Consider the following 56,973-nt stretch of genomic DNA (forward strand, 5'->3'; position numbering starts at 1 on the left):
TGATTGTTCATGGCACAAAGGTATAAATTTTCTATAGAATCAAAAAGCTTTCCCCCTAGATATATCGGGTGAGCCCATCCTGCGGCTCCATTGTGATTAAAAATTATTATTTATCAGGCGTGTTTATTCCGTATCTCAGAATTAATTATTACTTTTGCCGTCCGTAATTAAAGTGATTGAAAACAATAAACGTAAAAGAATAATGAGATCAAGAACAGCAAACTGGTTTGAAACCACAGTACGCTACGAGCGTCAGACAGAGGATGGACAGAAGAAGGTAAGTGAGTTGTATGTAGTAGACGCTTTGACTTTTGGCGAGGCTGAAGAGACTATCACCAAGGAGATGGAGCCGTTCGCTACGGGCGAATTTGAGGTGAAGGCTATCAGTCCGGCTGCTTATGGCGAGATTTTCTTCAGCGACTCTGAAACCGACGACCACTGGTACAAGGCTAAGCTTTCGTTCATCATTATCGACGAGAAGACTGGCAAGGAGAAGCGTTCGGCTGTTAACTTCCTCGTGCAGGCTGCTAACTTCAACGCAGCAGTGAAGAATATCGAGGACTCAATGGACAAGACAGCCATCGACTATGTAATTGTCAACATCTCTGAGACAAAAATCATGGACGTGTTTGAGCACAACGCGCCCGTTAAGAAGGAAGAGAAGAACGACAAGCCCGAGTTTGAAGGCTAAAGCATAGCGAACTATAGGAGCCTACGGCATTTCTGCTGTAGGCATCGCAACAAACAGTAGAGCTTACGACATTCCTTCGTTAACATCGCAAGTATGCAATGGCTACGGCAAGAAAGCCGTAGCCTCCTACGTTAAATACTAACAATCAACAAATAACTCCGTAAGGTATGAGCATTGCAAACAGACTTCGTGAGGTGACGGACAGCCTCCCTCAAGGCGTACGACTTGTGGCTGTCAGTAAGTTTCATCCTGCCGAATACGTAAAGGAAGCGTACGACGCCGGACAGCGCGTGTTCGGCGAGAGTCGCGAGCAGGAACTGTCGCGCAAGGTGGAGGTGCTGCCGAAGGACATTGAGTGGCATTTCATCGGACATCTGCAGACCAACAAGGTGAAGTATATAGCGCCGTACATCTCGATGATCGACGCTGTAGACTCGCTGAAGCTGCTGCGCGAGATAAACAAGCAGGCTGCTGCGCACGGACGCACTATAAAGGTGTTGCTCGAGCTGCACATTGCCGAGGAGGAGACCAAGTACGGACTGTCGCTCGATGCGTGTCGCGAACTGCTTGAGGGCGGCGAATGGCGCGAGCTGCATAACGTGCAGATATGCGGACTGATGATGATGGCGTCGCACGTAGACGACGAGAGCCTCATACGCAAGGAGTTCATGCTTGCAGCCGACTTCTTCGACGAGGTGAAGGCGCGCTACTTTGCCGACGACGACGCTTTCTGCGAGCGTTCGTGGGGAATGAGTCACGACTATCACATCGCTGCCGAGTGTCGCTCTACGATGGTGCGCGTAGGCACGTATATCTTCGGAGAAAGAGAATATTGATTTGTAGGCGAACGGCGAACGCCGTCTGATAATAGTGGCGGAGGTCTCCGGCCTCCGCAGCAAGCAATAACACATGTGATTATAACGATTAATGTGTTGAATTGACTGCTGCGGAGGCCGGAGACCTCCGCCACTTTTTTATTATAGATAAGTCTTTTTACTTTTAAACGCCCTTTTTACCTTTTTACTTTTTTACTCTTTTATTTTTAAACGCTCTTTTTTACTTTTTCAAAGTAGTATTGTCCTTTTCCCTTTGTTCTTCCGCCGTATTCTATAGCTCTTGTGGGGCAGTGGTGGTAGCAGGCGAAGCACGAGAGGCACTTGCCGTTGTGCAGCCATACCGGGTGTTTGTTCTCGTCCATAGCCATGTCGCCCACTGGGCAGTTACGCGTGCAGAGTCCGCAGCCGATGCAGCGGTTGGGGTCAACGCGGAACGGCGTGTCTTTGATAATCCAGCGTATGAACACATCGCCGATGAGGCGGCTGTTGATGCGCGGCCAGTTGCCGATGAGGATGTCGCGCACGCCGTGGCGTCGCTGGCGTATGTCTTCGATGAAGCGTGAGAGTTTCTCGTCGGCTTCGCGCTTCTTCTTCGCCTCCTTCTCGGGTTTGTCTACGTCCATGAACGGCAGTCCGACGTACGACTCGGGCATGATGAGCGATATTGCGCTGTGCACGGTGATGCCCACCGCCGCCAGGTCTTTCTCCAGAATGTCTACAGCCTCGCCCACGTTGTCGCCCGCCGTACACACCACGTAGCAGAAGCGGTCGGCCTGATTGAGGCGCAGTCGGCTTACGAACTCCTTCACTATCAATGGCGGTCGCCATCCGTGTACGGGGAAGAAGAAGCCTATCGGTTCGTCGTCTTTCAGTTCGTAGCAGAACGTGCTACCGCCGTCGGAGTGCTTCAGCGTTGCAGCTATGTCGATGAGTTGGTCGCCGAGCGCTTCGGCTGTCTTGCTTGCAGCCCACTTCGTGTTGCCGGTTCCTGAGAAATAGAATATCATAAGTGTACGTGTTTAAATGAAAAAGGGTGGGGAGCAGAACGTCTTTTTGTTTCTCTCCCCACCCAGTATAGGTTTATAATGCTTGTATGTTTATTTCTTGTTCTCGCTCATCACGCCCTCGATGTAGAGGCGTGTCAGCTCTGTTACGCCGTTGGTGCGCACGGTGATAGTCTTCTTGAAGTGGCCGGGGAACGCTCCGGTGCCGTTGTATGTCACCTTTATCTCGCCCTTCTCGCCCGGCTTGATAGGAGCCTTGGTGTACGAAGGAATGGTGCATCCGCAGCTTGCCACAGCCTGGTTGATGATGAGCGGCGCTGTACCTACGTTGGTGAAGGTGAACACGCACTTCTGTGTAGGCTGGCTCTCAGAGAATGTGCCGAAGTTGTGAATCATCTTGTCGAACTTGATCGAAGCCTGATTCTGCTGAGCCATAGCGAAGCATACGCTTGCCATGAGCATTACTGACATTATCAAAAATTTCTTCATAATCGTATTATATTATGTTGCAAAAGTAATAAAACTATTATATGTGGAGGTATATCGGACGCTTTTTTTTACATAAATTAAGCCTCTTTAGGCTATATCGTATATTCATTCGATAAAAAAACGAATTGTTTTGGTTATGTCAGCCGTTTTAATTAATTTTGTAATAATAACCAAAAAACGAATTGCCATGTATAAAATTCAAGCAAACGCCTCAGGCACAAGAAGTGTGGAGATTAGTGATAACCATCTCGAGACAATAAGAAAGTATTCGCTGCTCGACGCATTGGTAGACAGTAACGGATTCGTAGACGAGCCTGTGCTCGACAAACTGAAGTTCCACGTGCGCTCGCTCTTGGAGAACGCCGTTGAGAACGACAAGAATCTGCTCGACCTCTGCCTCGACGTGATTTACAACAACAATATGAAGGCTCTCGGACTGCAGAACCTCATTGCGCTCTACCGCGAGTGGGCTGCGGCTCACGCAGAGGAAGAAGCAGAAGGAGAAGCTCCGGCGGAGAACGCACAGTAATCTCCCTGCGGGCTATTTAATAACGAAAACAATATACAATGAAAGAATACAGGCTCACCGACTGGCTGCCTACTACAAAGAAAGAAATCGAACTGCGTGGATGGGATTCCGTCGACGTCATTCTCTTTTCTGCCGACGCCTACGTGGATCATCCCTCGTTTGGCGCCGCAGTGATTGGTCGTACACTTGAGGCCGCGGGCTACACCGTGGCTATCGTTCCGCAACCCGACTGGCACGGCGACTTCCGCGACTTCAAGAAGCTGGGTTGCCCCAATCTGTTCTTCGGAATAGCGCCGGGATGCATGGACTCGATGGTGAACAAATACACAGCCGGCAAGCGCCTGCGCTCCGAAGACGCGTACAGTCCGGACGGTCGTCACGACTGCCGCCCGGAGTATCCTACCATTGTATATACTAAGATTCTGAAGCAGCTTTTCCCCGACGTGCCCGTCGTGCTCGGCGGCATCGAGGCGTCGTTGCGCCGCCTGACGCACTACGACTACTGGAAGGACTCGCTGCAGAAGTGCATACTCTGCGACTCGGGCGCCGATATGATAATCTACGGAATGGGCGAGAAACCTATCGTTGAGCTCTGTCGCAACCTCGCCGAAGGCTTGCCAATCAGCGCCGTTCACGACATTCCGCAGACTGTTTATCTCTGCCGCGAGGACGAGGTTCCTAACGGCATTGGCGCCGACGACATAGTGCTGCACAGTCACGAGGAGTGCTTGCGCAACAAGAAGGCGCAGGCAGAAAACTTCCGACATATCGAGGAGGAGTCGAACAAGATGCACGCGCAGCGACTGCTGCAGGCTGTCGACAACAAGTACGCCGTTGTCAATCCGCCTTATCCGCCTATGACATCCGAAGAGCTCGACCGCTCGTTCGACCTGCCTTACACCCGACTGCCGCATCCTAAGTATAAGGGCAAGCGCATACCGGCTTACGAGATGATAAAGTTCTCGGTCAATCTGCATCGCGGATGCTTCGGCGGTTGCGCTTTCTGCACAATCTCTGCGCATCAGGGCAAGTTCATTGCGTGCCGATCGAAGCGCAGCATCGTGGAGGAGGTGAAGAAGGTGATAGAGATGCCCGACTTCAAGGGCTACCTCTCCGACCTCGGCGGTCCGTCGGCTAACATGTACGGCATGCACGGCAACAACCCGAAAGCCTGCGCCGTCTGCAAGCGCCCGTCGTGCATCCATCCGCAGGTGTGCCCCAACCTCAACACCGACCACTCTAAGCTGCTCGAGATCTATCACGCCGTCGACGCTCTGCCCGGCATCAAGAAGAGCTTCATCGGCAGCGGTGTGCGCTACGACCTGCTGCTCCATCGCAGCAAGGACGAGGCTATCAACGCCGTAGCACGCCAGTACACACGCGAACTAATCACCAAGCACGTGAGCGGACGCCTCAAGGTGGCGCCAGAGCATACGTCAGATGCGGTACTCAAGCTCATGCGCAAGCCGTCGTTCAAGCTCTTCGGCGAGTTCAAGTGCATCTTCGACCGCATCAACCGTGAGGAGCATCTCAACCAGCAGATAATTCCTTACTTCATCAGCTCGCACCCTGGCTGCCGTGAGGAGGATATGGCCGAACTTGCGGTGCTCACAAAGCAACTCGACTTCCATCTGGAGCAGGTTCAGGACTTCACGCCTACGCCTATGACCGTCAGCACCGAGACTTGGTATACGGGTTACGACCCTTATACTCTGGAACCGGTGTTCAGCGCCAAGACTCCGCGCGAGAAACTCGCACAGCGCCAGTTCTTCTTCTGGTATAAACCCGAGGAGCGCCGAGCTATCGAGCAGGAACTGCGCCGCATCGGCAGGGCAGACCTCATTCAGAAACTCTACGCCGGTGTGCCAGCACCTAATCATGGCCGCAACTTCGGCAACAACCGACGCCCCGAGTTCGAACACCGCGACAATAGAGATGAGTTCAACTCACGCGAACCTCGCAAGGGCCGCAACGCTCGCGAGGGTCGCGATGCTCGTGACGGATATAACGGAAGAGACGCTCGTTCTGGTAACAACAGAGACGTTCGCAACGGCTATAATGCTCGCGACAATCGCAGCAATCCTAACAGTCGCGACAACAAGAAGGGCGGCTATAAGGGAAGAAAGCCCAAGTGGTAACGACAAAGATAGTTACCACTTGCAGCCTTGATACAAACCTTTTAAACTACAACCTATGAATATAAAGAATGTTTTGGTGCGGTTCTTCATCGCAGCCGTAATGCTTGTCGGAGCTTCTTGCGAAAAGCCGTTTGCAGAAGACGGCGAAGAGACAGAAGATGTTGTGGTTGACAACAAGAACGATAAGGACAATAAGGGCGACAAGGCGAAGACCGTCACCGTACGCTTCAATGTTCTCGGCGTAGAGTCGGCAAGTGCAGGGTCTACGGCGCTGAGAGATGTGTGCAAGCGCCTGAGCTTTTCGGTGTTCGATGCCGACGGTGAGCGCTGCAACTACCGCACCATTACGCAACTCAGTACCGACAAAGACTTCGGAAAAGTGGCGCTGGCAGTGCCCAAAGGTACGTATTCTTTCGTGTTCGTAGCCGAGAACGGCAAAGATGCGCCTACCATCTCCAAGCTGAACACCGTGACGTTCAAGAAGAACAAGCTTACTGATACCTATTGCTTTTACGACCAGTACGACGTAAACGGCAACTGTACGTACGACATAACGCTGCGGCGTGTCGTAGCAAAGCTGCGTGTAGCCATCAACGACGCCACACCTCAGGAAATAGACTCGCTCCAGTTCTTCTACACAGGTGGCAGCAGTACGCTCGATCCGTCCACCGGCGGCGGCAATGTAAACTCGCGTCAGACCGAAGTATGCAGCGTTGAGCCCGCAGCATACAAAGGCAAGTCGGTTTACGAACTCTATACCTTTCCACACGCCGACGGCAAACCACTCACATTGAAGATTGCTGCAAAGTCGGGCGAAAGAACAATGTACGCGCGTACAATAAATAATATAATGGTGGAAAGAGATAACACTACAGAATGTCAGCTACGTCTGTTCGGAGAAAGTCCTGAAGGCGGACGTTGACGTATAATAAAACAAAAAGGGTGTATCAAAACTGCAAACTTAGAGTTTTGATACACCCTTAATATATTCGGGATGTCCGAGCATTACTTGCCCGTAACCTCAGCCAAAGCTTTCGGCCAGTCTGTGTCGAGTGAGAACTGGGTTATGTAGTTCTCGTTGTCAACATAGCTGTATATCACTTCTTTATCAACATCGTTGAAGAGCGAGTTGTTGATTGTGGCTGTACGGAACTTTGCCTTCAGCATCTCCTTATCTTTATCCTTCTTTATCTCGCTAAGACGACTCACGAAGAGGTTCACGAACTCGATCATAGCGTTTGTCTGCACGCCAAGTTCGTACTCGCTGAAGCGTTCTTCCTGACTGCCCTTTGTGATAAGATAGAAGATGGCGTCGTATTTGAAGGTAGCAACCTTGCGTGCTTCCAGATCTTTTGAGGTGTCGTTAGCGAAAGCTTTCACCTCTTTCTCGATTCTCTTCACTTCGTTGTATATCTCCTGAGCCGAAGCGCCCACCGACATACATACGAGAGCCAATATTAAAAACAGTTTCTTCATACTTGCTTTCTGTTTATTTATATAAAACGTGTATTTTATTATAGATAACGTGCTTAATGACCGATGCGGCTCACCTTGTCCTGGTTTTTGTTGATGAAGTCTTTCCATCCGCTATAGTGCGTGTCGCTTACGGGATTGCCCTGCTGCATGAAGTGGCAGTAGGCTACGCCCAAGGCGTCTGTAGCATCCATCAGTTTCGGCATCTCTTCGGTGTCAATGCGCAGCAGGCGCTGCAACATCGCCGCCACCTGCTCCTTCGAAGCCTGACCCTGTCCGGTTATCGCCATCTTTATCTTCATCGGTGCGTACTCGTGTACGGGTACGCTGTGGCCCACGGCAGCCGCGATAGCCACGCCCTGCGAACGTCCGAGCTTAAGCATCGACTGCACGTTCTTGCCGAAGAACGGAGCCTCGATAGCCATCTCGTCGGGCAGGAAACGGTCGATAATGGCAGTCACCTGCTGGTGAATCTTGCCCAGACGCAAGTACGGGTCGTGGTCTTTGCGCATGTCTATCACGCCCATGTGCAGCATTTCGGCTTTGTTGCCCACTGCTCGCAGCACGCCGTATCCCATCACGTTCGTGCCAGGGTCGATGCCGAGAATTATCTTTTCTGCCTTCATTTATCGGTCCAAGTACGGATTATGCGCCAACTCGTATCCCATTGTTGTCTTCGGTCCGTGACCGGGCAGCAATGTGATGTCGTCGGGGAACTGCACGAACATGCGCAGACTCTGTATAATCATCAGCATACTGCCGCCTTCGAAGTCGGTTCTGCCGATAGAACCGCGGAAGAGAGTGTCGCCGGTGAAGGCCACGCGCTCGTCCTTGATGTAGAGCACCACGCTGCCCATCGAGTGTCCCGGTGTTTCGATCACCTCGATGTCGTGCGAACCGAACCTGAGGTGAGCACCAGCTGTGAACGGCTTGATGTCCGAAGCGATAGGCTCTGTGAGAGCTATACCGAAGAACGCAGCCTGCTTGTCGGCAGCGCGAACGTAAGCCTCGTCAGACGCGTCGAGCTCCAGCGGCAATCCGTATGTGCTGGTGATGAAAGCGTCACCGAAGTTATGGTCGAGGTGACCATGCGTAGCGATAAGATGCACGGGGCGCAGTTCGTTCTCGTTGATATATTTCTCTATGGCGAGCTTCTCTGCCTCGGTGTATGCACCGCAGTCGATAATCACGCACTCCTTTGTCTCGTCGCTTACAACATAGCAGTTTTCCTGCAGCATGTTGCATGTGAATGTTTCTATATTGAGCATTGTTTCTTTTCTTTTTTGGGGGATAAGCCTCTTTATGCCTTTCTAAGCCTTTTCTAAGCCTCTTTAGGCCTTTGTAGACCTTTCTACTCTTTTACTTTTTTACTTTTTTACTTTTTAAAGCGGTAAGTAAATAAGATACTTCTCCTTGAACCACTCCTCCTTGAACATGTCGTGAATCTCGGTGAGGCTCACGATGTTCTTGAACGGCTTTGTCTCAGCCTGCAGGTCGCCGCCCTTAAGGCAGATTAGTCCGTTAGGCAGCGCGTTGTGCTGGTTCTTGCGGTTCACGTTCTTCTTTATTATCTTCACGAGGTCGGGCAGAGGCATCACAGCGCGACTCACCACAAAGTCGTACTGCGCCTTCTCCTCTTCGCCCGAAAGCTGTTCAGCCACCACGTTCTTCAGTCCGATAGCCTGCGCCACCTCGTTCACCACGCGAATCTTTTTGCCCGTGCGGTCGATGAGCTTGAACTGGCAATCGGGGAACATAATGGCGAGCGGAATGCCAGGGAAGCCGCCGCCCGTGCCGAGGTCGAGCACCTTAGTGCCTTCGCGGAAGCGAATCTCGTGAGCGATGGCGAGCGAGTGGAGCACGTGATGCTCGTAGAAGTTGTCCATATCCTTGCGCGAGATGACGTTAATCTTGCTGTTCCAGTCCTCGTAGAGCGCCTTCAATGCAGCGAACTGCTCGCGCTGAGTGTCGCTCAGATTGGGGAAGTATTTCAGTATCAGTTCCATTTTCCTATAGTTCGTTGTATGTTTTTTGTTGTTTTCTGTTTAGTGCATTACGCATCCCGAAGGTTTTTCGCGGTCTTCAGCCTTTACGGCGCCAGCGTGCTGCTGACTGAACTCACGGTTGATGTCAGCCAGTTCGCGTCTGCCGAAGATATAGTCGTCGTACATATCGTCCATGTCGATGCCTTCGCAGTCGCAGTTGCCGAATCCGCCGAGCGCTTCCTTTACAATCTGCATGCGCTCGTCTACGGTAGTGTCCTCTATAAGTAAGCTTTTCATATTCTGTATTAATGCAATTTATATTGTTTTTAAGAGTGTAAAATTACAGAAAAAATCTGAAACGAGCGATTGTTTTTGGCAAAAGAAATGTTATTCAATATTTTTTTGTACTTTTGTAATACATTTCAATAAAGCAACAATTTATTTAACAACTCATCTTTATCATTTCATAATAGCCTAATATGTTTAGCGTAAGAACAAAAAAACGGTTTTTGCTTGCAATAACTTCACTTTTCTTTTCGGTGGGCGCTTCAGCTCAAGGTAACAACACGCTTATGGGCGGCAACGACGCGGGCTTCGAGTCGATAGCCGAGCGCATCACTAAGCTCGAGAAACGTCACGACGCCTTCAATATCTACGTCAACTTCGCCGGCTCGGTGAAGTCGGAGCACGACAGCCGTACCGACCAGTGGGAGTCGCGATTTGCCAACCGCCAGCTGCGTCTCGAGTTCAAAGGCACCATCAACGACAAGCTCTTCTATCGTCTGCGCCACTGTCTTAACAAGTCGGCAAAGGGACAGAGCTTTGACAACTTCGCCGAGGCTACCGACATCATGATGGTGGGCTACAACATCAACGACAAAGTCACCGTTGCCGGCGGCAAACTGGCGCAGCTGTGGGGCGGATACGAGTTCGACGAGAACCCGATATACGTCTACGAATACTCGGACATCGTGAGCCATATGGGTGACTTCATGACTGGTGTGATGGTGAGCTATCGTCCCGTGTCAAACCACGAGTTCGCCTTCGAGATGAGCAACACATACCAAAAGAAGTTCTCCGACATATACGGCGCGTCGCCATACGTCTTTGAAGGCATCTCGCAGAAGCAGTTGAAGAAGTCGAGCGCACCGTTCTGTTATATCCTCAACTGGAACGGATCGATGTTCGGCGGAAAGCTCAACACGCGCTGGTCGTGCGGCTTGCAGTCGCTTGCAAAGGGCAAGCTGAGCCGCATGGTGACGCTCGGTCAGCAGCTCAACCTGCCAAAGTTCCAGTGCTACCTCGACTATATGGGCGCGTTCGACCAGCTCGACATGCTTGGCATCGCCACGTCCGAACTGATGCCCGCAATAGTCGACGACGACGAATCTGGCTCAACGTTCCACTTCGGCAAGGTGAAGTATCACACGCTCACCGCAAAGACCGACTGGCAGTTTGCGCCCTCCTGGAACCTTCAGCTGAAGGGTATGTACGGCACAACCTCTGTGAGCGAATACGAGCATCTGCACAACTATCGTCGCAGCTATGGTTATGTGGGCAGTCTGGAGTATTTCCCCGTGAAGAAGCAGGACTTCCGCCTGTTCCTCTCGTACGCAGGTCGCAAGTACGACTACACACGCCGCTGCGGACTCACCGATTATAATACAGACCGTGTGGAGCTTGGCGTGATATACCGCATCAAGGCGTACTAAAACTCTTTTTATGTTATTATTTTAGCTGTTCATTTTCTTTTCACGCCTCTCACAGCCTCTGCCTCCAGCGGGTTTTCGGGCCAGTAGTGCTTCGGGTATCTGCGTCTCAGCTCCTTGCGCACCTCGAAGTATGTGCCTTGCCAGAAACTGGCGAGGTCTTGCGTCAGCTGCACTGGCTTGAAGCCCGGCGAGAGAAGTTCCATAAGAAGCGGTTGCCTGCCGTCGTCGACACACGGCGTGCGCTCCATGCCGAAACACTCTTGCAGACGCACGCTCAGCACCGGCGCTTCGGCACCCGAACGGTAGTCGATGTGTATGTGCGAACCCGTCGGCACCTCGATGTGTGTCGGCGCCAACCGATCTACCTCCAGCTGCGCCTCGTACGGCAGAAAGTTCCATATTATATCTGCAAGGTTCAGCTTTCTCAGTTCCTGCACACTCGTCTTCACGCGTCCGCCTTCTTCGAGATAGAACGGCAGCCAGTCGGCGGCGGTGCTCAGCAAGTGTTCTGTCGACACGTCGGGCAACGCCATTTCGGGATGCCACGCCGCCACCTGCGCCACACGCCGCTGCACCTGCTCCACGGCTTTCTCACTCCACGCCATCATCGTCAGTCCGTCTTTTTTCATCGCCTCGCACACTATGCCCTTCAAGCGCTCCTTGTCGGCGTCGTGTATCGGTTTCTGGCTGAGCATGAGCTTGCCTATACGCTGCTCGCGCTGCATCACCACGCAGCCCTGCTTCGTGTCCCATGCGATGTTGTCCACCTCCTTTACGAACTCTTTTTCGAGATCATCGGGGGCTATCGGTGCGGCGAGAAACACTCTGCCCGTTGTGCCAGGCGCACTGTAGAGCGACGCTATGGCAAGCCACGAGTGAGCCGACTGCTGGTCGGCAGCGTCCAGCTGCACGTTTGCGCCACTCGCAAGTCTATAGCCGCCGATGCTGTTCGTGCTGTGCGCAATGCGCTCAGGATAGGCGTAAGCCACAAGCAGTCCTACCTCCATCGGCGCCGGGTCGCGGTTATCTTCGTCGGTGTGCGCCATGCGACGATACCCGGCTGCAATTTTCGCTATACGCTGCCATTTGCCCAGCTGCTTCTTGCGGCGTGCGGCACGCAGAGCGGAGAGGCGCAGCGTGAGGTCGGTGCCGCCGCTCTCGGATAGCGGGTCTTTCTCTTCGAGCAGAGCCGCAATGTCGCAAGCCAAAGAGGTGTTGTTGTGGTGAGATGTTGAGGTGGTGAGGTGTTGTTGGTGCACTTCTTGCTCTGGCAAGCGGCAAAAGCCGAGCGGAGACAAGTGCACCCCCTGAGGTGTTGAGGTGGTGAGATTGGTTGTTGCGAGAATCATTCTTGCGATACGCGGATGGCAGGGTAGTGTAGCCATTCGCTTTCCGATAGACGTTATATTGCCGTTCTCGTCGATGGCGCCGAGCGCAGTGAGTAGCTCTTTCGCCTTGAACACACCGGCACGCGGTGGCATGGTGAGCCACGGAAGGGCTTCAGCGTTGCTCTCGCCGAAGGCAGCCGTGTCGAGCACCATCGGCGCAAGGTCGGCTTCTTCAATCTCTGGTTTGCGTTGTTCAGCCATAAGATGCTCCGACGCTTTCGTCCAAAGACGATAGCACACGCCTTCAGCCACACGACCTGCACGTCCCATGCGCTGCGTAGCCATGTCCATGCTGATGCGCACGGTCTCAAGATGACTCAGTCCGGTGCGTGCGTCGAACACTACTTGTCGGCACAGTCCTGCGTCTATCACCACGCGCACGCCCTCAATCGTGATTGATGTCTCGGCGATGGGCGTTGCTATCACAATCTTGCGCTCGCCGGGTGCAGACGGGGCGATGGCGCGGCGCTGATCTTCAGGCGAGAGGTTGCCGTAGAGGGGGTGTATGGTGAGGTGTTGAGATGTTGAGGTGTTGATGGGTTGAGATGGTGAGGTGTTGAGGTGTTGATGGGTTGAGGTGTTGATGGGTTGAGATGGTGATGCGGTGAGGTGTTGAGACTTGCTGAGCAGTTCAAAGCAGCGTTCAATCTCTGCCTGTCCTGGTAGAAACACAAGAATGTCGCCTTCATATTTCTTGTACGCCTCGATGGTTGTTGAGGCTGCTGCGGCAGCAATGTCGTGCGGATCGGTGTCCTCGTCGGCATAATGCAGTTCTACGGGAAACATGCGGCCCTCGCTCTCTATGAGCGGAGCCTGCAATGCCGCACATATATTGCTGGCGTCGATTGTTGCCGACATGATAACAACCTTCAGGTCGGGGCGTATTATCTGCTGCGCCTGACGGGTCAGCGCAAGGGCAAGGTCGGAGTTGATGCTGCGCTCGTGAAACTCGTCGAAGATAACTACGCTCACGCCGTCGAGCGTTGCGTCGTCTACAATCATGCGCGTCAGAATGCCTTCAGTCAGCACTTCGATGCGTGTACGTTTCGACACCCGACTCTCGAACCTGACTCTGTATCCTACGGTTTCGCCCACCTGCTCGCCAAGCATCTGCGCCATGCGCTCCGCAATCTGTCGCGCAGCCAGTCGGCGTGGCTCGAGCATTAGTATCTTCTCGCCTTCGCCGAGCGAGGAGAGAATAGTCAATGGCAGCAATGTCGACTTGCCGGCGCCTGGAGGAGCCGTCACTACGAGCGAACTGTTGGTATGCAGGGCTTCGTTCACGCCGACCGCAATCTGCGACGCAGGCAGCAAAGCCCACTGGCGGGTTATATCTTGTGTGGAAAAACTCATTGTTACTTGATTTGTATAATGTTAAAACCGGTTCTCTTTAATGTTAAAACCAGTTCTTTATCTTATTAAGCTCGGTTCTCTCTACTGAAAAACCTGTCGGTTAATCAGCTGCAAAATTAACTCTTCATTTTGACAACCACAAACTAATGCCGTTTTTTTAGGCTATTCGCTTTCTGTTTACAATTGTTTTCTGTACTTTTGTACCTCGTATAAACTCAGAAAGCGAAACAACAATGATATTTGAATTTAAGGATGCTACGGCTACAAATGGTGGCGAAACCCTCTTCAGCGGCGTTTCGTTCGTGGCTCGTCCGGGCGATGCGGTTGCCGTCACGGGCGATGCTGTGGCTCGGAAGGCTCTGCTGTTTGCCATGCTCGGCTTGCGACCGCTTAAGTCGGGTTGGGTGAGCATCGACGGTGAGCCGGTTACAGCCGTCACCGGCAATTACTTCCGCCAGTTCATAGCCTATCAGCCCGACACGCTCGACTTCGAAGGGCTCACCGTGCAGGAGGTGTCGAAGAGTCAGTTCGCCATTAAAGCCAACGCCGACTACGCTTATTCGGCGAAGGCTGTCGCTGCCGAGCTTTCGGCTCTCGGTGTAGACGCCGATTGTATGCAGAAAGGCTTCGACGAGATGGATGAAGCTGTGGCTCAGCGTGCGTCGCTCGTGCTTGTCGGCATGTTCGAACGCCAGTTGCTGTTGCTTGATAATCCTACGTCGCATCAGGACGAGGCTGGCTGTCAGCTCGTAGCCGGATATATCAAGCAGAAACGGTCGGAGGGCGTAGCCTTGATTGTGGCTACAGCCGACGAGAACCTGCTTGCGGTGTGCAACAAAAGAGTTAACTTGTAAACGAAACATTTATAGCTATGGTAAATCTTTGGATAGCATTGGCACTCGGTGTCATTTTCATAATAATACCCGTCGTAGTGATGGGCACTTTAGGCGTCAATATGTTCGGCAAGATGCTGAAAGGCTTCTTCTCTATGGCGCTGAAAGTGGGTGTCATAGCCTTGTTTGTCTATTGGCTTGTGCAGTGGGACAGCTTCGTGTTCGACGTTCTGTTCGTCATCGCTATGCTCTTCTACTCGGCTATTGAGGTAAAGGTGAGGGCACGTCTGCGCTCTACGTCTTATGTCATCCCGGTTCTGGCTGGTCTCTTCGCCGGCACAATGCTCACCGGTGCTGGCTTGCTGCTCGTCAACATCACGTCGCTGGCGGCTCTTAGCGCGCGTTTCGTGCTGCCCGTGTTCGCCATTCTGCTTACCGGCACAGCCGATGTGTTGGCTCGCTCTATGTCGATGTACTACGCCGGACTGCGCCATCACAACCAGTTCTACTATTATATGCTCGGCAACGGCGCCACGCATCATGAGGCACTGAGTTATCTCACACGCCGTGCTGTGCAGCAGGCTGCCGCATGCGGCATAAGCGCTTTGGTCGGCGGCACATCCGTAGGCGCCGGAGCGGCAATGATGTGGGCAATGATTATGGGCGGTTCGACGGTTGTCGACGCTGTAGTGCTCTTTGTGCTACTCTTGCTCGGCGTGTTCTGCTCGTCAATAGTGGCTACTGTGGTGGCTGTAAAGGTGGCGCGTCGCTATTCGCTCGATGCTTACGGACGAATGAAAAACACCAAATAAATGCTGAACAATACTGATTGCTGTACCTCGCACGACAAGTTGCGAGGCATACGCGCTATTGCGTTTGATGCCGACGACACGCTTTGGGAGTTGCAGAACCATTTCGAGGCTGTTGAGCACGAATACTGCCGACTGCTTGCTCCGTGGGGCTGTAGCGACGAGGTGTCGGCGGCGCTCTTCGCTACTGAGACGGCTAACATGGCAGACATGGGCTACGGCTGCAAGGCTTTCACTATCTCGCTTGTAGAGAATGCGGTGCGGGTGAGTCATGGTGCTGTTACGGGCGACATCATCGGACGCATAGTGGAACTTGGAAAGAGTCTGCTTCACCTCGATGCCACACCGCTTGAGGGCGTAGAAGAGACGCTGCGCTATCTGCACGACCTGACCGACGCACATGGCGCACGCCGATACCGGCTGGCTGTGTTCACCAAAGGCGAACTGCTCGACCAGGAGAACAAGTTGCGCCGTTCGGGGCTTGCGCCTTTCTTCGATGTGGTGAGCATCGTGAGCGACAAGACCAAGGAGGCTTATCACCATCTGTGCTCCGACCTTGAGGTGACGCCAACCCAACTGCTTATGGTTGGCAACAGCTTCCGTAGCGACATCGCCCCTGCGTTGCAGATTGGCGCCTACGCCGTGCATGTTCCGTTCCGCACCATCTGGGCGCACGAAAAGACGGAGGAATATGAGCATGAGCGGCTGTGGAGAATAAATAGTTTGAAGGAAATGCTGAGTTTTGAATTTTGAGTTTTGAGTTTTGAATTTTGAATTGTCGGCTACGCCGATTAAGAATTATTCAATTAGGAGTTTTGAATTTGCAACTCTCAACTCTCAATTCTCAATTCAAAATGCGCGCAGCGCATAATTCAAAACTCAAAATTCAAAATTCACAACTCATCAATTCAAAATGCGCGCAGCGCATAATTCAAAACTCAAAACTCAAAAATGAAAAAAATACGAACAATACTTGTTGCGTGCTGTCTTCTGTCAATGTTCTGCTCTTGCGGCGAAGTGGCAAAGCGCATGGACGCAAAGCTTGCCGAGAGCAAAGCGGCTATCGGCATAGTTGAGAACACAGAAACCGACGGAGTGGACGAGAGTAGTCTCGCTTCCGGCGGCAAGAAGTCGGCGGCAACCGCTGTTGCTGGCGGCGAATACACAGACTTGGAGATTCCGGCGCGCCTGACGTCGGTGCCCGAACAGATACTGCGCCGCATGGGCTACACCGTGTCGTATAACAGCAATCGTCGCGTGCCAAATTGGGTGGCGTGGTGCCTCACGCCGAAGCGTCTTACGGGCAGCAGCAAGCGCAGCGACGCCAAGTTTCATGAGGACACAGACGTGCCCGAGCCGCGTGCTGTAGACTTCGACTATGTGCGCTCTGGCTACGACCGCGGTCATATGTGCCCGGCTGGCGACAACAAGTGGAGCGCACTGGCTATGGGCGAGTCGTTCCTCTTCACGAACGTCTGTCCGCAGGCGCCGCAGCTCAACCGTGGCGACTGGAACGAGATGGAGCAGGCGTGCCGCAAGTGGGCTAAGCAGGAGGGCGCATTGTATATCGTGTGCGGTCCGATATTCTACAAGAACAGCAAGAAGACTATCGGCAAGAACCGCGTCTCCGTGCCAGATGCCTTCTTCAAGGTGGTGCTCTGCATGACGGGCGAACCGAAGGCTATCGGCTTTATATATAAGAACGGTGACGGCAACCGACCGAAGGGCGACTATGCCAACTCGGTTGACGAGGTGGAGCGCATCACGGGCATCGATTTCTTCCCTGCGCTGCCCGACGAGATTGAAGACAAAGTGGAGGCAACGTGCAATCCCGACGACTGGAATATTTGATAAAACTCAAAACTTATAATGGAATATATGTCACAAGAGGGCTACGACAAGCTTGTAGCCGAACTGAGAGAACTTGAACTCGTAGAACTGCCGCGTGTGCGCGACGCCATTGCTGAGGCACGTGACAAGGGCGACCTTAGCGAGAACTTCGAATACCATGCTGCCAAGCGCGAGCAGGGCAGACTGTTAGGACAGATACGCTTCAAGCAGAAGGTGCTTGAGAATGCACGCGTCATCGACCGCTCGCGTCTGCAAGCCGATCGTGTCGGACTGCTCAGCCGCATAGAACTGACGAACATCGCCAACAACCGCAGCATGAAGTATATGGTGGTGAACCCGCATGAGGCGAACCTCACCGAGGGCAAGATTTCCATCAAGTCGCCAATAGCCCAGGCGCTGCTCAACAAGCAGGCTGGCGACGTTGTGGAAGTGCGCGTGCCTGCCGGACTCGTCAAACTGCGCATCGAAAGCGTCGAGTTGTAACTGTAGAATGCCGTAGCCTCCTACGTTTGTCGTTAAAATATTCTAATTAAGAGGCTGCAGAGCTATTGCTTTGCCAAAAAAGTAGTAACTTTGTACCTCTAAATAGAAATTCTATCGACATACATAAAGGCTGAATAGCGTGAAAATAAAGGAAGTAATTGAAGCCCTTGAACGTTTCGCGCCTCTGCCCTTGCAGGAAAGCTGGGATAATGCTGGCCTGCAAGTTGGATTGACAGAGGCGGAAGTATCAGGGGCATTATTGTGTCTGGACGTTACTGAACGTATCGTCGACGAGGCTGCCCAAAAGGGCTGCAACCTCATCGTGTCGCACCATCCGCTCATCTTCCGCAAGCTGTCGCGCCTCACCGGTGAGGACTATGTGCAGCGTTGCGTGATGAAGGCTCTTGCGCAGGGCATCGTCATCCTCTCGCTCCATACCAACATGGACAATGCGAAGGGCGGCGTCAACTACAAGATTGCCGAGAAGATGGGGCTTGAGGACGTGCACTTTATGAGTGCGAAGCAGATGGACGGCGTTGAGTACGGTTCGGGCGTTGTGGGCAGTTTCGCCGAACCGCTTGCCGCCGACGACTTCGTCATCATGCTCAAGCGCGTGTTCGGTGTAGAGTGTGTGCAGACCAACGAGCTGCTGCGCCGCCCGATACGCACGGTTGCCATCTGCGGCGGTTCGGGATCGTTCCTTCTCGACGACGCCGTGAGCGCCGGCATCGACGCCTTCGTGACGGGCGAGATGCACTACCACGAGTATTTCGGGCGCGAGCAGCAGATACAGATAGCGGTGATAGGCCACTATCAGAGCGAGCAGTTCACGAGCGAGATATTCCGCGAGATAATAGAAAACAGTTGTGAGGGCGTGAAGTGTTTCATCGCCGACACATGTACCAATCCGATAATGTATTTTTAAAAATATCAAAGACTATGGCAAAAAAGGAATCAGAAATTTCAGTAGAGGAAAGACTGAAGACCCTCTACCAGCTTCAGACCACTCTCTCGGCTATCGACGAGAAGCGCGCATTGCGCGGTGAGTTGCCTCTTGAGGTGCAGGACCTTGAAGACGAGATTGCAGGCTTGAAGACACGTGTGGAGCACATCGAGGGCGACATCGCAGACTTCCAGCAGGCTGTCGCTCAGAAGCAGGGCGAGATAGCAGAGGCTGAGGAGAGCGTAGAGCGCTACAAGAAGCAGCTCGACGAGGTGCGCAACAACCGCGAGTACGACACGCTGACAAAGGAAATCGAGTTCCAGAGCCTCGAAATAGAGCTTTGCAACAAGAAGATTAAGGAGGCTAACGTGAAGGTTGAGGACAAGAAGCGCGAGCTGGCTCACACCAACGACCTCATCGCCGACCGCCAGCAGGCTCTTGCCGAGAAGCGCAACGAGCTTGAGGAGATCATGCAGGAGACTCGTGAGGAGGAGGAAGTGCTGAAGGCTAAGGCTGCTGACCTGGAGACAAAGATTGAGCCGCGTCTGCTCTCAAGCTTCCTGCGCATCCGCAAGAACGCACGCAACGGTCTCGGCATCGTCTACGTGCAGCGCGACGCTTGCGGTGGCTGCTTCAACAAGATTCCGCCACAGCGTCAGCTCGACATCAAGATGCACAAGAAGATTATCGTGTGCGAATACTGCGGTCGTATCATGATCGACCCTGAACTGGCTGGCGTTAAGACCGCTACTCCTGAGGCTGCTGAAGAGAAGCCGAAGCGTAAGCGCGCCACAACTCGCAAGACTGCTTCTAAGAAGTCGGAGGAGTCGGAGACAAAGCTCAGCTAATTGGTTTAGCAAGTTATTGCTAAACAGTTGAGAGTTGAGAGTTGAGAGTTGAGAGTTATGATTACCTTTGATTGATGCAGTTTTAGGCATCGAACGTTAACAATAAAGCAAATCATAACTCTCAACTCTCAATTTTCAACTCTCAATTAAAAAATAACTCTCGGTTATTTTTTTATTTTACCCAAATCGTATAATCATCCTTTCTTGGTTTCGCTTCGGCGGGTTCTTTCAGCGCATAGCCTAAGGCTACGTGTCCGATGCCCTCGTAGTCGCCCTCGATGCCCCATGAGGCGAGCAGCAGCTTGCCCTCTACGGAGTCGAATATCTCGTGAGCACGGTGAATCCAGCAGCTGCCTAATCCTACGGCGTGCGCTGCGTTCATCAGGTTGCCCATCACGAGCGTTCCGTCGTATATATACGTCGGTCGCGAGCGGTCGGCGAGCACAAGTATTATCACGGGTGCGCCGTAGAACGGGTCCGATTCTACGCCCATCACTTTGGCGTTGAGCTGCGAAAGCTTGTCGCGCACCGCCTTGTTAGTCACTACCACCATTCGTGGCGACTGCATTCCTCTGCCCGTCGGGGCATACTCGCCGGCGCGAACCACCTCTTTGATGAGTTCGTCGGACGGCATTCGTTCGGGGTCGAAACCGCGCACGCTGCGGCGGGTTTCAAGTACATTTAGTGTTTCGTTCATATTGTTTTTAGTTGAGAGTTTTTAGTTGAGAGTTGAGAGTTATGATTACCTATAATTGATGCTGTCTTAGGTATCGAACATTAACAATAAAGCAAATCATCGCTCGGCTTTGCCGCTTGCTTAAGCAAGAACTCTCAACTCTCAATTCTCAATTCTTAATTCGATTAATCCATTCAGTTATTATGCCCAGCACCTCCGGCGCCATCGTTTCCTCAATCTGCTGATACTCCATGACGATGCCCGTCTGGCAATGCTGGAAGAGATGGTTCACGCCCTCCACCTTCTTGATGTCATGGCGGCAGTTGCTGAGTCCCTTCTCAAGTGTTGTGAGGTTCTGCGTGCAATCTACCTGCGTGTCCTTCGTGCCATTGAGTGCAAGCACCGGGCACTTTATCTTCGGCAGAAGCGCCGCAGGGTTGAGCGTCAGAAAATGGCGCATGTAGGGCGAGTTGCCCTGCTGCAGCGTCTTCTTGAACACCGGCTTCATCTCCGCCGGCACATCAGCATCGCTAATCTCCTCTACGGTCTTACCCTCAGCCAGAGCGTCGAGCGCCTGGGCGATAGGCTTGCAGTAGGTCTCCACAACGTCGGGCGTCATTCCAGTCTCCTGCAGCACGAGTCGGTTCTGCTGCAGAAGGGTCTCTCTGCCCGATGCCGCCATACCGGCGAGCGACACGATGAAGTCCGCCTTACCCTCGGCTGCGAGCATCAGAGCGATAGTGCCACCCTCGCTGTGTCCGACGATGCCCACACGGCGGAAGCGTTGGCGCAGCAGTTGTAGTGCAGCAGCCGCGTCCTGCTTGAAGTCGTCGGTGGTGAAACGGCTGAAGTCGGTGCTCTTGTCGCCCCATCCGCGGTCGTCGTAGCGCAGCGAGGCGATGCCGTTACGCGCTAAAGCGTCAGCAATCACGGCGAACGGTCGGTGTCCGAACAACTCCTCGTCGCGGTTCTGCTGTCCGCTGCCCGTCACGAGGAGCACTACGGGCGTATCGTTTGTGCAGTTGGCAGGCGTGCAGAGCGTACCGCCGAAGCGGAAGCCGGCGTTCTCGAAGCTCACCTCCTCCTGCTTGTACGGGAAGGGAGCCACCGGCGTTTGCGGTCTGCGCACCTCCTGCGCTCCGCGTTTCAGCGTGAGCGGCAGCTGCAGTGCGCCCTGCGCGAACGTGCCGTTGATGCAGTCGCCCTCCATCTTGCCCTCAAACGTAGCGCCAATCATCGCCACCGTCACCTTTATCGTGCCGTCCTCCGCCACGCTCTTCTGCGCCGGGATGTCCTTTGCGCCCTGTGCCGGCGAGTCGAGCGTGCAGCCGTCAGCCGAGAAGTTGAATACCAGTGGCAGCTTCGTGCCCATCACGTTGAGGTCGCCGCTCCATGCGCCCTGCTGTGCGCAGGCTGTGGAGCAACAGATAGAGAGCAGCGCAGCTGCCAAGGTCTTTGTTATTCTCATGAGTAGGTCGGTTTTATTTGTATACTATATTGTTACTTTTAATTATATATCACGTCTACATCTCCCAAAAGCTCTTCTTTAGCAGGTCTTTTGTCTCCACAGCCACGTCGTATGGTATAGCCGGCAGACAGTCGGGCAGGGCGAACTGGTCGGTTTCGCTGTGGTCCTTCATCTCCTCCTTCGCCTCCTCCTTGGTCATGGTCTTTACGTCTGTCGTCACGAAGTCGTTGATTTCCTCCGTAGCAATGGGCGCCTTTGTTGGTAGTGGGCGGTAGTCGTAATTGTACACGTGTCGGTAGGAGAGCAGAGAACTCCACGAGTTCTTGGGACTTGAGAACGTCCAGTCTAACAGCTGCGTCTTCACGTTCAACAGCAGACTGGACGGTCGGTTGTATTTCGTGCCGTCGATGATGAAGCGGTAGACCCCCTCACGGTGAGAGTTGAGGTATATGATTGCGCTGTCGGCAGATGTCCCCCTATAGTGCGACTTGTAGAAGGTGGAGTCGCCACTTGTGCCACTCACCGAGTCGCATTTTATGAAGCGGATGCGCGAGATGTCGAACGAGCGCGCCTCTCCCAGTATGGCGACGTTGAAGTTGATGAGTCGGCGCAGCGTAGGCAGTTCGTACTGTCGGCAAGCACGCACGCGTCGCTTAGCCTTGCCCGTCTTTATGTTTATGTAGAAGTCGGCGAGTCCCTCACGGTATAGAATCGTCTTGCCGTTGTTGCGGCAGATGTCCCTGAAGGCACCGCTCAGCTTCACATATTCTGCTTTGCCCACCGCCACTTCCGGCAGCGTGTATGCCTTCGGCTTCATGCAGACCGTGCCCTTCTCTTTCGCTGCGTCAACCGTCAGCGGTTCGTAGGCGAGGTTGCTGATCGTCACCATACCTTCCTGCTGCTTCACATTTCCGTCGGCATCGCTTATACATAGCAGCGTGCCCTTGCTGCTGAAGACGTACGCTCCGCTTACCGGCTTGCCGTCCTGCTCGTCTACGATTCTGAACTGCGCCTTCAGTTGGCTTGCTCCGGCGAACAACTGTATGAGGATGAACGCCATCATCGCGATTCTGTTGTGTTTCATAGCTTGTATATTATTGATGCAAAGATACAGATTATCCCTAAAACCCCTGCATTCCTGTTTGTAAAAGTTTGGTGAAAATATACTAAAAGCGCAGTACGAGTCGTGCTGTACACGTTGTTCAGCGACCGTACAGCGACCGCCACCCGATCGGATTCCGTCCGCCGTCCGATCGGATTCCGTTCGCCGCCCAATCAGATTCCGTTCGGAGCACGATGACTTCTGCTGCACTTTTTCTCGACAAACACTTGCAATCGCTTGCGCAATGTTATAACTTTGTGCGCAGAAACACAAACAACAATATTATTAATAATCTAAACGAAAAACACAACTATGAGTATCAAGTACGAAATTCACGGCATCAAGAATGCCAAGGGCGAGGGAAAGGAACAGAAGTATGTACATCTCTTTGCGCGCGAACCGCAGTCGGACCGTGCACTCGAGGATGACATCCAGGCAAGTTGCTCGCTCACGAAAGCCGACGTGCGTGCGGCGTTCAGCGCCCTGCGCGACCACATGGTGCGTGCGCTTGCCAGCGGCTCACGCTTCCATCTCCCCGGCGTAGGCTACTTCTCGCTCTCCGTCGGTCTCGACGCTCCCGACGACCTGCCCTCCGACAAGATGCGCGCCGACTATATCCGTCTGCGCAACATCCGCTTCCGCCCCGAACGTTCGTTGCTCGGCGAGGTAGGCAGCGGCGTCAGCTTCGAGCGTGCCGGCTTCTCCTCACGTTCGCACCAGTACACGGAGGAGCAGATCTTCTCGCTCCTCCGCCAATATTTCGCCACCCACACCTGCCTCACCCGCCGCGACCTGCAGCGCGTGGCAGACTTGCGCGATAGTGCCGCAAAGAAATGGCTGCGGCGTCTCACCGCCACCGGCGTGCTGCAGCGAGACGGCGCAAGCAATGCGCCGGTGTATTTGTGGAGAGAGTGATAGGACGCAATTGTAATTAATTGCAGAAATTTTATTAGGTTTCAGCAGAAATAACAAGAATGTTTTGTATCTTTGTTCGATAATATGATATTTTAAAAGTTTGTTGACTACAAACTGATATTTATAGAAGACTAAAGACTATGGCAAAGAAATATACTCAAACCCAGCAAGTGATAGATACCATTCGTAGCAACGGAGGGTATGCAACACTTGGCAGTCTTTACCATTTAGTTGATACAACTTCATGGGGAACAAAGACCCCAAATGAATCTATTCGCAGAATAGTACAAAAGTCGAATGAGTTTTTTAGAATTCAACCAGGACTTTGGGCGTTGGAGGAAGTGCGTGAAGAGGTTATGAGAAAGTTTGACATCCAGTCGAAGGAGGCTAGTGAGGACGAGCGTTTTACACATGGCTACTATCAAGGCCTTATCATCGAAATAGGTAAGATGAAGCACTTTATGACCTATGTTCCAGCACAGGACCAAAATCGCAAGTTTCTTGAAAAGCCATTGATACAAATCTGTTCAACAGTGCAACTTCCTGACTTCGCTCGTAAAGAATTGGCGAATCGTGCAAAAACTGTTGATGTAATCTGGTTCAATGAGCGTATAATGCCAAACAGCTTTTTTGAGGTAGAGCATTCAACTGACATACAGAATTCTATAACCAAATTCTGCGATTTACAGGACTTTAATAGTCGTTTTATTATTGTAGCTCCTCAGAATAGAAAAGCTCAGTATGATAAGGTGATAAGCCGAACTGCATTTAAGGATTTTAAGGAACGTGTCAGTTTTAGCAGTTATGAGGCTATACTTAAACAATACGAATTGATGTGTGCTGCACAGAGAAATGAAGGATTCATATAGTAATTAGAGAATACAATATATTATTGCTGCCCTGGGCTATGTGAATGTTGGGCTTTCAGCCCGCATAGTAAATAGGCAAATTAATTTCAGATCAAAATCATTAAACAATGATCAAATGGAATTGATATTGTATTTAAATTGTACTTTTGTATTTGTTTATGAAATACAATGTTACGATAAAGGAGATTCTTGCACGAACTGTGCAGGTAAAAGCTGGTTCGGTTGAAGAAGCTGAATCGGCAGCACGCAAAATGTATCACAATTGTGATATAGTATTGTCAGCTGATGATTATATTACAACAGAAATGGTTGTAGAATAAACTGGCTGATATGTCTTTGAACCTGGAAGAAAGGCTGGAAGATATCCTCAAAACTGAGATATCTTCCAGCCTTTATTGTGTTAATAATAAGTTTGTCATGGCGATGCTGGGGATATTCATTTATGTTTTTCATCCTAACTGGCTTATGATTCGGAATTTTTATCTAAATTTGCATAAACGATTTTGAAATGGCACATAGGAAAATTCCATATACTAAGTATGCAAGCACATACGACCAGCAAATCAAGCTTCTTAGTTCACGAGGAGTAGTTATCACCGATGTTGAGAAGGCCAAAGAGTACCTGTCAGACATCGGCTATTACCGCCTTGGCTTTTATGTCTATCCTTTCGAGCTGACCTATCCGTTTCTCGACCACAGACGCTCTCACAACGTGATACCTGGCACTCGCATTGAAGACATCGTAGCCTTCTACTATTATGATCTGGACCTGCGTAACCTCTTGAACAGATATCTGTCCAGGATAGAGGTTGCCATTAGGACCTCCATCATCTATGAGCTCTCCAACAAATACAGCACCAACCAGTATTGGTATGTAGACCCTGCCATCGTGGACAACAGCTTTATTCAGACCTTCACCACTCAGTACTATGGTAAGATAAAGCTGAAGGATCCCATCAAACGTCATCACAGAAAGTACCTTGGTAGTTACGCTCCTGCATGGAAGGCAATGGAGTATATGACCTTTGGTAATCTGGAGAATCTCTATGACAAGCTGAAGTGTAATGCAGACAAGAGTCTAATCAGCAATCTCTTGGGAGAGCCTGCAATAGGCGTATTCAAGAACTACCTCTCAGTTGTCAGAGAGGTTCGTAATTCATGTGCTCATGGCAATGTCATCGTCGGTATGTCATTGACCAACAACGTGAAGGCAGGAGCTGCCTGTCCGACCTTGCCTATCGGAACCCAGAACACCTTCTATGGCGCATTGAGAGTCATCGACTTCCTCCTGCGCAAGGTGTCCGTCAACAGATCAAATGATATGTGGAAGGAAATTTACAAAGCGACAAACAGGCTCTATAAGATTTCTCCGAATCTGCGACCGCTTGTTGAGCAAAAAACGGGCATCGTTTTGCCTAATGATTACAAAGAAGAGGTGTTGTGATATAAATAGCTTGCTTTTCTCAAAAAAGAGTTAAATCATTTTGAACTTGCGATAAAAATGACTAACTTTGCAATACTAAAGTGAATATGGGAGGCTCCGGCGCCCACAGGCACTATAAAAAAGATTTCAACTCCGACTAGTAATAGCCGGAGTTTTTTATATCCTCATGTGAAAAATGTAAGAGGTTTGAAGAAAATGAAGAAACTATTGATGCTTTTTTGTCTTGTTCTAAGTTGCTGTACTATGGCTAATGCTCACGCAGGAATGTATGATCGCTATCTTGATATGAAGATCTGTGTTGACGCTATTGTGATGGTCATTGCTGTTATCCAAGTCTCCATTTATCTTTTTCTCAGATATAGAAAATCTAAAGTAAGTTGTTGGTACAAAAAACTTATAATACGCATGGCCAAAAAGGTATATAAGAAATCATACCTCAAATGGTTTGCGTCTTGGGTATTATCATCATTAGTATTTACTCCATATGTTATTGGTCTCTCTATGGAGTTTTTCTTTTTGGGTTTTATTCCATTGGCAGTATTCCTGATATATTACAGTTATTGGGTCTTGAACACGGAAAAGCGCAAAAAGCATCTAACCGGAATAAAAGGTCTGTCATTGCTCTTATCTGTCTCATTTCAGCAAGCATTAGGCTATTTGATATATGCTCTTATTTGCGAAACCTCTACATTTCATAGGTTTGTGTATTATACTGACGAAGAATATGAAATGTTTGACTTCAAACTATATCCTGGAATTGAAGGATTCTACTATATAGCTGAAGGATTTGCCGTTATATCTATTATAACCGCAATGCCATTTATTGTACTATTCATTATGAGAACTATACGTTATTTATTCTTTACATTTCTCAAAAGATAAAGACGACAATAATGGTTCTAAACTGTTGGCTACTAAATTATACTACACTTCTAAAGCTATACTCATAGTATGGTCGATATAGTATTGTCAGCTGATGATTATGTTACAACAGAAATGGTTGTAGAATAAGCTGGCAGATTCGTTTTTGAACCTGGAAGAAAGGCTGGAAGATATCCTCAAAACTGGGATATCTTCCAGCCTTTATTATGTTTATAATGAGTTGGTTGTGGCGATTCTGGGAGATATGGTAGATATTTTCACTTACATTGTTTTTATAGACAATCTATATCAATATACCAATATATCACCATATCACCACATCAACCTATTCTTACTGCTTGATGTTCGGCTGCTCAAGACCGAAGCCTCTCTTCTTGTCGAGTGCCTTCAGATAGATGGCGAAGAGGAGGGCGAGAACACCGAAGCTTGCGAAGACGAGCAAAGGCACGGTGTAGTCGTAAGGGATGAACTCGGCACCTGCTGCCTTAGCTTCGATAACCGCAGGGTTGTCGGCGTTGGTAGAGGCGAGGAGGTTGCCGATGAGCTTCGGAACGAAGCAGAGACCGATGTTCTGCACCCAGAAGATAAGGCAGTAAGCCGAGCCGAGAATCTTCTCGTCGATGATCTTCGGAACGCTTGGCCACAGAGCTGCAGGAACGAGAGCGAACGAGATGCCGAGCAATACGATAGTAGAGTAGGCGATGACTGGGCTCTTTGTTGCCGGGAGCACGAAGGCGAAGACGAGGTGGCAGCAGATGAGGAGCAATGCGCCGCCCATGAGCATTGTTGCACCCTTACCCTTGCGGTCGAGGAAGTTGCCGAGGAACGGAGTGATTACGGCTGCACCGATTGGGAACCAACGGAAGATGTTGGCAGCTGCTTCGGCAGAGATGCCGTCGAGGTTGCATTGCAGCATGTTGGCACCATAGCGCTGGAACGGGAAGATGGCAGAATAGTAGAGCACGCAGAGCAGAGCCACAATCCAGAACACCTGAGAAGAGAAGATCTTGCCGAGGTCGCTGAACTTGAACTCTTCCTCCGGGTCAGCAGCCTCTTCTGTGACGCCCATCTGCTTGTCGAGCGCCTTGTCCATGAATGTGAAGACGATGAAGGTGATGAGGCCGATGAGGAGGAGCACGGTGCAGAACGCTACCGGAGCTACTACTGTGCCGAAGTGGTTGGCGATGATTGGCGAGATAGAGAAGATAGCGAACACGCCGACACGTGCGATAGCCATCTCAAGACCCATGGCGAGAGCCATCTCCTTGCCCTTGAACCACTTTGCAATCGCCTTAGACACGGTTGTGCCTGCCATCTCGCAGCCGCAGCCGAAGAGCATGAAGCCGAAGCAAGCCATCTTAGCGCTTGCGGGGAGTGTCACCCACCAAGAGTTGAGCCAGTCGGCAAGGGCGGTCTGAGCGAACCAGTCGGTGATGCCGATGAACTTGATGAGGGCGCCGATGAACATCATCGAAGCAGAGAGCACGCCGGTGAAGCGAACGCCCATCTTGTCGAGGATAACGCCGGCGATGATGAGGAAGCCGAGAACGTTAACGATGTACTCGGATGCTGCATAGGTACCGAAGGTGTCGGGACCCCATCCCTTTTGGCTCTCCATGAGTGCCTGAATTGGTGACATTACATCGACGAACATGTAGCCGAAGAACATCATGGAAGCGATAAGGACAAGGGCTGTCCAACGTGCCCATGCCTTGTCGTTCAACAGTTGATTTACTTTTTGAACCATTTCTTTAGTTATTAATTTTTAATTATTAATTTTTAATTTCGTTGCGCTTTCTTAAATTATTAATTTTAAATTATTAATTATTAATTTCGTTGCGCTTTCTTATATTATTAATTTTTAATTCTTAATTATTAATTTCGTTGGCTTTTAAATTTTTTATTTCGTCGTCCCTGGCAATCACCAATTAATAATTACTAATTACAAATTACTAATTACAAATTACTAATTGTTTCCTGGTTTCATTGTCTTTGTTATCGACGATAGGAATTTTCCAATCTCTTCAGAGTCTTCTTTTATAGACAGATATTGTTTCTCGTTTAAATAATCTGTCCTGTATAGAAGCTCTATCCAGTATTGGGTCTCTCTGCATTCTTTCGAAGCTATGTATATCTTCGAAACGAAGTCGGCTCGGCTTATTGCCGATTTTGATTCGGCAATGTTGGCTCCGATGCTTGTGCCGGAACGTAGGAGTTGCTTGCTAAGCACATACTCTCTTTTTTCATCGCACAGCCACTTGTAAAGATTTACAATCCTTACAGCAAAAGCCATAGCCTTGTCGCTCAACTTTAAACCAGCGTCATTCATTAGATATAAGTATTTCTGAATACCTAAGAGTGCGGAACACCCAACAATTAATAATTAAGAATTAAGAATTAATAATTTATTTAAGCCACTTGTCGAGCCATCCGAAGAAGGTGCGCTGCCAGAGCACGCCGTTCTGCGGTTTGAGCACCCAGTGGTTCTCGTCGGGGAAGATGAGAAGCTCGGCTGGGATGCCGCGCATACGTGCTGCGTTGAATGCGCCGAAGCCCTGGTTGGCGTTGATGCGGTAGTCCATTTCGCCGTGGATGCAGAGGATAGGCGTATCCCACTTGTCGACGAACTTATGCGGCGAGTTCTCGTAGGTGCGGCGTGCGCGGTCGGTGAGATCCTTGTTCCAGTAAGCGTCGTCGTACTCCCAGTTGGAGAACCATGCCTCCTCGGTGTCGGTGTACATCGACTCGAGGTTGAAGGCTCCGTCGTGAGCGATGAATGCCTTGAAGCGCTTGTCGTGGTGGCTTGCGAGATAGTAGACAGAGAAGCCTCCGAAGCTGGCACCAACGCAGCCGAGACGATCCTTGTCTACGTAAGGTAGGTTGTTGGCAGCGTCGTCGATAGCCGAGAGGTAGTCGTCCATGCACTGGCCTGTCCAGTCGCCCGACACAGCCTCGTTCCACTCTGAGCCGTAGCCTGGCAGACCGCGGCGGTTAGGCGCGATGACGATATAGTCGTGAGCAGCCATTATCTGGAAGTTCCAGCGGTAGCTCCAGAACTGGCTTACGGGACTTTGCGGTCCGCCCTCGCAGAAGAGTAGCGTAGGATACTTCTTGTTAGGGTCGAAGTGTGGCGGCAGTATTACCCATACCTGCATCTGCTTGCCGTCTGTGGTCTTCACCCAGCGCTCCTGCACCTTGCCCATCTCGAGCTGGTCGTAGAACGCCTTGTTCTCGAAAGTGAGCTGCTGCACCTTTGTCTTCTTCGGGTCCTTGCCCGGTGTGACGATGTAGAGCTCGTCAGCCTGAGAGATGCTGTGGCGCGAAGCGAGAATCTTGCCAGTGTTGCCAAGCATCTGGAGAGAACCAAAGTCCATCCAGTCGTCGGTGAGCTGGCGAACATCGCCGTTGAGGTCGGTCTGGTACATGTTTACACAAGCGTGCCAGCAACCTATGAAGTAGAGATTGCGCGAGTTGGGTGCCCAGCAGAAAGCGTCGACGTTAGAGTCGAACTTCTCTGCCACGTAAGTCTTCTCGCCGGTGAGGAGATTGTATACGCAGAGGCGGTTGCGGTCGCTCTCGTATCCGTCGCGCTTCATCGACTGCCAAGCCACGTACTTGCCGTCGGGCGAGAACTGCGGGTTGGTGTCGTAGCCCATGTTATAGTCGGCACCCTGATGGTTGAGGCGCTGGTCCTTCTTGGTCTTTGTGGCGTTGTAGGGGAGCGGCTTGTAGCCAGCAGGCTTGCAGAGGTTCTTTGTCTTGCCGGTCTGTACATCGTAGAGATAGATATCAGAGTCGGTAGAAGTGGCATAGTCTACGCCCGTCTTCTTGCGGCATGTGTAGGCTATCGACTTAGAGTCGGGGCTCCAAGCGAGCTGCTCTGCGCCTCCGAACGGCGCCATCGGACACTCGAACGGTTCGCCCTCGATGATGTCTGTGCCGTCGCCGATGCCGTCGGCTGTGACCTCAGCCACGAAGGGGTGAGCAACGGTCTCCACGTAGTGGTCCCAGTGGCGGTAGTTGAGGTCGGTGACGAGACGACCCGAAGCCAAAGGCAGGTCGTCGGGGTTCTTCTTGATGCTCTCGTGATAGGGGAGCGACTTGATGAGAATCACCTTCTTCTCGTCGGGCGAGAAGATGTAGCCCTCGATATCTATTTCTGATTTGGTGAGCTGTCGGCGGTCGGTGCCGTCGGCGTTCATCGACCAGAGCTGTCCGCCGGTGAGGAACGCGATGCGCTTGCCGCCATCAATCCATGTAGCGTCGGATTCGCTTGCTGCGGTAGTGGTAAGTGAATGTTGTTTCTTGCCGTCTGCGCTTACGGTGTAGAGCATCTGGTGGCTCTTGTTCTGCTTGACGCTGTAGTAGCCCACCTGGTAGACAACCGTCTTGCCGTCGGGAGAAGCAGCAGCGCCGCCGATGCGTCCCATAGCCCAAAGCGTTTCGGCATTCATGCGGTCGCCTTTGGCGATAGCCGCAACGTCGGTAGTTTTGCCAATCATAGTCTGAGCCTCTGAGTTCAGGCTGGCGCAACTGAGTGTGGCTGCGACAGCGAGTGATAAAGCTTTGTTCATAAGTGATAGGTGTTAAGATTATGAGATGTTGAGGTGTATATTAAGATGTTGGGATGTTGAGGTGTTGAGATGTTGAGATGTGTATTAAAGTTGAGAGTTGAGAATTGAGAGTTGAGAGTTATGATTACCAATGATAACAATTCATCTATACATTATTATTGTTGCATATCATAACTCTCAACTTTCAACTCTCAACTCTCAATTTGAGTTGTTCTCAACTCTCAATTCTCAATTTGAAATGCTTTCAAGATTAAAGTCCTTTGCGCTTGCGCTCCAGTTCTTCGCGCTTGCGCTGCAGCTCCATCTGCTGCTCCTGCATAGCCTGGAGGCGTGCAGCGAGACCGCTCATCTTTTTCGGGTTGTCCTTGTTCTCCTTGTACTTAGCCTCAAGGATAGCGAGGAGCTTCTCGTCGTTGGTAGTCTTGCGGAGGATCCACATGATAGCAGCGCTGAAGAAGAGCGAGATGAAGTAGTAGAAGTTAAGACCTGCCGAGTAGTCGTTGAACATGAAGAAGAACATAACCGGCATGAGGAACATCATCCACTGCATCATCTTCATCTGTTCAGCCTGCTGACCTACCATCTGGTCGCGCTGCTGGCGCATTGTCATCCACGAGTAGAGGATGTTGGCCACGCAGAAGAGGATACATGTGAGCGAGAGGTGATCGCCGATGAGCCAGAGGTTCGTGTTCCACTCGATGATGGGGTCGTATGTAGAGAGGTCGTTAATCCAAAGGAAGCTCTCGCCGCGCAGTTGGATAGCGTTAGGCACGAAGTTGAACATCGCAATCCAGATAGGCATCTGTATGAGCATCGGTAGACAGCCCGCCATCGGACTGACGCCGTACTTCGAGTACTCCATCATCATTGCCTGCTGTTTCTGCATCTGGTCCTCAGGCTTGTTGAGGTGCTTTGTGGCCTCTTCGAGTTTCGGCTTCAGCACACGCATCTTTGCCGACGACATGTAGCTCTTCTTCACCATAGGATAGGTGATGAACTTCAGAAGCATCGTAATAAGGATGAGCACGATACCCATGTTGATGTTCAGACCGGTGAGGAAGTCGAAGACGTAGATAGTAAACCAGCGGTTGATGATGCGGAAGAGCGGCCATCCGAGGTAGACGAGGCGCTGCATCTCGAGGTCCTTGTCGAATGTAGACTCAGCCTCTACGCGCTTGAGCAAGCGGAAGTCGTTCGGACCGAAGTAGAAGTCGAACTCAGACGGAGTCTTTCCGCTCGGGTCGAAGAATGTCTTCATCTTTGCCTCGTACTGCTTGAGGTTGCCCGAACCCTTCTCCTGCGGAACGCTTGTCATGAGCGAGTTTTCGGCGAAGTTGTTCTTGGCGATCATCACAGCCGAGAAGAACTGGTTTTTGAAAGCCACCCAGTCAATCTTCTTCTCAATGTTCTCGTCGGTGATGCTCTTAGCCTCCGACAAATAGTCGGTGCCACCATCCACCTTGTGATAGGTGAGCGAAGCGTAGCGGTTCTCGAATGTAAAGCCGCGCTCCTGCTGACGGCACATATCCTTCCACTGCACGTCCATCTGGCTTACAGACGGCGCGAAGTCGCCAGCCATGCCTACGGTTTGTAGCTGGGCGTGCAGCATGTAGTCGCTGCCGAGCACATAGTTGATGACGAGCTCCTTGCCGTTGCCGGCTGTAGCGGTCATGGTGACGGTAGAGTCGGTCTGGTTAGACGGTGTGAAGTAGAGGTCGGAGGTGTTGATGTTCACGTCCTTGGCTGCCAGTGCGAAGTTGAGGCTCTGCGAATTGCTGTCGAAAAGCGTCACGTTCTGGTTGCCTTTGTAGTCGGTGAAGTTCTTTATAACCGCCTTTGATACTACGCCGCCCTTAGTGTTAAGAGTAAGCTCTACGCTTTTGTTCTTCAGCACCACGTTTGTGGCTTTGCCTTTGAGTGCGGAATGGAAAAGCGCAGTTGTGTCAGCCTCAGCAGCCGCTTGGGCTTGGGCTACCTTCTGTTGAGCTGCCAGTTTCGCAGCATTTTCGGCGTTCTTGCGAGCCACGTTCTCTATCGAATCCTGGCGTGCAGCAGCCGCTTTCTCCTCTTTCGAGGGCTGGCTGTAGACGCTGTATCCGATGAAGACCGCAGCTATAAGCACGGCACCGATGATGTTGTTTTTGTCCACTTTTTAAATAGTTATTTTGATTAATATTATTTCTTCTCTGCCGCAGCCTTGTTCTCTATAGCAGTCTTCACGAAGTCGACGAAGAGCGGGTGCGGATGGAGCACGGTGCTTTGGTACTCGGGGTGGAACTGTGTTCCGATGTACCACTTGAGGCCCGGAATTTCTACGATCTCCACGAGGTCGCTCTCGGGGTTGCGTCCCACGCACTGCATGCCGCTGCGCTCATACTCCTTCAGGAAGTCGTTGTTGAACTCGTAGCGGTGGCGGTGGCGCTCTTGTATGTGCTCCTTTTTATATATATTGAACACACGCGAGTTCTGACGCAGCACGCACTCGTATGCACCGAGACGCATTGTGCCGCCCATGTTCGTGATGTTCTTCTGTTCCTCCATGATGTCGATGACGTTGTGCGGCGTCTTCTCGTCCATCTCGCGGCTGTTGGCGTCGGCGTAGCCCAGCACGTTGCGCGCAAACTCGATAACCATCATCTGCATGCCGAGGCAAATGCCGAAGGTAGGTATGTTGTGCGTGCGGGTGTAGTGAGCCGCTACAATCTTGCCCTCGATGCCGCGCTGTCCGAAGCCCGGACATATCATCACGCCGTCGAGACCAGCGAGCTTTTCGGCTACGTTCTCCTCGGTGAGGAACTCTGAGTTGACGAACGAGATGTTCACCTTATGGTCGTTGTAGGTGCCGGCGTGAGAGAGACTCTCGCGTATCGACTTGTATGCGTCCTGCAGGTCGTACTTGCCCACAAGGCCGATGTTGACGGTCTGCGTGGCGTTCTTGCGACGCTCGAGGAACGATCGCCACGGACCAAGCGACGGAGTCTCGCCGACGGGTACGTCCATCTTGCGTAGTATTGCTGTGTCGAGGCCCTGGTTCTGCATGTTTACCGGCACCTCGTAGATGCTTGGCAGGTCTTCGCTCTGTATCACGCAGTCGAGGTCGACGTTGCAGAAGCTTGCCACCTTCTTCAGAATACCCTCTTCGAGGTGCTTCTCGGTGCGCAGAATGAGGATGTCGGGCTGTATGCCCACGCTCTGCAGCTCCTTCACGGAGTGCTGCGTTGGCTTTGTCTTCAGCTCGCCGGCAGCCTTCAGGTAGGGCACGTATGTAAGATGAACGTTGATGGCGTTCTTGCCCATCTCCCATTTCATCTGTCTGATTGCTTCCATGAACGGAGCGCTCTCAATGTCGCCGATAGTGCCGCCGATTTCGGTGATGACGAAGTCGTAGTGATACTTCTGTCCGAGGAGCTTCACGTTGCGTTTTATCTCGTCGGTGATGTGCGGCACAACCTGGATTGTCTTGCCCAAATAGTCGCCACGACGCTCCTTGTCGATAACCGCCTTGTAGATGCGTCCGGTAGTGAGCGAATTGGCCTTAGTGGTCTGTATGCCAGTAAAGCGTTCGTAGTGGCCGAGGTCGAGGTCGGTTTCCATGCCGTCAACGGTGACGTAGCATTCTCCGTGCTCGTAGGGGTTGAGTGTTCCAGGGTCGATGTTAATGTAAGGGTCAAATTTTTGGATAGTGATGTTGTAACCTCTTGCCTGCAAGAGCTTACCGATGGACGCCGAAATGATGCCTTTACCAAGCGAAGACACCACGCCGCCAGTCACAAAAATGTACTTTGTTTCAGCCACGGTGATATTATTTGTTAAGAATTATATTCTAAATTATCCAACAATACAAGGTGCAAAGTTAGTATAAAAAAGCGAAATGTACAAAGTTTTTAAATTATTATTCTTACCTTTGCATCATCTTTTATTTTATAATAACATAACAACAAACCGATATATGAATTTGAAAATATTCTTGCTTGCAGTGTCTGCGGTTTTTTCATTGCCTATGGACGCACAGTCGCGTTTGCGAAATTCGAGATCGCATAAGGTTGACACGGTGCCTGTGTTGGTGAAATCGTACATGGACTCGCTCAGTGTGAGTAAGGCTAAGATAGACTCGGCTGCTGTAGAGAGCGACGTGAACGACGGACGCTACTATCGTCTGTTTGCACCGCTCACGTTCTATCACGGAGTGGCTGGCGACATGTTCTCACTGGAGCACGACGGCGACGAGCAGGACTACACGCTCGCAAATATATACATGAATCGTCCCGACCTCGTACGCAACACCGAGAGGCAACTTGAGCTTGTAGGTCCCGTAATCAATCCGTATCAGGAGAGCGTGACGCCGGAGACGGAGCTTGTACAAAAGGTGGTGAAGAAGACCGAGAACGCCGACATTGAGGCGCCAGTGGATATCTTCGTGGCTAAGCCTAACTTCTGGAAGTTCTCGGGCAACTACTCGCTGCAGCTGTTCCAGAACTACGTGTCGGACAACTGGTACAAGGGCGGCGAGAGCAACTACTCGATGCTCGGCACCGTCACGCTGCAAGCCAACTATAACAACAAGCAGCGATTCCGCTGGGAGAACAAGCTGGAGATGCGACTCGGTTTGCAGAACTCGAAGGGCGACACGTTGCACACCGTGCGCTCGTCGGAAGACCTCATACGCTACACCGGCAAGGTGGGGCTGCAGGCTACGAAGCGCTGGTACTATACGCTGCAGCTCATAGCGAGCACGCAGTTCATGCGCAGTCTGAAGAGCAACGACCGCACTGTCTACTCCGACTTCCTTTCGCCGCTATACATCAACCCCTCTCTCGGTATGGACTACACTGTGAATGCGTTCAAGAACAGGCTCACCGGTTCTATCCACCTGGCGCCGATAGCCTATAACCTTACGTACGTGAAGGATAGCAAGTTGGCGTCGCGCTTCGGTGTTGAGGAAGGCAAGCACACGAAGTACGACTTCGGTTCGGAGGTGACGTTCGACCTCGCATGGAAGATTGCCGACAATATCTCGTGGAAGACGCGTCTCTACGGTTATACCTCGTACAAGCGTGTGCTGGTGGAGTGGGAGAACACCGTGACATTCATCTTCAACAAATACATATCGAGCAACGTGTTTATCTATCCGCGATTCGATGATGGAGCAAAACGCGGCAAGCATGGCTACATGCAGATGAAGGAGTTCATTTCGCTCGGCTTCAACTATGGTTTCTAAGTGGTTTGGAGCGATTCGTCTTTGAAGAATATCAAGCTATAGGGTAGCGGGGCTTTTGCCTTCGCTACCTTTTTTATACCCATCGCAAACAGTTTTTATATCCATTATCAGCTGTTACTATATCCATCGCAAACTGTTTTTATATCAATCGTCATCTATTACGGTCTAAACCTTCAGCAACGGGTATCGGCACCGTCCGCCGTCCACGTCTGCGCCGTCCGCCGTCCACATCTGCGCCGTCCGCCGTCCACATCTGCACCGACCGCCGTCCACATCTGCACCGACCGCCGCTTATGGCTCGGGCTGAGTCTATAACACCCGAATTGTTGTCTTTTTCGCTCCTATATAATGCAAACTTACTCCAATATAGCGAAAACTCGGGTGAAAAAGTCTTAATTCATTTTGTTTTCTCATATTTATTTGATAATTTTGGCGTTAATTACTAATATTATAAGCAGAAAAAGTGAAGAAATATATATTTGCATCAATTCTTGCTTGGTCGCTGTCTATGACTGCGAGCGCCCAAAAGATTACGCTTGGCTCTTGTGTCACGCACGACGGCGCGCAGTATAAAGGACAGATTCAGGCAGGAAAGCCTCACGGAAAAGGCTCGGCTCTCTTCGAGAACGGCGACACCTATGAAGGCGACTACGTGAAGGGCAAGCGCCAGGGCGACGGCATATACACCTTCTCCGACGGCGAGAAGTACGACGGCGAATGGTTTCAGGATCAGCAGCACGGATACGGCACGTTCTGGTTTATAAACAACAACAAGTACGTAGGTATGTGGTACCGCGACTATCAGCAGGGTCACGGCGTGATGTACTATTACAACGGCGACAAGTACGACGGATTCTGGCAGCAGGACAAACGCCAGGGCAAAGGCAAGTATACCTTCGCCGGCGGAGCCTACTATGAGGGCAACTGGAAAGACGACCAGAAGTCGGGCAAGGGCTTCTTCGCTTGGGGCGACGGCACCACATACGACGGCATGTGGCTAAACAACCAGCGCTCGGGCAAGGGCACAAACAAATACGCCGACGGCGATGTGTACACCGGCGAATGGCTTAACGACATACAGAACGGCAAGGGTATCTACCGATTCCAGAATGGTGACGTATACGAAGGCGATTATGTGCAGGGCGAACGCACCGGCGAAGGCATTTTCCGCTATCGTAACGGCGACAAGTATACGGGTCACTTCCTCGAAGGCGACAGAGACGGACAGGGCACGTTCGCATGGAAGAACGGCGACATATATGTAGGTCAGTGGAAACGCAACAGCCAGAACGGACACGGCAAGCTGACAAAGCGCAACGGCGACGTATATGAGGGAGCGTTCAAGGACGGCAAGATGGACGGACAGGTGATTATCCACTACGCCGGCGGAGCCAAGTACAAGGGCATCTACCGCAACGGAAAGCGCAACGGCGCTGCCATCGAGGAGACAAAGGACGGCACAAGATTCGAAGGAAGCTATGTGGACGACCGACGCGACGGCAACTTTGTGGAAAAAGACCGCAACGGAAAGGTGACGGCACGCGGACACTACGAGCGTGGGCGTCGCTTCGTGGACAAATAAAGCATACGCCGCCGGCAACCGACCGGCTATGCTGCTTCTTACAACAAACAAGGATTATCTTAAAATACAATAAATCACTCAACTATGGCAACAAAGACAAAAAGCACAAAGGCTGTGAAGAAACCGGCTGTAAAGCACATCGGACTTGTGAAGAACGACGCCTATCTGCAACCTTACGAGGACGCTATACGCGGCAGACACGAACACGCCTTGTGGAAATTGAATGTACTGACCAACAATGGAAAGACAAAGTTGACAGATTTTGCCAACGGACACAAATATTATGGCTTGCACAAGGTTGCACGCGGATGGGTGTTCCGCGAGTGGGCACCGAACGCAACGGAAATCTACCTTGTGGGCGACTTCAACAATTGGAAAGAAAACGAAAAATATAAAGCAAAACGCATCGACGAGGCTGGCAACTGGGAGCTGAAACTGCCCACAAAGGCAATGAAGCACGGCGACCTCTTCAAGATGCACGTCTACTGGGACGGCGGCATGGGCGAACGCATCCCGGCTTGGGCTACACGCGTAGTGCAGGACGAGGAGACAAAGATATTCTCGGCGCAGGTGTGGAACCCGGAGCCGTACGAATGGAAGAAGAAGACGTTCAAGCCGAACAAGTCGCCGCTGCTCATATACGAATGTCATGTAGGCATGGCGCAGGATGCAGAGAAGGTGGGCACATACAACGAGTTCCGCGAGAACGTGCTGCCGCGCGTTAAGGCGGACGGCTACAACTGCATACAGATTATGGCTATCCAGGAGCATCCGTACTACGGATCGTTCGGCTATCACGTAAGCTCGTTCTTCGCAGCTTCTTCGCGCTTCGGCACACCCGAGGATCTGAAGGCGCTCATCGACCAGGCTCACAAGGACGGCATCGCCGTAATCATGGACATCGTTCACTCGCACGCCGTGAAGAACGAGATAGAGGGTCTGGGCAATCTCGCCGGCGACCCTAACCAGTATTTCTATCCCGGCGAGCGTCACGAGCACCCGGCATGGGATTCGCTCTGCTTCGACTACGGCAAGGATGAGGTGATGCACTTCCTGCTCTCCAACTGCAAGTATTGGATGGAGGAGTTCCACTTCGACGGCTTCCGTTTCGACGGCGTGACGTCAATGCTCTACTACAGTCATGGCCTGGGCGAGGCGTTCTGCAACTACGGCGACTACTTCAACGGCCATCAGGACGACAATGCCATCTGCTACCTCACGCTTGCCAACCTGCTCATACACGAGGTGAACCCGCAGGCTATCACTATCGCTGAGGAGGTGAGCGGCATGCCGGGTCTGGCTGCCAAGTTCAAGGACGGCGGCTACGGCTTCGACTACCGCATGGCGATGAACATACCTGACTTCTGGATAAAGACCATCAAGGAACTGCCAGACGAGGCTTGGAAGCCAAGCTCTATTTTCTGGGAGACAACCAACCGCCGTGCGGACGAGAAGACTATCAGCTACTGCGAGAGCCACGACCAGGCACTCGTGGGCGACAAGACAATCATCTTCCGTCTCATCGACGCCGATATGTACTGGCACTTCCGTCGTGGCGACGAGAACGACCGCGCTCATCGCGGCATAGCGCTCCACAAGATGATTCGCCTCGTTACGGCTTCTACCATCAACGGCGGTTACCTCAACTTCATGGGTAATGAGTTCGGACATCCGGAGTGGATCGACTTTCCACGCGAAGGCAACGGCTGGAGCCATAAATACGCACGCCGCCAGTGGAATCTCGTCGACAATCCCGACCTCGACTACAAGTTCCTCGGCGACTTCGACCACGATATGCTGCAGACTCTGAAGCTCGAGAAGAACTTCCAGAAGACTCCGGTGCAGGAGATATGGCACAACGACGGCGACCAAATTCTCGCCTACATGCGCGGCGACCTTATCTTTGTGTTCAACTTCAGTCCGACACGCTCGTTCACCGACTACGGATTCCTCGTTCCGACCGGTTCGTACGACGTGGTTCTCAACACCGACGCAAAGAAGTTCGGCGGCAACGGACTCGCTGATGATAGCATTACACATCTCACTAACTACGACCCGGCTTACGTGTCGGAGCATAAGGAATGGCTGAAGCTGTACATACCGGCACGTTCGGCTGTCGTTTTGAAGAAGAATTAGAGAAAGGCAGAGGAGAGAGTAAATGAAGAATCAAGGTGTGTTGACACGCGTGATGTGCACGTTCGTGTTTACATTGTTCTGTTTTTATTATCTTTACTGCTATCAGGCCGATCTGCTTACGGTGACGCAGCACATACTATCGAAAGGACAGACCCACTACAACCACTTTGTGGGTGCTGTCCTCATCACGATACTCGCGATGTTCATGCAGATAGGTGTGGTCAGGATATTCAGAAAGCAACGGTTGGCATGGGCGTTGACGTTCGTGCCTTCCACACTCTGTCTCATGATGCTCACAAACATCTGTGTTTCGCCCGTTGACGGTGGCATCATGTTCGGAGCATGGAGGTTTGTAGCGCCTTTACTGATAGTGGTGTTCTTTCTGGTCGTGTGGGGAGTGAACAGCAGCGGATTGCTCGACTCGCTTCCACGACTATGGACTCAGCCTATCAGGGAGCTGTGGGTTAATCTGCTTATTCTTGTGGTGATGATGCTCGTCATCTGTTCTGCCGGCAACAACGACAAGTGTCTGCATGCACGCATACATGCCGAGCAATGTCTTGTAGACGCCGATTACGACGGAGCGTTGGTGGCTCTGCGCAGATACGATGTGGGCGACCGCAACATATCAATGCTTGCTGCCTATGCTCTTTCGAAAAAGGGAGAGCTTGCAGAGCACTTGTTCTACTATCCAGTGACGGACGTAGACGGACTGCTGCCTAACGGCAATGACGTGAAGCTGGAGCTTTATCCCGAATACAAGCTGTATAAGTATCTCGGCGGACGCTACAAGCAGACTATGAATGCCCGACGGTATATCAACTTCCAGCGTCGAACAAATCACGTGAACAAGCCGATGGCTGACTATGTGCTCTGTGCGCATCTGTTCGACCGCAATCTGGATGCTTTCGTAGCCGACTTGAAGAAGTATTATGTTTTGAACGATTCGGTTGTGCTGCCGCGCCATTATCGTGAGGCGCTCACGCTGTATATGCACACGCATACGACGCCCGCCATTATCTATAAGGATAATGTGGCAACAACCGATTATGAGGACTATCAGGCAATGGAGCGTAAGTTTGCCAACGAACGCGAACGTAAGAATGCCTTACGCCGCATGTATGGCAACACTTACTGGTATTACTATGACTATAAAAAATAAGGCTGCATAGATATGGTGTTAAGCCATATCTGCGCAGCCTAAGTATTAAGAATTTAATATACAGAATTATGTATGTTGAATTTAATCTGTTGAATACTATAATGTATATGTCAGAACAAACTCTTCGTTCTGCATGTACTTTATAGTTTTTTTTATGTCTTGTCGGATGTTGGTGCTATAGAAAGTTCCTTCTTGCCCAAATTCTTCCAGGCAGATTTGCATCTCGTCGAACATTAGCTTCTCCTCAGAGAAGTATTTGTATATGGTCTCCTTGGCACACCAGCAGAGCAATAGCGCTGTCTGTGCGTCATGGCTTTCAGTCAGCGATGCTATAGTCTTTAAGGTTGTGTCCTCGGTTTGTAGTAGTCCGTTCAAAAGGGCTGTCTCTTGCTTCGTAAGAAACTTGTCAACGATTCTGAACACGCGATTGTTGCGGTATTCTACATCAACTGCTACGTTCCTTGTCTTCGACATGATGATGCTTGCGTAGCCGATAGTGTGACTTACGCTGATGATATAACCGTCGAGTGTAGGCTTTCCGTCGGCGTTATGGCCTATTACAAGGTCGCGTCTACCGGTCATGGCGTGTAGCAGGGCGTACACGGCGGCAGTCTCCTTCTGTCTTCTTGTGCACTTTCGCTTCAGTTCCTCACATACCATTTGCGGACAAACCTCATCAGCATGAAGTTCGTCCGCAATCTTCCACAGTCCAAGCCGTGTGTCGGTGTCTATGTCTTTGATAAATACTAATGGCATAGTTTCTGTTTGTGTTTATCTGCCTTATAGTTTTACAATCTTTATTGCCTTATAGCTTTACTTTTCTTTCTCAGTTGCGATGTCCTTATTCTCGTGTATCACAACCTTAATCTTGCTTATGCGGCGTTCCTCTATGCCTGCAATCTCGAACGTGTAGTTCTTGTAGTCAATCTTCTCATGTATAGAGAGGAAGTCGCCCTTTATCTCGAGCAGCAGTCCGGCGAGAGTGTCTGCGTCGCCCTCAACGTCTGCAAACTCCTCGTCGTCGATGTTCAGAATCTTGCAGAAGTCGGTGAGCAGCGTTTTGCCCTCAAACAGATAAGTATTGTAGTTGAGCTTAGAGTAATACTTGTTCTCCTCGTCATACTCGTCGTTTATCTCTCCTACAATCTCTTCCAGGATATCCTCGAGCGTTACGAGTCCGCTTGTTCCTCCGAACTCGTCCACAACGATTGCGATGTGAACCTTGTTCTCCTGAAACTCGCGCATCAGGTCGTCAATCTTTTTGGTTTCCGGCACGAAGTAGGGTGGGCGGATAAGACTTTGCCAGCGGAAGTTGGCAGGCTTGGAGAGGTGGGGCAGGAGGTCCTTGATATAGAGAATGCCGCGAATGTTGTCTGCATTGTCCTGGTAGATAGGAATACGGCTGTAGTTGTTCTCTACGATGCTCTTCAGTACATCTTGATAGTTGGAGTGAATGTCGAGCGCTACGATATCCTGGCGGCTTGTCATCACCTCCTTGGCAGTCTCGTCGCTAAAGCGTATGATGCCTTTCAGCATGCTCTGCTCGTCCTTTATATCCTCCTTATCGGTCAGTTCGAGAGCCTGCTCCAAATCGTCTACGCTCAGCACGTGACTCTCTTTCTGCACAACCTTCTCTGCCAGAATGCCGCTGCGCAGCAGAATGTTCTCCATAAACCAGAACAGTTTGCGGCAGATCATGATGCCGCCGACAAACTTGCGGCAGAAGCCCAGCGGGTCCTGACGGCTGTACACCTTCGGCATAATCTCGCCGAAGAGTAGCAGCAGAAAGGTGAGCAGCACCGTGAGCGACAGAAACTGCAGCCAGTAAGCCTTCTCGCCGAAGTGTATAAGGTGAGAGAAGATGTAGTTGCAGAGCATGATTATCGTCACGTTCACAAAGTTGTTTGTGATGAGTATAGTGGCGAGAGTGCGCTCGCTGTCCTCACGCAGTGTCTTTATGTTGCGGTCGCTTGCAGTCTTTGCTTCGTTTACCTCCGCCATATCTGTTGGAGAGAGACTGAAGAACGCAATCTCCGATCCGCTGGCGAATGCAGAGAAGCCCATGAGTACTACGGTCAGTACTGCCGCTATTATTACGCCTATTGTCGGAGTGACGAAATAAACGTCGGCTAATGAATCGGATATGAGATTTATATATGTTTCCAAATCGTTGATGTTTATATATTATATGTTCTTAGAATGGCAGCTGGTCATCGTCTTCTGTCGACGCAATGGATGCGTTTGAAGATGATGCGGCATTTTGGTTCGCGTTGTTTGCTGCGGCGTTTGTGTTTTGACTTGTAGGATCAGCCGCAGTGTTAGCTGCAGAGCGCGGCGTAAGCAGTTCCATGTTGTCGGCATACACTTCAGCAATGAAGCGTCGCTGTCCCTTCTTGTCGTCGTAGTAGCGATAGCGCATCTTGCCTTCTACGTAGAGACGGTCGCCTTTGTGTACGTATCTCTCCACTATCTTTGCAAGATTTCCCCACATCACTATGTTATGCCAGTCGGTACGGTCGGGCACACGTGTGCCGTTAGGCAACTGATAGCCTCTTTCTGTTGTAGCCAACGAGAACTGTGCTACAGCCTGGTCGGCATCGTAGTACTTTACATCGGGGTCTTTGCCGACGTTTCCAATAAGCATCACTTTGTTCATAATAGTAGTATTACGTTTCGTTTAAAGCAAATAAGGGTGTCTTGCTTTATACAAACAGACACCCTTTTAGCTTGTTTCCAATAAATTCTTTTTTAGTGTCAACGATATATCAACACTGCCTTACTTCCACATGCCAAGATACTTGTAGTGGAAATTTTTTCCCTTTGCAGAAGGGAACTGCGAGCGGCTGTCAACGCGTCCGCGCAGATGATCGACTATTCTGTTGTAGCAGTCCTGACCTGAGTTAGCCTTGCATCTCACCACGAAGTGAGTGTCGCGATACTCGTGCTTGCCGGTTGTAGGCACAAGCACAACGCGCTTGAAGTCGAGTTCGCCTTCATACCAGCCCGGACGTTCCTCGTTGAGCTTCGTTGTAACTGTAGCCACCATATCGTGCTTCTCTGCAGCAGGACTGTTCTGCGGGGCAGAGTGCAAAGCCTTCTTCTGCTTGAAGTCGAGCATCGTAGCAGCAGTTGTCTTTATTATGATAAAGTAAACGCGTGGACGGATTTTATATCTTTTCGGATAGTACACTTCGCTGTCTGCATAATCGCGTACATCAGCTTCGAGATTGGGTGTCATGCCAATTTCTGGTATAGAACGCAAAAAGTCCAATGCTTCATCAACATTGTGTACCAGCGTTTCTTTGTCAAAATATCTGAGATATAAATTCATTAATAGTCGTGTTTTTTGTTTTTCAAAAAAAGATCTTCTTTTAAATAAAAAATAGAAGAGCGGCAAACGGGACTTGAACCCGCGACCCCAACCTTGGCAAGGTTGTGCTCTACCAACTGAGCTATTGCCGCATTGTTTTTTTATTTTTGTGAAGAGGAGGAGACTCGAACTCCCACGACACAATTGTCACTACCCCCTCAAAGTAGCGCGTCTACCAATTCCGCCACCTCTCCAACAAAAACTTTATAAAAGGTTATATTTACTATAACTTTTATCTTTTAAAACCCTTTCTTAAATCAGAAAGAGTGGAGCGGCAAACGGGACTTGAACCCGCGACCCCAACCTTGGCAAGGTTGTGCTCTACCAACTGAGCTATTGCCGCATCGTTTGATACATCTATTACGTGAAGAGGAGGAGACTCGAACTCCCACGACACAATTGTCACTACCCCCTCAAAGTAGCGCGTCTACCAATTCCGCCACCTCTCCGAGTAATATGTATCTTTTTAGTGTGCCCAGAACAGGACTCGAACCTGCACGTCGTTAAACACACGCACCTGAAACGTGCGCGTCTACCAATTCCGCCACCTGGGCAACTCGCGCTTCGAAAACAGAGTTTTCTAAGTTTGAGCGGCAAACGGGACTTGAACCCGCGACCCCAACCTTGGCAAGGTTGTGCTCTACCAACTGAGCTATTGCCGCATTGCGAAATGCTTTCAGAAGAAACATTTCTGATTTGCGGTTGCAAAGGTAGCAATATTTTCCGAACCACCAAAACTTTTCAAGGAAAAAAGTGAGAAAAATGCGTTTTTTTACTTGAAAAGTGCATTTTTGCGCTAATCCATGCGCTCTATATAGTCGTTTGGACCATATTCGCGCAGAATTTCGAGTTCGTTCGTTGTTTCATGAACCATAGCCAAAGCAGGGTGTGAGATGCCGTTGAACATGGTTGTCTTCACTGTTGTGTAGTGGTTCATGTCTTCAAAGACGATATTTTCGCCGATTTGCAACTTGTGGTCGAACTGCCATGCCGACATGAAATCGCCCGACAGACAGCTGTTGGCTCCTAATCTATATATATAAGGTATAGAGTAGTCGATATTTTCTTCAATAGTTTTTGCTCCTCTCACGGCAGGGTGATAGGGCATTTCGAGACAATCGGGCATGTGGCACGAGAAACTCACGTTGAGAATAGCGGTTTTAATGCCTTTGTCTTCAACAACGTCTATCACCTGAGCCACCAGCGGACCCGTCTGCCAGCCGAACGCACTGCCTGGCTCCATTATTACCTTCAGCCACGGATAGCGGTTGTGGAATTCGCGAAGTGTATTTACGAGCAGTTCGATGTCGTAGTCCTTGCGTGTCATGAGGTGTCCGCCGCCGAAGTTAATCCATTTTATCTGCTTGAACCATCCTGCAAACTTCTCCTCGATATGAGCGAGTGTGCGTACGAACACGTCCGAACCGTTCTCGCAGTGGCAATGGCAGTGGAAACCATCTATCTCATCTGGCAGTTGCTCCGGCAGCTTGTCTGCGCTCACTCCGAAGCGTGTGCCCGGCGCGCAAGGGTTGTATATGTCGGTCTCAATCTCCGAATACTCAGGATTGATGCGCAGTCCGAAACTGATTTCTGGGTTCTGCTTGCGTGCTCTTTCGTGCAGACGCTCGTACTGAGTGAGCGAGTTGAACGTAAGATGGCTTGAGCAGGCAGCAATCTCGTCAATCTCGTAGTCGGTGTATGCAGGCGAGAAAGTGTGCGCCTTGCTGCCAAACTTGTCGAAAGCCAGGCGAGCCTCCGACAGCGAGCTTGCCGTTGTAGAGCTGATATACTCTCTGAATATCGGGAACGTCTTCCACAGCGCGTAAGCCTTGAACGCAAGAATAATCTCCACGTCGGCTCTCTTTGCCACGTCGCTTATTATGCGCAGGTTGTTGCGCAGGCGTGCCTCCTCAAGAATGTACATCGGGCGGTTTATTTCCTTGTATGTCGTTGTGTCTATCTTCATTTTCGTTGATGTCTTTTTTTTGATGATGATTAATCGTTGGCGTGCGCGAAAAGATTATTCGTTGTTGTAGCACAGTTTGTTTATAGCCACAGCCACGCCGTCCTCCTCGTTGGAGAGCGTCACATAGTCGGCTTCGCTGCGCACTTCGGGTGCTGCGTTGCTCATAGCCACGCCCATGCCAGCCAGACGCAGCATAGAGAGGTCGTTGTATCCGTCGCCGAATGCAATCATGTCCTGCGGGGTGAGATTGAGCTTCGCCAGCAGACGCAGCAGCGACTGCGCCTTGTCGATGCCTTTCGGCACAAGCTCCACGAAGAACGGTGCAGAGCGGTACACATCCATGCGGTTGCCCACGAGTTCCTGCAGTTCCTTCTCCGCTTCCGCCGCAGCATTCAGGTCGGCGGTCATGAGCAGTTTCGTAGGGTTCGGCTCCAGTTCTGCGAGCAGATTCTCCACCTTGCGTATCGGCATCTTGTTGATGCGCGACTCCTCAGCCACGTATTTATCGTCAGCCGACTCGGTTATGATTTCCTTTCCCACATAGCCGAGCAGCGCATAGCCATGCTCCTTGGCGTAGTTGTACAGCACGGGGATCACGTCGCTTGGCAGGTGCTGCGAGTAAATCTCCTCCTTCGTGCGCCAGTCGATAATCTTTCCGCCGTTGTACGAGAGGATATATCCGCCACGTGTCGAGAGTTCGAGGCATTCTGCCACCGGTTCGATGCCGAACGTAGGTCTGCCCGAAGCCAGTATGATGTGTGCGCCGTTCTCTTGCGCTGTGAGCAACGCCTTGCGTGTAGCAGGTGTAACCTCCTTCTTGCTGTTGGTGAGTGTGCCATCGAGGTCGAGCGCGATGGCGCGGTATACTATCTTGTTGTTTGTTGACATTCCTTTTATTTTTGCTGCAAAGTTACTGCAAATAAGGCGCAATACAAAATAAGCCTGCTTGTTTTTGCAACCCAGTTGCACATTTAACGCCATACCTTTGCAGTGTTCAAAAATAAAAGTAGGAATGTTTTAAAATAAAAGTAAAATGGAACAGGAACACAATTGTCATACCCACGACTGCGGTTGTGGGCATTGTAACGAGCATCATCACGAACATGAGCATCACGAGCATGGACATAATCATCACCACCATGAGCATGACGGCATGAAGCGCACACTGCTGCTTATCGTTCTTACTACGTTGCTGCTTATCGGCGCAGTTGTTGTTGAGAAGTATTGCGCTCTACCTACGTGGCAGTTGTTGCTGGTTTATCTCGTGCCTTATCTTCTTATCGGTCACGATACGCTGAAGGAAGCATTTGAGGGCATCGTCCGCGGCGACATGTTCAACGAGCATTTCCTTATGTCTGTCGCCACAGTCGGTGCGCTCTGCATCGGTTTCCTGCCAGGTGCCGAAACCGAGTTTCCCGAAGCAGTCTTCGTGATGCTATTCTTCCAGATAGGCGAACTGTTTGAAGGCTATGCCGAGGGCAAGAGTCGCGACAGCATATCCCACCTTATGGATATACGTCCCGACACGGCGTCCGTAGAGCGCGGCGGCGAACTCGTCGTTGTCTCGCCGTCTGATGTGCAGGTTGGCGAGACGATAGTGATAAAGCCAGGCGAGAAAGTGGCGCTGGACGGACGCGTCGTAGAAGGCGAGTCGTCGCTCAACACCGTTGCGCTCACCGGCGAGTCGGTGCCGTGTGATGTTGCGAAGGACGACGAGGTCGTATCTGGCTGCGTGAACCTTACCGGTGTGCTCCGCGTGCAGACCACAAAGAGCTTCGGCGAGAGCACCGTGTCGAAGATAATCAGTCTGGTGGAGAGCGCCAACGAACATAAGTCGCACAGCGAGTCGTTCATCGCCCGCTTTGCGCACGTCTACACCCCGATTGTCGTCTTTGCAGCCCTGCTACTTGCCGTTGTTCCGCCGTTGTTCGCGTCGGGCGGCTTCGTCGATTCGTTCGCCGTATGGTTGCATCGAGCGCTCATCTTCCTTGTCGTTTCGTGTCCGTGTGCATTGGTCATCAGTGTGCCGCTCACGTTCTTCGGCGGATTGGGTGGTGCGTCGCGCCGCGGAATACTCGTCAAGGGCAGCAACTATATGGACGCATTGGCTAAGCTCGGCGTTGTGGTGTTCGACAAGACCGGCACGCTCACATACGGCGAGTTTGCCGTAGAGGCGGTGCATCCAACGGAGTTCGATGCTCACGAACTGCTTCATCTGGCTGCGCATGTAGAGCACTTCTCTACGCATCCTATCGGAGCCGCCCTGCGCGACGCTTTTCCGCAGGAGGCTCACGACGGCTGCAAGATAACCGACATCGAGGAAGTGGCTGGTCAGGGCGTGCGTGCCAATGTGGGTGGTCGAATCGTCTGTGTCGGCAACGAAAAGATGATGGAGACGGTAGGCGCTGCGTGGCACAAATGCCATCGTGTAGGCACTATAATACATGTGGCTGTAGACGGCAAGTATGTCGGACATATCGTCATCAACGATCATATAAAGGACGACTCAGCCGAGGCTGTAAGCGCATTGTGTAAGGTGGGTGTTGAGCGCACCGTTATGCTTACGGGCGACCGCGATGAGGTGGCTAAGGATGTAGCCGAGCGTGTAGGCATTGAAGAATATCACGCAGGTTTGCTGCCTACGGATAAGGTTTCGCAGGTAGAACGCCTGCTGAACGAGAAGAAAGCGGATGCTACGCTTGCGTTCGTCGGCGACGGCATCAACGATGCGCCCGTGCTGAAGCGTGCCGACATCGGCATCGCTATGGGCGCTTTGGGTAGCGATGCGGCTATAGAGGCAGCCGACGTGGTGCTGATGGACGACAAACCGTCGAAGATTGCCCTCGCCGTGGCTATCGCACGCCGCACGATAGGCATCGCTCGTCAGAACGTGTGGTTTGCCATCGGCGTTAAGGTGGCGATACTGCTGTTTGCAGCCTTCGGTATGGGTACAATGTGGATGGCTGTATTCGCCGATGTGGGTGTTACGGTGCTCGCTGTGTTGAACGCCATGAGGGCATTAAAAGTCTGAGCCTATGTCTTTGTCTGTATTGTTGGTGTCGCTCTTCACGTTCGTGCAGTTCAACTGTGAGAACCTCTTCGATTGTCAGCACGACTCGCTGAAGAACGACGTGGCGTTTCTGCCCGACGGGTCGTACCATTGGACACCTTTCCGCTATTGGCGCAAGCTGAACCGCGTGGGGCAGACCATCGTGTCGTGCGGCGATAGGGTAGGCGGTGCTGGAACTCAGGCTGCTGAAGATTTCTCCGTTACAGAAGAGTCTGTTGCCAGCTGGCGTTTGCCCGATATGGTGGCGTTGTGTGAGGTGGAGAACGACTCCGTGATGCGCGACCTTACGAAGCGTTCGCTCCTGCGCACCGCACGTTATGAGTATGTTGTCACCGACTCGCCCGATGCGCGCGGCATAGATGTGGCGTTGATGTATTCGCCGTTTTCGTTCCGCTTGCTTAATAGTAGGGCGGTGCGCATAACGCCCGTACGTGATATGTCGCCGACGCGCGACCTGCTGTATGCGTCGGGTGTGGTTATGTCGGGCGACACGCTGCACGTCATCGTAGCCCACCTGCCGAGCAGGCGTGGCGGCGAGCAGCTCTCGCGTCCGTTCCGCCGTGTGGTGGCTGAGAAGATACGCGCCGTAGCCGACTCCGTTAGGGCAGTTGCGGCTGCGGCGAAGATAATCGTAGCTGGCGACTTCAACGATTACGCCAAGTCGGAGAGCGTGCGCCTCGTTTGTGCCGACGGCTTCACCGATGTGTCGGCTGAGGCTGTGGGGCAGAACGGCGCCCGCGCTACATATAAGTATCATGGCGAGTGGCGCAGTCTCGACCACATCCTCGTCAGCACGAGTCTGTTGCCGTCGGTGCGCTCCTGCCGTGTTCACGACGCAAGGTTTCTGCTCACCGACGACGAGAAGTATGGCGGTGTTCAGCCACGCCGCAACTATCTCGGTCCGCGGTGGCTCGATGGTTTCAGCGACCATCTGCCTCTTGTCGCAGAGTTCACCTTAGACGAGTAAAGGTGTCAGCGATTGTTCAAAGCTTTTGCTCCTCAGCCTTCTTCACGCTACCAGCCTTCAGAATAAGCGCCTTCGCTTCCTCGTAGTCGGTGTATTGCGGGTTGCGCTCCATGAAAATCCTCACGGCGCGGTCAATCAGCTTGTTGTTTATCAGTTTGGCGTTCACCATCTTGTTGCCCTCAACACGTCCGAGGCGTATCTGCACCGTGGTGCTTATCATGTCAAAGATGAGCTTCTGCGATGTGCCAGCCTTCATGCGCGTGCTTCCCGTCACGAACTCCGGTCCGGTTATCACCTCTACTGGATAGTCGGCTTCGGCAGCGATGGGCGAGTTGGGGTTGTTCACGATGCAGCCCGTCGTTATGCCAGCTGTGCGGCAGTGGCGGAGCGCTGCGAGCACGAATGGCGTAGTGCCACTTGCCGAGACGCCCACCACGATGTCGTCGTTAGAGACGTGCTTGTCGAGAAGTTGCTGCCAACTGTTCTCCGTGTCGTCCTCTCTTGACTCGCGTGTCTGCGTCAGGCAGCCGATGCCGCCTGGGAACACGGCTTGTATCTGCGTTCCGTCTGTGCCGTACGTGTTCTGCACCTCGATGGTGTCGAGTGTAGCCAGTCGTCCGCCAGTGCCGCATCCCACGTAGAACAGTCGTCCGCCGTTCTTCAGTTTGCGTTCCACCGCTTCTATTAGTCTGTTTATAGCCGGCAGCGCCTTTCCTATAGCCGCCGGCACCGTCATATTCTCGTTGTTTATGTCCGCTGTCAGCTGCTCCACGCTCATCTGTTCCAGATTGTCGTAGTGCGATGGTTGCTCTGTGATTCGTTTGTCCATATTGTTTTTACTTCTCATACCCCTCATAGTAATAGCTCTGTTCGATGCCCTTGCTAATCACTTCTCTGTTCTCGGTGTCTTCGGTTAGGTTCTGACTGAGCAGGAAGCGTAATTCGAGGTCGTTGATGGGGGAGCGTTCCATGGCAGAGAGGTATTGGTCTTTGTCAACGAACTGCCAGTTGACCACTTTGCCCAGCGTACGTTTCAGCATCATGTCGAGCCAGATGCGTGTGGCGCGTCCGTTGCCCTCCATAAAAGGGTGGCAGACGTTCATCTCCACGTACTTCTCGATGATGTGTTCGAATGTGTCTTCAGGCATCTTTTCGACGGCTGAGAGGGCGGCTTGTAGATAGAGCGAGTTGGCAAAGCGAAAGCCTCCTTTGGCGATGTTCTTCTCGCGAATGGTGCCGGCGAATGGGTACAGACCTTCAAACAGATAGCGATGTATCTGCTGAAGACCTGCTGCTGTGCCTACGGGGATGTTGTTAATGTCGCCCGACTCGAAGAGGCGGTGGGCGTTATGTAGCGACTTTTCGTCTATCTCTTTTGTTGTCATAATGCTGTTGTTTGACCACAAAGTTACGAAAAATAAATGAAAATATATGCACTTGTGCTCTGCAATCTCTGCACTTATGTCGTCGTATCGCGTTCGGTGTCCGATCGGGTTGCGTTCGGTGTCCGATCAGATTGCGTCCGCCGCCCGATCAGATTGCGTTCGGTGTCCAATCGGATTGCGTTCGGTGCACGATGAAAGAGTGTGGGGCGGAATAGATCAGAAGTGCTACTTCTACAGTTTCTTTCCTATCCACTTGGGCAGCACAATGGTGCCCATTACGAGGAACGGGTAGTAGAAGATGGCTCTCCAGAGCATTGCTGCGAGGATGGCTACCGAGGCATCGGGCAGATAGTCGGCGTAATAGAGGCGGAACATCAGTTCGGCTACGCCGCTGCCGCCGGGCGTGGGGCTGAGTATTGATATCATCCACATCACCCATTGTCGGCACCAGGCTATGAGCATGTCGCCCTGGCATTGGAAGGCGAAGAGTATGGCGGCTACGATGGCGAAGCGGGCGAGCCATGCTACGGAGGTGTAGCCCATGAGACGCAGCCAGAAGCGGCTGCCTTCGAGCTTTGCCTCCTGCGAGGCTAAGGTCATATCGTTGGAGAACCGCTCTATTTTCGGCAGGAACCTGCGCAGACCCGGTATCTTGCAGCACGCTTTCAGCACCCAGCCCAGAATCTGCGGTCGGTGGAGCAGTAGCACGTACAGTATGGCTGTCCATGCGGCTACGATGAGTGTGCTTATGAGGAAGACGACGTGTATGCCGCCCTTCAGCCATTCGCTTGACACGGTGGCACCTACGTCGCTTGCGGTGCAGAACAGCTGGTCGGAGGGCACGCACAGATAGAGCACGCAGCAGCTGATGGCGAGGAAGGCTTCGTCGGCAAGCAGGGCTGCGAACATGGTGAAGATGCTTCTGCCCATGGTCACGCCCTCGCGGTTGAGATATACGAACGCCAGTCCGCTGCCGCCTACTGCGGAGGGAGTGACGGCGGAGGTGAACTCGCAGAGCACGTTGATGCGGAAACTTTGTGAGAGCGAGAGCTTGCGCTGGCAGAGGTAGCGGAAGCGCAGCGTGTACATAAGGTTCTGGATGGCGAAAAGGAGCACGGCGATGCCCGTCCCGGCGAAGAATTGCGGGGACAGGTGTATCTTGCTCAGGGCGTCAAGGTCGAACTCTCTTATCATCATTCCGGCAATCACCACGAGTCCGATTGATGCCGCCAGCCATAAGTGCCATTTTTTCATTCTGTGTGAGTGTGATTTTGTTTGTGCTATGTATGCAAATTTACACAATTTATTTTGTATTGTGTTCGATTTGCACTAACTTTTGATAAGTTAGGCTGCATCTCAACAATAAAAATAAATGCATTTATTTTGTATTGTCTTCGATTTGCACTAACTTTGCATAATTATGATAGAAGTGAAAGTAAAAGACGCTGCTCTGCGTGAAGCGGCGATGCAAGATATGGATGCTTTCCTCGGCGTGTTTATCAACGCTACGAAGGAGGCTATTGGCGGCGAACTCAACGCTGAGAATATGCAGCAGCTGAGTGTGGCGCAGATTACGTTGCTGGCTTACGACATCCTGCACGAGGAGGTGATGGACGGCGGATTCGTGCAGCTCATCTACAACGGATACGGCGGATTCATCTTCGACAATCCGTTTGCGAAGGTGCTGCGCGATTGGGGCTTGCGCGACCTCGCGAAGATGCTCTTCGCCGTGCGCAAGCTCTACAAGGAGTACGGCGAGAAGATACAGCGCGAGTGCAGCGACGACGAGTTCATGGCTATGTTCGAGCAGTTCCCCGAGTTCGACGATTACGATGACGAGTTCGTGGAGAACGAGGAGGACTGGACAGAGGCTGTGGCTCGCTATGTAGACGAACACATAGAGGAGTTCGTCGTTATTGAGGAATAAAAAACAAGAGAGTAGAGTCGGCGGCGCAGGGGCGTCAGGCTGTTGTCAGCTATGCCCGCGGCGTCAGGCTACAAGACGATTATGAACAAGGAACAGGAACTCATTAGAAAGAAAAGTCCGGTGAGCATACGCAACAAGAAGGCTTCGTTCGAATACTTCTTCGTTGATACATATACCGCAGGTATTGTGCTTACGGGCACCGAGATAAAGTCGATCAGACTCGGAAAGGCGAGTCTGGTTGACACTTTCTGCTATATAAACAACGGCGAGGTGTGGGTGAAAGGCATGAACATTTCGCCATATTTCTACGGATCGTTCAGCAACCACGAGGCACGCCGCGACCGCAAGCTGCTGCTCACACGCCGCGAGATATCCAAGCTCGAGGCGGCAACCAAGCAGCCCGGCTTCACCATTGTGCCCATACTCGTGTTCATCGACGACCACGGACGCGCCAAGGTGGATGTTGCGCTCTGTCGCGGTAAGAAGGAGTACGACAAGCGTCAGACTCTGAAAGAGAAGGAAGACCGTCGTGAGATGGACCGCGCGATGAAACACTATTAAAAAAATGTAAACGCTTGTTTAGGTAAGAAGATTCGTTTAGGAAGATGATAAAGACTTTAGAGGATATAGTCAGAGACAGAATACTAATACTCGACGGTGCGATGGGCACCATGATACAGCAATACGCGCTGACCGAAGAGGACTTCCGTGGCTACCGCTATCGCAAGACGCCGGGACTGATGAAGGGCAACAACGACATGCTCAACATCACGCGCCCCGACGTGGTGAGCGACATCCACCGCAAGTATCTGGAGGCAGGCGCCGACATAATAACCACGAACACGTTCAGTTCGCAGCGCATTTCGCAAGCCGACTACCACTTGGAGGAGTCAGCACGCGAGATGGCTTTTGCCGGAGCACGATTGGCACGCAAGGCTGCCGACGAGTTTGCTACCGCCGACCGTCCGCGCTTCGTGGCTGGCTCGGTGGGTCCTACGAACAAGACCTGCTCTATGAGCCCCGACGTGAGCAATCCGGCTGCACGCGAAATCGACTATCTGACGCTCTACGACGTCTATCTCGAACAGATAGAGGCGCTCGTGGAGGGTGGGGTGGACGCCGTACTCATAGAGACGGTGTTCGACACGCTCAACGCCAAGGCTGCCATCGATGCCACGATGGAGGCTGAGCGCCGTAGCGGCAAACGCCTGCCCATAATGCTCAGCATCACCGTGAGCGACCTCGCAGGCAGAACGCTCAGCGGACAGACGCTGGAGGCTGTGCTGGCAAGCGTGAGCAGTTATCCGCTTTTCTCTATCGGACTCAACTGCTCGTTCGGCGCGCCGCAGATGAAACCGTTCCTGAAAGAACTGGCGCGAAAGTCACCTTATTATATTAGTGCATATCCCAACGCCGGTCTGCCCAACAGTATGGGCGAATACGACGAGACGGCAGAGTCGATGGCTCCGCAGATGAAGGAGTACGTGGACGAGGGGCTGGTGAACATCATAGGTGGCTGCTGCGGCACAACCGAGAAGTTCATTGCCGAGTATGCAAAGATTGTAGAAGGCAAGCAGCCGCACACGCCGCAGCCGAAGTCGCAGACCATGTGGCTCAGCGGACTGGAGCTGCTCGACGTGACGCCCGACATACGCTTCGTCAACGTTGGCGAGCGCTGCAACGTGGCAGGTTCGCGCAAGTTTCTGCGCCTTATAAACGAAAAGAATTACGACGAGGCGGTCAGCATAGCACGCAAGCAGGTGGCTGACGGAGCCTTGGTGATAGACGTAAACATGGACGACGGTCTGCTCGACGCACGCGAGGAGATGCGCACGTTCCTTAATATAATAGCCTCGGAGCCCGACATAGCAAAGGTGCCGGTGATGATCGACTCGTCTAAATGGGACGTAATCACAGCCGGACTGCAATGTGTGCAGGGCAAGGCGATAGTCAACTCAATCTCGCTGAAGGAAGGCGAGGAGGTGTTCCTCAGTCATGCACGCGACGTGATGCGCTACGGCGCAGCCGTCGTGGTGATGTGCTTCGACGAGAAAGGACAGGCTACCACATACGAGCGACGCATAGAGATAGCCGAGCGCGCTTACCGCCTGCTCACGGAGAAGGTGGGCATGAACCCGCTCGACATCATCTTCGACCCTAACGTGCTTGCCATAGCTACCGGCATGAGCGAGCACGACAACTATGCGCTCGACTTCATACGCGCTACCGAGTGGATTCGCAAGAACCTGCCAGGCGCGCATATCAGCGGCGGTGTGAGCAACCTCTCGTTCTCGTTCCGCGGCAACAACTACATACGCGAGGCGATGCACGCCGTGTTCCTCTATCACGCCATTGGCAAGGGCATGGACTTCGGCATCGTCAATCCGGCTACGAAGGTGGCGTACGGCGACATTCCTACAGACCAGCTCGAGATTCTTGAGGACGTGGTGCTCAACCGCAGAGCCGACGCTTCGGAGCGTCTTGTGGATCTCGCGGAGAAGATAAAGCTGCAGCAGGAAGCGCTGAAGAACGGAGCGGCTGCGGGCGCTACTACAGCTACGGCTGCCGAACCGGAGTGGCGCAAGGCTGATGTGGCTGAGCGTTTGTCTACGGCTCTCGTGAAGGGCGTAGCCGACTATATGGATGCCGACCTGCAGGAGGCGCTCGCTGCGTATCCGAAGGCGGTGGACATAATAGAGGGTCCGCTCATGGCGGGCATGAACAAGGTGGGCGAACTCTTCGGTTGCGGCAAGATGTTCCTGCCGCAGGTCGTAAAGACTGCGCGCACGATGAAGAAGGCGGTGGCTATTCTGCAGCCGTACATCGAGGCTGACAAGAAGGAAGGCACAACGACTGCCGGCAAGGTGCTCATGGCTACCGTGAAGGGCGATGTGC

General features: G+C 51.8%; 52 protein-coding genes and 6 tRNA genes (1 of these 58 only partly in view). 27 read left to right on the top strand and 31 right to left on the bottom strand.

Features of this window, described 5'->3' with window-relative positions:
• Positions 1–202 precede the first annotated feature (202 nt).
• Together KTQ90_RS02215 and KTQ90_RS02220 are read left to right on the top strand one after the other, a co-directional pair.
• Positions 203–691, top strand: a complete 489-nt coding sequence (locus tag KTQ90_RS02215; protein ID WP_217317067.1) for a DUF4494 domain-containing protein — start codon at positions 203–205, stop codon at positions 689–691.
• A gap of 167 nt (positions 692–858) precedes the next feature.
• Positions 859–1,527: a YggS family pyridoxal phosphate-dependent enzyme gene (locus KTQ90_RS02220; RefSeq protein ID WP_217317068.1), complete on the top strand. Its 669-nt coding sequence runs from the start codon at positions 859–861 to the stop codon at positions 1,525–1,527.
• Between the two features lie 206 nt (positions 1,528–1,733).
• Here the strand turns inward: KTQ90_RS02220 and KTQ90_RS02225 are convergent, their stop codons facing one another.
• Together KTQ90_RS02225 and KTQ90_RS02230 are read right to left on the bottom strand one after the other, a co-directional pair.
• Positions 1,734–2,534 carry an EFR1 family ferrodoxin gene (locus KTQ90_RS02225; protein ID WP_217317069.1) on the bottom strand — a complete coding sequence of 267 codons (801 nt, stop codon included), beginning with the start codon at positions 2,532–2,534 and terminating at the stop codon, positions 1,734–1,736.
• Positions 2,535–2,624: 90 nt separating this feature from the next.
• On the bottom strand, positions 2,625–3,020 hold the full coding sequence (locus tag KTQ90_RS02230) for a DUF1573 domain-containing protein (protein WP_022158096.1): 396 nt from the start codon (positions 3,018–3,020) through the stop codon (positions 2,625–2,627).
• A gap of 187 nt (positions 3,021–3,207) precedes the next feature.
• Between KTQ90_RS02230 and KTQ90_RS02235 the strand changes: the two genes are divergently transcribed.
• Genes KTQ90_RS02235 through KTQ90_RS02245 form a run of 3 tightly spaced genes read left to right on the top strand, consistent with a single transcriptional unit; the run spans position 3,208 to position 6,609 of the window.
• Positions 3,208–3,549, top strand: coding sequence for a hypothetical protein (locus KTQ90_RS02235; protein ID WP_022158097.1), 342 nt, complete (start codon positions 3,208–3,210; stop codon positions 3,547–3,549).
• Between the two features lie 38 nt (positions 3,550–3,587).
• On the top strand, positions 3,588–5,687 hold the full coding sequence (locus KTQ90_RS02240; protein ID WP_217317070.1) for a YgiQ family radical SAM protein: 2,100 nt from the start codon (positions 3,588–3,590) through the stop codon (positions 5,685–5,687).
• A 55-nt stretch (positions 5,688–5,742) separates the two neighbouring features.
• Positions 5,743–6,609, top strand: coding sequence for a FimB/Mfa2 family fimbrial subunit (locus KTQ90_RS02245; protein WP_217317071.1), 867 nt, complete (start codon positions 5,743–5,745; stop codon positions 6,607–6,609).
• An 83-nt stretch (positions 6,610–6,692) separates the two neighbouring features.
• On the opposite strand, the gene KTQ90_RS02250 is transcribed toward KTQ90_RS02245, so the two are convergent.
• The 5 genes from KTQ90_RS02250 to KTQ90_RS02270 form a co-directional block, all read right to left on the bottom strand.
• Positions 6,693–7,163, bottom strand: a complete 471-nt coding sequence (locus KTQ90_RS02250) for a hypothetical protein (protein WP_022158100.1) — start codon at positions 7,161–7,163, stop codon at positions 6,693–6,695.
• A 53-nt stretch (positions 7,164–7,216) separates the two neighbouring features.
• Positions 7,217–7,786: a crossover junction endodeoxyribonuclease RuvC gene (gene ruvC / locus KTQ90_RS02255; protein ID WP_022158101.1), complete on the bottom strand. Its 570-nt coding sequence runs from the start codon at positions 7,784–7,786 to the stop codon at positions 7,217–7,219.
• Complete coding sequence (locus KTQ90_RS02260; protein WP_217317072.1) at positions 7,787–8,428, bottom strand: MBL fold metallo-hydrolase; 642 nt, start codon at positions 8,426–8,428, stop codon at positions 7,787–7,789.
• A 114-nt stretch (positions 8,429–8,542) separates the two neighbouring features.
• Positions 8,543–9,166, bottom strand: coding sequence for a 16S rRNA (guanine(527)-N(7))-methyltransferase RsmG (rsmG, locus tag KTQ90_RS02265; protein ID WP_217317073.1), 624 nt, complete (start codon positions 9,164–9,166; stop codon positions 8,543–8,545).
• Between the two features lie 39 nt (positions 9,167–9,205).
• Positions 9,206–9,442 (bottom strand): hypothetical protein, encoded by a 237-nt coding sequence (locus tag KTQ90_RS02270; RefSeq protein ID WP_022158104.1) that lies wholly within the window; start codon positions 9,440–9,442, stop codon positions 9,206–9,208.
• A 182-nt stretch (positions 9,443–9,624) separates the two neighbouring features.
• On the opposite strand from KTQ90_RS02270, the gene KTQ90_RS02275 reads away from it, so the two are divergent.
• On the top strand, positions 9,625–10,857 hold the full coding sequence (locus KTQ90_RS02275) for a porin (protein ID WP_217317074.1): 1,233 nt from the start codon (positions 9,625–9,627) through the stop codon (positions 10,855–10,857).
• A gap of 29 nt (positions 10,858–10,886) precedes the next feature.
• On the opposite strand, the gene KTQ90_RS02280 is transcribed toward KTQ90_RS02275, so the two are convergent.
• On the bottom strand, positions 10,887–13,598 hold the full coding sequence (locus KTQ90_RS02280; RefSeq protein ID WP_217317075.1) for an ATP-dependent RNA helicase: 2,712 nt from the start codon (positions 13,596–13,598) through the stop codon (positions 10,887–10,889).
• A 233-nt stretch (positions 13,599–13,831) separates the two neighbouring features.
• On the opposite strand from KTQ90_RS02280, the gene KTQ90_RS02285 reads away from it, so the two are divergent.
• The 7 genes from KTQ90_RS02285 (at position 13,832) to KTQ90_RS02315 (ending at position 19,365) form a co-directional block, all read left to right on the top strand.
• Positions 13,832–14,452 (top strand): ATP-binding cassette domain-containing protein, encoded by a 621-nt coding sequence (locus KTQ90_RS02285; RefSeq protein ID WP_217317076.1) that lies wholly within the window; start codon positions 13,832–13,834, stop codon positions 14,450–14,452.
• A gap of 17 nt (positions 14,453–14,469) precedes the next feature.
• Positions 14,470–15,243: an ABC transporter permease gene (locus tag KTQ90_RS02290; RefSeq protein ID WP_217317077.1), complete on the top strand. Its 774-nt coding sequence runs from the start codon at positions 14,470–14,472 to the stop codon at positions 15,241–15,243.
• Positions 15,244–15,993, top strand: a complete 750-nt coding sequence (locus tag KTQ90_RS02295; RefSeq protein WP_217317078.1) for an HAD family hydrolase — start codon at positions 15,244–15,246, stop codon at positions 15,991–15,993.
• Between the two features lie 198 nt (positions 15,994–16,191).
• Complete coding sequence (locus KTQ90_RS02300; RefSeq protein ID WP_254359401.1) at positions 16,192–17,091, top strand: DNA/RNA non-specific endonuclease; 900 nt, start codon at positions 16,192–16,194, stop codon at positions 17,089–17,091.
• An 18-nt stretch (positions 17,092–17,109) separates the two neighbouring features.
• The gene (gene greA / locus KTQ90_RS02305; RefSeq protein ID WP_022158042.1) at positions 17,110–17,574 is read left to right on the top strand and encodes a transcription elongation factor GreA; all 465 of its coding nucleotides are present in this window, start codon (positions 17,110–17,112) and stop codon (positions 17,572–17,574) included.
• Positions 17,575–17,713: 139 nt separating this feature from the next.
• Positions 17,714–18,499 (top strand): Nif3-like dinuclear metal center hexameric protein, encoded by a 786-nt coding sequence (locus tag KTQ90_RS02310; RefSeq protein ID WP_022158043.1) that lies wholly within the window; start codon positions 17,714–17,716, stop codon positions 18,497–18,499.
• Positions 18,500–18,513: 14 nt separating this feature from the next.
• Complete coding sequence (locus KTQ90_RS02315) at positions 18,514–19,365, top strand: zinc ribbon domain-containing protein (protein ID WP_217317079.1); 852 nt, start codon at positions 18,514–18,516, stop codon at positions 19,363–19,365.
• Between the two features lie 172 nt (positions 19,366–19,537).
• Here KTQ90_RS02315 and KTQ90_RS02320 read toward each other — a convergent pair whose 3' ends face one another.
• The 3 genes from KTQ90_RS02320 to KTQ90_RS02330 form a co-directional block, all read right to left on the bottom strand.
• Positions 19,538–20,062, bottom strand: coding sequence for a nitroreductase (locus KTQ90_RS02320; RefSeq protein ID WP_217317080.1), 525 nt, complete (start codon positions 20,060–20,062; stop codon positions 19,538–19,540).
• 148 nt (positions 20,063–20,210) lie between these two features.
• Positions 20,211–21,509 carry an alpha/beta hydrolase gene (locus tag KTQ90_RS02325; protein WP_217317081.1) on the bottom strand — a complete coding sequence of 433 codons (1,299 nt, stop codon included), beginning with the start codon at positions 21,507–21,509 and terminating at the stop codon, positions 20,211–20,213.
• Between the two features lie 55 nt (positions 21,510–21,564).
• Positions 21,565–22,593: a peptidase associated/transthyretin-like domain-containing protein gene (locus KTQ90_RS02330; protein WP_217317082.1), complete on the bottom strand. Its 1,029-nt coding sequence runs from the start codon at positions 22,591–22,593 to the stop codon at positions 21,565–21,567.
• Positions 22,594–22,923: 330 nt separating this feature from the next.
• Between KTQ90_RS02330 and KTQ90_RS02335 the strand changes: the two genes are divergently transcribed.
• The 5 genes from KTQ90_RS02335 to KTQ90_RS02355 all read left to right on the top strand — a co-directional run bounded on the left by KTQ90_RS02335 (position 22,924) and on the right by KTQ90_RS02355 (position 26,721).
• Positions 22,924–23,526, top strand: coding sequence for an HU family DNA-binding protein (locus KTQ90_RS02335; protein ID WP_217317083.1), 603 nt, complete (start codon positions 22,924–22,926; stop codon positions 23,524–23,526).
• A gap of 140 nt (positions 23,527–23,666) precedes the next feature.
• Entirely contained in the window at positions 23,667–24,395 is a 729-nt protein-coding gene (locus tag KTQ90_RS02340; RefSeq protein WP_217317084.1) for a hypothetical protein, read from the top strand.
• A 158-nt stretch (positions 24,396–24,553) separates the two neighbouring features.
• Positions 24,554–24,715, top strand: a complete 162-nt coding sequence (locus KTQ90_RS13935) for a DpnD/PcfM family protein (protein WP_217317085.1) — start codon at positions 24,554–24,556, stop codon at positions 24,713–24,715.
• 188 nt (positions 24,716–24,903) lie between these two features.
• The gene (locus KTQ90_RS02350) at positions 24,904–25,839 is read left to right on the top strand and encodes an Abi family protein (RefSeq protein ID WP_217317086.1); all 936 of its coding nucleotides are present in this window, start codon (positions 24,904–24,906) and stop codon (positions 25,837–25,839) included.
• Between the two features lie 195 nt (positions 25,840–26,034).
• Positions 26,035–26,721 (top strand): hypothetical protein, encoded by a 687-nt coding sequence (locus KTQ90_RS02355; protein WP_217317087.1) that lies wholly within the window; start codon positions 26,035–26,037, stop codon positions 26,719–26,721.
• Positions 26,722–27,052: 331 nt separating this feature from the next.
• Here KTQ90_RS02355 and KTQ90_RS02360 read toward each other — a convergent pair whose 3' ends face one another.
• From KTQ90_RS02360 to KTQ90_RS02380, 5 genes are all read right to left on the bottom strand, one after another.
• Entirely contained in the window at positions 27,053–28,468 is a 1,416-nt protein-coding gene (locus tag KTQ90_RS02360) for an MFS transporter (protein WP_217317088.1), read from the bottom strand.
• Positions 28,469–28,687: 219 nt separating this feature from the next.
• Entirely contained in the window at positions 28,688–29,050 is a 363-nt protein-coding gene (locus KTQ90_RS02365; protein WP_217317089.1) for a four helix bundle protein, read from the bottom strand.
• 76 nt (positions 29,051–29,126) lie between these two features.
• Positions 29,127–31,295, bottom strand: coding sequence for a dipeptidyl-peptidase Dpp5 (gene dpp5, locus KTQ90_RS02370; RefSeq protein ID WP_217317090.1), 2,169 nt, complete (start codon positions 31,293–31,295; stop codon positions 29,127–29,129).
• A gap of 250 nt (positions 31,296–31,545) precedes the next feature.
• On the bottom strand, positions 31,546–33,444 hold the full coding sequence (yidC, locus tag KTQ90_RS02375) for a membrane protein insertase YidC (RefSeq protein ID WP_217317091.1): 1,899 nt from the start codon (positions 33,442–33,444) through the stop codon (positions 31,546–31,548).
• A 26-nt stretch (positions 33,445–33,470) separates the two neighbouring features.
• Positions 33,471–35,090, bottom strand: coding sequence for a CTP synthase (locus tag KTQ90_RS02380; protein ID WP_217317092.1), 1,620 nt, complete (start codon positions 35,088–35,090; stop codon positions 33,471–33,473).
• Positions 35,091–35,244: 154 nt separating this feature from the next.
• Here KTQ90_RS02380 and KTQ90_RS02385 point away from each other — a divergent pair, with 154 nt between their 5' ends.
• From KTQ90_RS02385 to KTQ90_RS02400, 4 genes are all read left to right on the top strand, one after another.
• A complete protein-coding gene (locus KTQ90_RS02385) occupies positions 35,245–36,513 on the top strand; it encodes a DUF3078 domain-containing protein (protein WP_217317093.1) in 1,269 nt (422 codons plus the stop codon).
• A 508-nt stretch (positions 36,514–37,021) separates the two neighbouring features.
• Complete coding sequence (locus KTQ90_RS02390) at positions 37,022–38,095, top strand: MORN repeat-containing protein (protein ID WP_217317111.1); 1,074 nt, start codon at positions 37,022–37,024, stop codon at positions 38,093–38,095.
• Between the two features lie 84 nt (positions 38,096–38,179).
• Entirely contained in the window at positions 38,180–40,231 is a 2,052-nt protein-coding gene (locus KTQ90_RS02395) for an alpha amylase C-terminal domain-containing protein (RefSeq protein WP_217317094.1), read from the top strand.
• Between the two features lie 22 nt (positions 40,232–40,253).
• Positions 40,254–41,393 carry a DUF6057 family protein gene (locus KTQ90_RS02400; protein ID WP_217317095.1) on the top strand — a complete coding sequence of 380 codons (1,140 nt, stop codon included), beginning with the start codon at positions 40,254–40,256 and terminating at the stop codon, positions 41,391–41,393.
• A 96-nt stretch (positions 41,394–41,489) separates the two neighbouring features.
• On the opposite strand, the gene KTQ90_RS02405 is transcribed toward KTQ90_RS02400, so the two are convergent.
• The 12 genes from KTQ90_RS02405 to KTQ90_RS02460 all read right to left on the bottom strand — a co-directional run bounded on the left by KTQ90_RS02405 (position 41,490) and on the right by KTQ90_RS02460 (position 47,599).
• Positions 41,490–42,149 carry a 4'-phosphopantetheinyl transferase family protein gene (locus tag KTQ90_RS02405; protein WP_217317096.1) on the bottom strand — a complete coding sequence of 220 codons (660 nt, stop codon included), beginning with the start codon at positions 42,147–42,149 and terminating at the stop codon, positions 41,490–41,492.
• Between the two features lie 57 nt (positions 42,150–42,206).
• Positions 42,207–43,559, bottom strand: coding sequence for a gliding motility-associated protein GldE (gldE, locus tag KTQ90_RS02410; RefSeq protein WP_217317097.1), 1,353 nt, complete (start codon positions 43,557–43,559; stop codon positions 42,207–42,209).
• A gap of 28 nt (positions 43,560–43,587) precedes the next feature.
• Positions 43,588–44,049, bottom strand: a complete 462-nt coding sequence (locus KTQ90_RS02415) for a single-stranded DNA-binding protein (RefSeq protein ID WP_217317098.1) — start codon at positions 44,047–44,049, stop codon at positions 43,588–43,590.
• Between the two features lie 120 nt (positions 44,050–44,169).
• Positions 44,170–44,724, bottom strand: a complete 555-nt coding sequence (locus KTQ90_RS02420) for a hypothetical protein (protein ID WP_022159175.1) — start codon at positions 44,722–44,724, stop codon at positions 44,170–44,172.
• Between the two features lie 58 nt (positions 44,725–44,782).
• Positions 44,783–44,855 (bottom strand) — tRNA-Gly (locus tag KTQ90_RS02425).
• Between the two features lie 18 nt (positions 44,856–44,873).
• Positions 44,874–44,957 (bottom strand) — tRNA-Leu (locus tag KTQ90_RS02430).
• Positions 44,958–45,030: 73 nt separating this feature from the next.
• Positions 45,031–45,106: transfer RNA gene (locus KTQ90_RS02435), tRNA-Gly, on the bottom strand.
• A 22-nt stretch (positions 45,107–45,128) separates the two neighbouring features.
• Positions 45,129–45,212: transfer RNA gene (locus tag KTQ90_RS02440), tRNA-Leu, on the bottom strand.
• A gap of 23 nt (positions 45,213–45,235) precedes the next feature.
• Positions 45,236–45,317 (bottom strand) — tRNA-Leu (locus KTQ90_RS02445).
• A 35-nt stretch (positions 45,318–45,352) separates the two neighbouring features.
• A tRNA-Gly gene (locus KTQ90_RS02450) sits at positions 45,353–45,425 on the bottom strand.
• Between the two features lie 134 nt (positions 45,426–45,559).
• Positions 45,560–46,729, bottom strand: a complete 1,170-nt coding sequence (nspC, locus tag KTQ90_RS02455) for a carboxynorspermidine decarboxylase (RefSeq protein WP_217317099.1) — start codon at positions 46,727–46,729, stop codon at positions 45,560–45,562.
• Positions 46,730–46,783: 54 nt separating this feature from the next.
• Complete coding sequence (locus tag KTQ90_RS02460) at positions 46,784–47,599, bottom strand: Cof-type HAD-IIB family hydrolase (RefSeq protein WP_217317112.1); 816 nt, start codon at positions 47,597–47,599, stop codon at positions 46,784–46,786.
• A 283-nt stretch (positions 47,600–47,882) separates the two neighbouring features.
• On the opposite strand from KTQ90_RS02460, the gene KTQ90_RS02465 reads away from it, so the two are divergent.
• Both KTQ90_RS02465 and KTQ90_RS02470 read left to right on the top strand, forming a co-directional pair.
• On the top strand, positions 47,883–49,760 hold the full coding sequence (locus KTQ90_RS02465; protein WP_217317113.1) for a heavy metal translocating P-type ATPase: 1,878 nt from the start codon (positions 47,883–47,885) through the stop codon (positions 49,758–49,760).
• 4 nt (positions 49,761–49,764) lie between these two features.
• Positions 49,765–50,766, top strand: coding sequence for an endonuclease/exonuclease/phosphatase family protein (locus tag KTQ90_RS02470; protein WP_217317100.1), 1,002 nt, complete (start codon positions 49,765–49,767; stop codon positions 50,764–50,766).
• Between the two features lie 16 nt (positions 50,767–50,782).
• Here the strand turns inward: KTQ90_RS02470 and KTQ90_RS02475 are convergent, their stop codons facing one another.
• From KTQ90_RS02475 to KTQ90_RS02485, 3 genes are all read right to left on the bottom strand, one after another.
• Positions 50,783–51,595, bottom strand: coding sequence for an N-acetylmuramic acid 6-phosphate etherase (locus tag KTQ90_RS02475; RefSeq protein ID WP_217317101.1), 813 nt, complete (start codon positions 51,593–51,595; stop codon positions 50,783–50,785).
• A gap of 7 nt (positions 51,596–51,602) precedes the next feature.
• Positions 51,603–52,151, bottom strand: coding sequence for a protein adenylyltransferase Fic (fic, locus tag KTQ90_RS02480; RefSeq protein WP_217317102.1), 549 nt, complete (start codon positions 52,149–52,151; stop codon positions 51,603–51,605).
• A 231-nt stretch (positions 52,152–52,382) separates the two neighbouring features.
• A complete protein-coding gene (locus tag KTQ90_RS02485) occupies positions 52,383–53,405 on the bottom strand; it encodes a lysylphosphatidylglycerol synthase transmembrane domain-containing protein (protein WP_217317103.1) in 1,023 nt (340 codons plus the stop codon).
• Between the two features lie 166 nt (positions 53,406–53,571).
• Between KTQ90_RS02485 and KTQ90_RS02490 the strand changes: the two genes are divergently transcribed.
• From KTQ90_RS02490 to metH, 3 genes are all read left to right on the top strand, one after another.
• Positions 53,572–54,078, top strand: a complete 507-nt coding sequence (locus tag KTQ90_RS02490) for a DMP19 family protein (protein WP_217317104.1) — start codon at positions 53,572–53,574, stop codon at positions 54,076–54,078.
• An 81-nt stretch (positions 54,079–54,159) separates the two neighbouring features.
• On the top strand, positions 54,160–54,639 hold the full coding sequence (gene smpB, locus KTQ90_RS02495) for an SsrA-binding protein SmpB (RefSeq protein WP_217317105.1): 480 nt from the start codon (positions 54,160–54,162) through the stop codon (positions 54,637–54,639).
• Between the two features lie 44 nt (positions 54,640–54,683).
• Positions 54,684–56,973, top strand: partial view of a methionine synthase gene (gene metH, locus KTQ90_RS02500; RefSeq protein ID WP_217317106.1) — the 5' portion only. 476 nt of this gene lie beyond the right edge of the window; only the first 2,290 of its 2,766 coding nucleotides appear in the window; the start codon lies at positions 54,684–54,686; its stop codon lies off the right edge, out of view.

The sequence above is a fragment of the Leyella stercorea genome, from assembly GCF_019052365.1.
GTDB lineage: Bacteria > Bacteroidota > Bacteroidia > Bacteroidales > Bacteroidaceae > Prevotella.

What these genes read in the sequence shown, in the direction of transcription:
- KTQ90_RS02400 (WP_217317095.1), top strand. Translation starts at nt 40,254, where the DNA reads ATGAAGAATCAAGGTGTGTTGACACGCGTGATGTGCACGTTCGTGTTT.
- KTQ90_RS02365 (WP_217317089.1), bottom strand. Translation starts at nt 29,050, where the DNA reads ATGAATGACGCTGGTTTAAAGTTGAGCGACAAGGCTATGGCTTTTGCT.
- KTQ90_RS02395 (WP_217317094.1), top strand. Translation starts at nt 38,180, where the DNA reads ATGGCAACAAAGACAAAAAGCACAAAGGCTGTGAAGAAACCGGCTGTA.
- KTQ90_RS02405 (WP_217317096.1), bottom strand. Translation starts at nt 42,149, where the DNA reads ATGCCATTAGTATTTATCAAAGACATAGACACCGACACACGGCTTGGA.
- fic (WP_217317102.1), bottom strand. Translation starts at nt 52,151, where the DNA reads ATGACAACAAAAGAGATAGACGAAAAGTCGCTACATAACGCCCACCGC.
- KTQ90_RS02485 (WP_217317103.1), bottom strand. Translation starts at nt 53,405, where the DNA reads ATGAAAAAATGGCACTTATGGCTGGCGGCATCAATCGGACTCGTGGTG.
- KTQ90_RS02465 (WP_217317113.1), top strand. Translation starts at nt 47,883, where the DNA reads ATGAAGCGCACACTGCTGCTTATCGTTCTTACTACGTTGCTGCTTATC.
- KTQ90_RS02420 (WP_022159175.1), bottom strand. Translation starts at nt 44,724, where the DNA reads ATGAATTTATATCTCAGATATTTTGACAAAGAAACGCTGGTACACAAT.
- KTQ90_RS02390 (WP_217317111.1), top strand. Translation starts at nt 37,022, where the DNA reads ATGACTGCGAGCGCCCAAAAGATTACGCTTGGCTCTTGTGTCACGCAC.
- KTQ90_RS02475 (WP_217317101.1), bottom strand. Translation starts at nt 51,595, where the DNA reads ATGGACAAACGAATCACAGAGCAACCATCGCACTACGACAATCTGGAA.
- KTQ90_RS02355 (WP_217317087.1), top strand. Translation starts at nt 26,035, where the DNA reads ATGAAGAAACTATTGATGCTTTTTTGTCTTGTTCTAAGTTGCTGTACT.
- KTQ90_RS02215 (WP_217317067.1), top strand. Translation starts at nt 203, where the DNA reads ATGAGATCAAGAACAGCAAACTGGTTTGAAACCACAGTACGCTACGAG.
- KTQ90_RS02320 (WP_217317080.1), bottom strand. Translation starts at nt 20,062, where the DNA reads ATGAACGAAACACTAAATGTACTTGAAACCCGCCGCAGCGTGCGCGGT.
- KTQ90_RS02275 (WP_217317074.1), top strand. Translation starts at nt 9,625, where the DNA reads ATGTTTAGCGTAAGAACAAAAAAACGGTTTTTGCTTGCAATAACTTCA.
- greA (WP_022158042.1), top strand. Translation starts at nt 17,110, where the DNA reads ATGGAATATATGTCACAAGAGGGCTACGACAAGCTTGTAGCCGAACTG.
- KTQ90_RS02280 (WP_217317075.1), bottom strand. Translation starts at nt 13,598, where the DNA reads ATGAGTTTTTCCACACAAGATATAACCCGCCAGTGGGCTTTGCTGCCT.
- KTQ90_RS02260 (WP_217317072.1), bottom strand. Translation starts at nt 8,428, where the DNA reads ATGCTCAATATAGAAACATTCACATGCAACATGCTGCAGGAAAACTGC.
- KTQ90_RS02295 (WP_217317078.1), top strand. Translation starts at nt 15,244, where the DNA reads ATGCTGAACAATACTGATTGCTGTACCTCGCACGACAAGTTGCGAGGC.
- rsmG (WP_217317073.1), bottom strand. Translation starts at nt 9,166, where the DNA reads ATGGAACTGATACTGAAATACTTCCCCAATCTGAGCGACACTCAGCGC.
- KTQ90_RS02415 (WP_217317098.1), bottom strand. Translation starts at nt 44,049, where the DNA reads ATGAACAAAGTGATGCTTATTGGAAACGTCGGCAAAGACCCCGATGTA.
- KTQ90_RS02230 (WP_022158096.1), bottom strand. Translation starts at nt 3,020, where the DNA reads ATGAAGAAATTTTTGATAATGTCAGTAATGCTCATGGCAAGCGTATGC.
- KTQ90_RS02270 (WP_022158104.1), bottom strand. Translation starts at nt 9,442, where the DNA reads ATGAAAAGCTTACTTATAGAGGACACTACCGTAGACGAGCGCATGCAG.
- KTQ90_RS02220 (WP_217317068.1), top strand. Translation starts at nt 859, where the DNA reads ATGAGCATTGCAAACAGACTTCGTGAGGTGACGGACAGCCTCCCTCAA.
- KTQ90_RS02490 (WP_217317104.1), top strand. Translation starts at nt 53,572, where the DNA reads ATGATAGAAGTGAAAGTAAAAGACGCTGCTCTGCGTGAAGCGGCGATG.
- KTQ90_RS02250 (WP_022158100.1), bottom strand. Translation starts at nt 7,163, where the DNA reads ATGAAGAAACTGTTTTTAATATTGGCTCTCGTATGTATGTCGGTGGGC.
- KTQ90_RS02325 (WP_217317081.1), bottom strand. Translation starts at nt 21,509, where the DNA reads ATGAGAATAACAAAGACCTTGGCAGCTGCGCTGCTCTCTATCTGTTGC.
- KTQ90_RS02360 (WP_217317088.1), bottom strand. Translation starts at nt 28,468, where the DNA reads ATGGTTCAAAAAGTAAATCAACTGTTGAACGACAAGGCATGGGCACGT.
- KTQ90_RS13935 (WP_217317085.1), top strand. Translation starts at nt 24,554, where the DNA reads ATGAAATACAATGTTACGATAAAGGAGATTCTTGCACGAACTGTGCAG.
- KTQ90_RS02340 (WP_217317084.1), top strand. Translation starts at nt 23,667, where the DNA reads ATGGCAAAGAAATATACTCAAACCCAGCAAGTGATAGATACCATTCGT.
- nspC (WP_217317099.1), bottom strand. Translation starts at nt 46,729, where the DNA reads ATGAAGATAGACACAACGACATACAAGGAAATAAACCGCCCGATGTAC.
- KTQ90_RS02335 (WP_217317083.1), top strand. Translation starts at nt 22,924, where the DNA reads ATGAGTATCAAGTACGAAATTCACGGCATCAAGAATGCCAAGGGCGAG.
- KTQ90_RS02290 (WP_217317077.1), top strand. Translation starts at nt 14,470, where the DNA reads ATGGTAAATCTTTGGATAGCATTGGCACTCGGTGTCATTTTCATAATA.
- KTQ90_RS02245 (WP_217317071.1), top strand. Translation starts at nt 5,743, where the DNA reads ATGAATATAAAGAATGTTTTGGTGCGGTTCTTCATCGCAGCCGTAATG.
- KTQ90_RS02240 (WP_217317070.1), top strand. Translation starts at nt 3,588, where the DNA reads ATGAAAGAATACAGGCTCACCGACTGGCTGCCTACTACAAAGAAAGAA.
- KTQ90_RS02350 (WP_217317086.1), top strand. Translation starts at nt 24,904, where the DNA reads ATGGCACATAGGAAAATTCCATATACTAAGTATGCAAGCACATACGAC.
- KTQ90_RS02315 (WP_217317079.1), top strand. Translation starts at nt 18,514, where the DNA reads ATGGCAAAAAAGGAATCAGAAATTTCAGTAGAGGAAAGACTGAAGACC.
- KTQ90_RS02470 (WP_217317100.1), top strand. Translation starts at nt 49,765, where the DNA reads ATGTCTTTGTCTGTATTGTTGGTGTCGCTCTTCACGTTCGTGCAGTTC.
- ruvC (WP_022158101.1), bottom strand. Translation starts at nt 7,786, where the DNA reads ATGAAGGCAGAAAAGATAATTCTCGGCATCGACCCTGGCACGAACGTG.
- KTQ90_RS02300 (WP_254359401.1), top strand. Translation starts at nt 16,192, where the DNA reads ATGAAAAAAATACGAACAATACTTGTTGCGTGCTGTCTTCTGTCAATG.
- smpB (WP_217317105.1), top strand. Translation starts at nt 54,160, where the DNA reads ATGAACAAGGAACAGGAACTCATTAGAAAGAAAAGTCCGGTGAGCATA.
- KTQ90_RS02385 (WP_217317093.1), top strand. Translation starts at nt 35,245, where the DNA reads ATGAATTTGAAAATATTCTTGCTTGCAGTGTCTGCGGTTTTTTCATTG.
- KTQ90_RS02235 (WP_022158097.1), top strand. Translation starts at nt 3,208, where the DNA reads ATGTATAAAATTCAAGCAAACGCCTCAGGCACAAGAAGTGTGGAGATT.
- KTQ90_RS02285 (WP_217317076.1), top strand. Translation starts at nt 13,832, where the DNA reads ATGATATTTGAATTTAAGGATGCTACGGCTACAAATGGTGGCGAAACC.
- dpp5 (WP_217317090.1), bottom strand. Translation starts at nt 31,295, where the DNA reads ATGAACAAAGCTTTATCACTCGCTGTCGCAGCCACACTCAGTTGCGCC.
- KTQ90_RS02330 (WP_217317082.1), bottom strand. Translation starts at nt 22,593, where the DNA reads ATGAAACACAACAGAATCGCGATGATGGCGTTCATCCTCATACAGTTG.
- KTQ90_RS02225 (WP_217317069.1), bottom strand. Translation starts at nt 2,534, where the DNA reads ATGATATTCTATTTCTCAGGAACCGGCAACACGAAGTGGGCTGCAAGC.